Annotated in this window: 31 protein-coding genes, 8 tRNA genes and 1 pseudogene (1 of these 40 only partly in view); 13 read left to right on the top strand and 27 right to left on the bottom strand. The window is 46.8% G+C overall.

All coding sequences use genetic code 11. The annotated features are described in order from the left end of the window. From FTT64_RS07855 to FTT64_RS07840, 4 genes and pseudogenes are all read right to left on the bottom strand, one after another. Positions 1-111: pseudogene (locus FTT64_RS07855) on the bottom strand (IS5/IS1182 family transposase); the annotation flags it as partial. 131 nt (positions 112-242) lie between these two features. Further along, a complete protein-coding gene (locus FTT64_RS07850) occupies positions 243-758 on the bottom strand; it encodes an acyl-CoA thioesterase (protein WP_005179490.1) in 516 nt (171 codons plus the stop codon). 286 nt (positions 759-1,044) lie between these two features. Next, positions 1,045-1,224 carry a hypothetical protein gene (locus FTT64_RS07845; RefSeq protein ID WP_225876368.1) on the bottom strand — a complete coding sequence of 60 codons (180 nt, stop codon included), beginning with the start codon at positions 1,222-1,224 and terminating at the stop codon, positions 1,045-1,047. A 270-nt stretch (positions 1,225-1,494) separates the two neighbouring features. Then, positions 1,495-2,526: a patatin-like phospholipase family protein gene (locus tag FTT64_RS07840; RefSeq protein WP_177155914.1), complete on the bottom strand. Its 1,032-nt coding sequence runs from the start codon at positions 2,524-2,526 to the stop codon at positions 1,495-1,497. Between the two features lie 129 nt (positions 2,527-2,655). Here FTT64_RS07840 and chrA point away from each other — a divergent pair, with 129 nt between their 5' ends. After that, a complete protein-coding gene (gene chrA, locus FTT64_RS07835) occupies positions 2,656-3,855 on the top strand; it encodes a chromate efflux transporter (protein WP_005179498.1) in 1,200 nt (399 codons plus the stop codon). Between the two features lie 66 nt (positions 3,856-3,921). Here chrA and FTT64_RS07830 read toward each other — a convergent pair whose 3' ends face one another. From FTT64_RS07830 to FTT64_RS07820, 3 genes are all read right to left on the bottom strand, one after another. Continuing rightward, on the bottom strand, positions 3,922-5,397 hold the full coding sequence (locus FTT64_RS07830; RefSeq protein WP_005179500.1) for a sodium:alanine symporter family protein: 1,476 nt from the start codon (positions 5,395-5,397) through the stop codon (positions 3,922-3,924). A 74-nt stretch (positions 5,398-5,471) separates the two neighbouring features. Then, a complete protein-coding gene (gene gltS, locus FTT64_RS07825) occupies positions 5,472-6,710 on the bottom strand; it encodes a sodium/glutamate symporter (protein ID WP_104505555.1) in 1,239 nt (412 codons plus the stop codon). Between the two features lie 598 nt (positions 6,711-7,308). Further along, entirely contained in the window at positions 7,309-8,556 is a 1,248-nt protein-coding gene (locus FTT64_RS07820) for a DcaP family trimeric outer membrane transporter (protein WP_005179502.1), read from the bottom strand. A 384-nt stretch (positions 8,557-8,940) separates the two neighbouring features. On the opposite strand from FTT64_RS07820, the gene FTT64_RS07815 reads away from it, so the two are divergent. Further along, complete coding sequence (locus FTT64_RS07815; RefSeq protein WP_104988312.1) at positions 8,941-9,645, top strand: nitroreductase; 705 nt, start codon at positions 8,941-8,943, stop codon at positions 9,643-9,645. A 93-nt stretch (positions 9,646-9,738) separates the two neighbouring features. On the opposite strand, the gene FTT64_RS07810 is transcribed toward FTT64_RS07815, so the two are convergent. Further along, positions 9,739-10,962 (bottom strand): multidrug effflux MFS transporter, encoded by a 1,224-nt coding sequence (locus FTT64_RS07810; RefSeq protein WP_104491504.1) that lies wholly within the window; start codon positions 10,960-10,962, stop codon positions 9,739-9,741. 135 nt (positions 10,963-11,097) lie between these two features. Between FTT64_RS07810 and yccS the strand changes: the two genes are divergently transcribed. From yccS to FTT64_RS07790, 4 genes are all read left to right on the top strand, one after another. Then, complete coding sequence (yccS, locus tag FTT64_RS07805; protein WP_168384284.1) at positions 11,098-13,272, top strand: YccS family putative transporter; 2,175 nt, start codon at positions 11,098-11,100, stop codon at positions 13,270-13,272. A gap of 84 nt (positions 13,273-13,356) precedes the next feature. Continuing rightward, positions 13,357-13,917, top strand: a complete 561-nt coding sequence (locus tag FTT64_RS07800) for a YcxB family protein (protein ID WP_005179510.1) — start codon at positions 13,357-13,359, stop codon at positions 13,915-13,917. A gap of 166 nt (positions 13,918-14,083) precedes the next feature. Next, positions 14,084-16,684, top strand: coding sequence for a sulfite reductase flavoprotein subunit alpha (locus FTT64_RS07795; RefSeq protein WP_180182256.1), 2,601 nt, complete (start codon positions 14,084-14,086; stop codon positions 16,682-16,684). A 114-nt stretch (positions 16,685-16,798) separates the two neighbouring features. Next, positions 16,799-17,593, top strand: a complete 795-nt coding sequence (locus FTT64_RS07790) for a YdcF family protein (RefSeq protein ID WP_180182255.1) — start codon at positions 16,799-16,801, stop codon at positions 17,591-17,593. 13 nt (positions 17,594-17,606) lie between these two features. Here the strand turns inward: FTT64_RS07790 and FTT64_RS07785 are convergent, their stop codons facing one another. The 11 genes from FTT64_RS07785 to FTT64_RS07735 form a co-directional block, all read right to left on the bottom strand. After that, a complete protein-coding gene (locus FTT64_RS07785; RefSeq protein WP_005179520.1) occupies positions 17,607-18,068 on the bottom strand; it encodes a DUF2750 domain-containing protein in 462 nt (153 codons plus the stop codon). A 75-nt stretch (positions 18,069-18,143) separates the two neighbouring features. Beyond that, positions 18,144-18,219: transfer RNA gene (locus FTT64_RS07780), tRNA-Val, on the bottom strand. Between the two features lie 99 nt (positions 18,220-18,318). After that, positions 18,319-18,395: transfer RNA gene (locus FTT64_RS07775), tRNA-Asp, on the bottom strand. A 51-nt stretch (positions 18,396-18,446) separates the two neighbouring features. Next, positions 18,447-18,522, bottom strand: a tRNA-Val gene (locus tag FTT64_RS07770). A 65-nt stretch (positions 18,523-18,587) separates the two neighbouring features. Next, positions 18,588-18,664 (bottom strand) — tRNA-Asp (locus FTT64_RS07765). A gap of 15 nt (positions 18,665-18,679) precedes the next feature. Further along, positions 18,680-18,755, bottom strand: a tRNA-Val gene (locus FTT64_RS07760). A gap of 20 nt (positions 18,756-18,775) precedes the next feature. Then, positions 18,776-18,852 (bottom strand) — tRNA-Asp (locus FTT64_RS07755). Positions 18,853-18,903: 51 nt separating this feature from the next. Beyond that, positions 18,904-18,980 (bottom strand) — tRNA-Asp (locus FTT64_RS07750). 26 nt (positions 18,981-19,006) lie between these two features. Further along, positions 19,007-19,082, bottom strand: a tRNA-Val gene (locus tag FTT64_RS07745). A 279-nt stretch (positions 19,083-19,361) separates the two neighbouring features. Next, the gene (gene elsL, locus FTT64_RS07740) at positions 19,362-19,892 is read right to left on the bottom strand and encodes a cell wall-recycling L,D-carboxypeptidase ElsL (RefSeq protein WP_104488696.1); all 531 of its coding nucleotides are present in this window, start codon (positions 19,890-19,892) and stop codon (positions 19,362-19,364) included. Further along, a complete protein-coding gene (locus FTT64_RS07735) occupies positions 19,889-20,278 on the bottom strand; it encodes a YbaN family protein (RefSeq protein WP_075167111.1) in 390 nt (129 codons plus the stop codon). The genes elsL and FTT64_RS07735 overlap by 4 nt, the downstream gene beginning before the upstream one ends. 90 nt (positions 20,279-20,368) lie before the next feature. Here FTT64_RS07735 and FTT64_RS07730 point away from each other — a divergent pair, with 90 nt between their 5' ends. The 3 genes from FTT64_RS07730 (at position 20,369) to dapE (ending at position 22,778) form a co-directional block, all read left to right on the top strand. After that, the gene (locus tag FTT64_RS07730) at positions 20,369-21,271 is read left to right on the top strand and encodes a DUF1853 family protein (RefSeq protein ID WP_180182254.1); all 903 of its coding nucleotides are present in this window, start codon (positions 20,369-20,371) and stop codon (positions 21,269-21,271) included. A 100-nt stretch (positions 21,272-21,371) separates the two neighbouring features. Then, positions 21,372-21,518: an entericidin A/B family lipoprotein gene (locus FTT64_RS07725; RefSeq protein ID WP_005179532.1), complete on the top strand. Its 147-nt coding sequence runs from the start codon at positions 21,372-21,374 to the stop codon at positions 21,516-21,518. 126 nt (positions 21,519-21,644) lie between these two features. Then, positions 21,645-22,778 carry a succinyl-diaminopimelate desuccinylase gene (gene dapE, locus FTT64_RS07720; RefSeq protein WP_005179534.1) on the top strand — a complete coding sequence of 378 codons (1,134 nt, stop codon included), beginning with the start codon at positions 21,645-21,647 and terminating at the stop codon, positions 22,776-22,778. Between the two features lie 69 nt (positions 22,779-22,847). Here the strand turns inward: dapE and FTT64_RS07715 are convergent, their stop codons facing one another. From FTT64_RS07715 to pilG, 6 genes are all read right to left on the bottom strand, one after another. Then, positions 22,848-23,309: a hypothetical protein gene (locus FTT64_RS07715; RefSeq protein ID WP_180182253.1), complete on the bottom strand. Its 462-nt coding sequence runs from the start codon at positions 23,307-23,309 to the stop codon at positions 22,848-22,850. Next, positions 23,306-27,799 (bottom strand): Hpt domain-containing protein, encoded by a 4,494-nt coding sequence (locus FTT64_RS07710; RefSeq protein WP_180182252.1) that lies wholly within the window; start codon positions 27,797-27,799, stop codon positions 23,306-23,308. The genes FTT64_RS07715 and FTT64_RS07710 overlap by 4 nt, the downstream gene beginning before the upstream one ends. 156 nt (positions 27,800-27,955) lie before the next feature. Beyond that, on the bottom strand, positions 27,956-30,028 hold the full coding sequence (locus FTT64_RS07705) for a methyl-accepting chemotaxis protein (protein ID WP_180182251.1): 2,073 nt from the start codon (positions 30,026-30,028) through the stop codon (positions 27,956-27,958). A gap of 45 nt (positions 30,029-30,073) precedes the next feature. After that, positions 30,074-30,610 carry a chemotaxis protein CheW gene (locus tag FTT64_RS07700; protein ID WP_005179538.1) on the bottom strand — a complete coding sequence of 179 codons (537 nt, stop codon included), beginning with the start codon at positions 30,608-30,610 and terminating at the stop codon, positions 30,074-30,076. 3 nt (positions 30,611-30,613) lie between these two features. Then, positions 30,614-30,982, bottom strand: coding sequence for a PleD family two-component system response regulator (locus FTT64_RS07695; RefSeq protein WP_005179539.1), 369 nt, complete (start codon positions 30,980-30,982; stop codon positions 30,614-30,616). A gap of 16 nt (positions 30,983-30,998) precedes the next feature. Then, positions 30,999-31,382 carry a twitching motility response regulator PilG gene (pilG, locus tag FTT64_RS07690; protein ID WP_005179541.1) on the bottom strand — a complete coding sequence of 128 codons (384 nt, stop codon included), beginning with the start codon at positions 31,380-31,382 and terminating at the stop codon, positions 30,999-31,001. A gap of 329 nt (positions 31,383-31,711) precedes the next feature. Between pilG and FTT64_RS07685 the strand changes: the two genes are divergently transcribed. From FTT64_RS07685 to FTT64_RS07670, 4 genes are all read left to right on the top strand, one after another. Continuing rightward, positions 31,712-32,305 carry a hypothetical protein gene (locus FTT64_RS07685; protein WP_180182250.1) on the top strand — a complete coding sequence of 198 codons (594 nt, stop codon included), beginning with the start codon at positions 31,712-31,714 and terminating at the stop codon, positions 32,303-32,305. A 54-nt stretch (positions 32,306-32,359) separates the two neighbouring features. Beyond that, positions 32,360-33,505, top strand: coding sequence for an efflux RND transporter periplasmic adaptor subunit (locus FTT64_RS07680; protein ID WP_180182249.1), 1,146 nt, complete (start codon positions 32,360-32,362; stop codon positions 33,503-33,505). 6 nt (positions 33,506-33,511) lie between these two features. Further along, entirely contained in the window at positions 33,512-36,616 is a 3,105-nt protein-coding gene (locus tag FTT64_RS07675; RefSeq protein WP_180182248.1) for an efflux RND transporter permease subunit, read from the top strand. 97 nt (positions 36,617-36,713) lie between these two features. Then, a complete protein-coding gene (locus FTT64_RS07670; RefSeq protein WP_104488691.1) occupies positions 36,714-38,429 on the top strand; it encodes a proline--tRNA ligase in 1,716 nt (571 codons plus the stop codon). A gap of 54 nt (positions 38,430-38,483) precedes the next feature. On the opposite strand, the gene FTT64_RS07665 is transcribed toward FTT64_RS07670, so the two are convergent. Both FTT64_RS07665 and FTT64_RS07660 read right to left on the bottom strand, forming a co-directional pair. Beyond that, the gene (locus FTT64_RS07665) at positions 38,484-39,902 is read right to left on the bottom strand and encodes a hypothetical protein (protein ID WP_152342489.1); all 1,419 of its coding nucleotides are present in this window, start codon (positions 39,900-39,902) and stop codon (positions 38,484-38,486) included. A gap of 29 nt (positions 39,903-39,931) precedes the next feature. Further along, on the bottom strand, positions 39,932-42,118 hold the 3' portion of the coding sequence (locus FTT64_RS07660) for a DUF6160 family protein (RefSeq protein ID WP_180182247.1). 69 nt of this gene lie beyond the right edge of the window; 2,187 of the gene's 2,256 nt are visible here — the last part of the coding sequence; its start codon lies beyond the right edge, outside the window; the stop codon is at positions 39,932-39,934.

Here is a 42,118-nt window from a genome sequence, read left to right as displayed (position 1 = left end):
CCATTGTGTTTTTGGATCGAACCAAATGGCAATATTCCCACGATTAATGAGAGCTCGGTTATATGCGGGCCAATTGGTTGTGCGGTAGATTTTGTGTGTAGGCTTCTTCATTTGGAAATTATATTGCTGAAGAAGCCGTCTATGCTAGGTTTGTGCAACAAAGTCCGTCTGGTATGAAAAAATTTGGCAATAAAAAAAGACCTGAAATTTCAGGTCTTTCTTCAACACAGTGAAAGTCGGACTTAAATCGACTTCTTGTAAATACTGCAAGATGGATGAGTACCTTCCTGTAAACGTGCCACTTTACGCTGTTCTGCCGCTTCAAAACGGCAGCGTTTCCAGTCATTGTCCAGATTTAAGGCCGGCACCTGTTTGGGTTTGCCCTGCTCATCAACTGCGACCATGGTGAAATAGCAGCTGTTGGTATGACGCACGGTGCGTTTTTGAATATTCTGCGCTTCGACGCGAATGCCAATTTCCATGGAAGTACGGCCTACATGGTTTACACTGGCCAGGAACGTCACCAACTCGCCGACATGAATTGGTTCCTTAAAGTTCACTTTATCTACCGAAAGTGTAACTACATAGCTGCCTGAATAACGGCTGGCACAGGCATAAGCCACCTGATCCAGTAATTTTAGAATTGTTCCCCCATGAACATTACCGGAAAAGTTTGCCATATCTGGCGTCATTAACACCGACATGGTTAATTCAGATTGATCTTCTAAGATGGGTTTAAGCTGATCTAATGGGGACATCTTGTTTTCGGCTCTTATAAAAGACAGGATATGTGAATATTATTATATCGTTTTTAACACAAATTAAATGTTCAATTCGGCAATAAAGTCATCATTATTATTTATGGTGATTGGGGTATTATTTAGAAAAATATATAGTGTTTTGCGCTATTACTTGAATTTTCAATTATTTATCCACATCCCGACACCACTTGAACAGGATTTCAGCAGGCGCGTCAGGAGGTGGATTTTTTCCATTCGGGCAGATGAGTTCAGCCCAAAATTGGACTTTTTACTGCCTGAGCTTTTAAGCCGGGTTGATATGACGCAACATTTCCGGCGACACGTGACCATAATTTAAAACATTTTGTACATCGAGCTGGGCTTCAATTTCATAGGAACCATCAGCATTAATTTTTTTAATGGTAAAAATAATTTGTTCCATGTTGGCCAGTTGTACAGATTGTCCAATGTGTAATTGCTTCATGCTCATGCCCTGCTCAGTTTTAGCTTCTAAGATAAATCATTATATTCTAATGCGGCCAGTATAAGAGCTTTATTAACAATAGGTAAACTTAAATAGCTGAATTAAAATACACTTATATATAAACTTTAAATATTAATCGCAACCTTTTGAGCATGAATCGAAATACCTTTATTGAATAACATCAGGCAATTAACGCCAAAAGCAAATTGCAATATGAGCATTCTTGCCATTTTTATTCGACTTAAGTTATAGAAAAAAACCGGCAGCATTCTAGCGCCCCGAATGTGTATCAACAGTATTTTGTTGCAGGTTATAGGTTTGAATCCGGTGACCATCGGCATAGCCTTTATGCTGATAGACCTGCGAAATCTGCCCCAGCTTGCCATAGGCGGCGACCACACCGGCCTGCATGGTGGCTTCGCGGCCCTGCACATCAAAAATATGTGCTTTTTCGCGTAAATCTGGCTGAATCACAATATCGGCATGTTTCAGCTCTTCCTGAGCCAGATGCTTCTGCATGATATTAATATTCTGGTTAAACAGCCCCCAGACATGGCTGGTTTCGGTATACATCGGCTGGGCCAGAATATCGACCGCAATCACAATGTCCGCACCCAGTTCGCGGGCGACATTTACCGGCACCGGACTGACCAGTCCACCATCGACATATTCGGCATCGGCAATTCGGGTTGGAATAAACATGCTTGGAATTGACACCGACGCCCGTACCGCCTGTCCGGTATTGCCGGCATTAAACACCACTTTCTTGCCCTGTTTTAATTCAGTGGCCACCACATACATCGGAATTGGCAGCTGCTCTAACGGCAACTGGTTGACCTGCGTATTGACATAGTTCTCGACTTTTTTGCCATCGAAGAAACCTTTCATATCCAGTTTGATGTCACGGACATCATTGGCTTTCATGTTCAGGGCAATCTGACGCAGCTCATGCGCACTTTTGCCGCTGGCATAAATCGACCCGACTATACTGCCGGCACTGGTCCCGACGATAAAATCTGGACGGATGCCATTTTGTTCCAGCACTTCAATCACGCCAATATGGGCATAACCGCGCGCGCCGCCGCTGCCCAGTACCAAGGCAATGACCGGGTCCTGTCCGGTATATTGCGGCAACGTTTTAAAACTCATGCGTGCGTTCTGCTGGCTGGCCTCTGCCATTGCCGAGGTCGCCAGTAATTGGGAGGACACCCGCTGATGCTGTTCTGGCAGATGCTGACAGGCGCCTAAGGTCAGCATGACTGCCCCCATCACACTGATAAAGCCAAGATTTTTATTCAACATGAATTCCTCGATCTGAACTCGACAGGCCTGCTGTAGTCTAAGGAGATTTTCTGCAGTGCATTGTTTAAATTCGTTAAACTGTCATCTGCTCAGTTTAAACTTAAGTCGGGTTTTTTAAAATTCTAGCCAATGTCTTCTTTATCTTATTCACAGATTTTTCTGATTTTCTTTAAGCTGGGATGCTTGTCTTTCGGGGGCCCAGCCGCGCATCTGGTGTTTTTTCACCAGACTTTTGTACAGCGTTTGCACTGGCTCAAAGATGAAGACTATGCCCAGGTCGTCGCTTTAGCGCAACTGTTACCCGGCCCGACCAGCAGTCAGGTCGGACTGGCCATTGGCTATTTAAAACGTGGCTATTTAGGCTCGGTGGTGGCCTGGCTGGGCTTTACCTTGCCCTCGGCCTTACTGATGACGCTACTGGCCTTTATCGGTCAGCAGTTATTTCCATGGATCAGTTCGGCGTATTTTCATGCCATTCAACTGATTGTACTGGCGGTAGTGTTCTGGGCCTTCTGGCAAATGCTGCAAAGCTTTTGCAAAAGCTGGTGGCAATACCTGCTGATGCTTGTCTCTGCGCTTATGATCTGGTTCCTGCCCTTGTCATATAACCAGATTTTGGTGATTGTGCTGGCTGGTCTGGCCGGCATGTGGATTGCCAAAGCACAACCTCAAAGCGGCAGTCATACCACGCCGAGTTTTCAGCTGGAACAGCGCAGTTTCGGCTCGACTACACTCTGGCTAATCTTATTTATCTGTCCATTTCTGCTGCTCGGTGCGCTGAACTGGATCAATCCGAATCTGCTGGCTGAAGGCTTTTTAGGCTTTTATCAGTCTGCTGCACTGGTCTTTGGTGGTGGGCATATTATTTTACCGCTGCTGCATCAGGACTTTGTCAGTACCGGCATGATCTCAGCCCAGCAGTTTGATTTAGGCTATGCCTTTGCCCAGCTCATGCCGGGTCCTTTATTCAGCTTTGCCAGCTATGTCGGCTATTTTCTGGATTTAACTGCCTATCCTGTGCTGAACGCGATCATTGCCACCATCGCCATTTTCCTGCCCTCGTTCTTTCTGATTTTTGCTACCCTGCCGCATTGGTCCTGGCTGATGCATCAGGACAAAATCAAACATGCGGTGATTGGTATTAATGCCGCGGTGGTGGGTTTATTGCTCGCGCTCATTGTTGATATGGGACAGGATTATTTAACATCAGTGCTGGATCTGGCGTTTGTGATGTTTGTGATTGTTTTACTGAAAAGCAAACTGCCGGTGTGGGTCAGCCTGATTGGTAGCTTTGGCGTGTATATGGGTTTGCTGTCTTTGCTAAGCTAAAGCATCTAAAAGATAACCTGCTATTAATAAAACAACAGCCTCATGATGAGGCTGTTGCTGTTTGTATTACCAAATATCGGAATTAACCCGGTCTTTAAATTTAGGATGATTGTCCAGTTTAAATTCCGGTTCTTTCACGCCACGCTTCAGTTGTGCCTTGAAGTCTTTTAGCAACATCAGCACAAATGGCGTCAGCAGTAAAATGGCAAACAGGTTGATGGTGGCCATCACGCCCATAAACAGATCGGCCATCGACCAGATCAGTGGTACGGTGGCAATCGCGCCGAAATACACCATAAACAGCACCAGCAGACGGAAAATCAGCATGATCTTGCGGTTGTTGTTAATGAACTGCACGTTACCTTCGGCATAGGCGTAGTTCCCAATAATCGACGAATAAGCAAACATAAACAGGAGAATGGCCAGGAAGTCATCACCCCAATGGCCAATCTGGCTTTCCAGCGCCATCTGGGTCAGGGTCACCCCTTCAAAACCGGCATTCTGATATAAACCGGAAGACAAAATGATGATTGCGGTACATGAACAGACAATAAAGGTGTCCACGAATACGCCCAGCATCTGTACCAGCCCCTGATTCACTGGATGTTTTACATCCGACACAGCAGCCGCGTTTGGTGCAGAACCCATCCCCGCTTCATTGGAGAACAGACCACGCTTGATGCCCATCATCATCGCCATCGACACCATCGCCCCAAAGAAACCACCGGCAGCGGCATCAAATTCAAAAGCCTTGCTGAAAATCAGGCGGAAAATATCCGGAATAATCGGCAGATTAATCACGGCGATATACAATGCCACCACCAGATACAGCAGCGCCATAATCGGGACAAATTTCTCTGCCACTTTGGCAATACGTTTAATCCCGCCAAAAATAATCATGGCGGTCATGACAACCAGAACCAGACCCAACCAGGACAGTTCAAAACTGAATGCACCCATTGGAACAGTCAGATTGGCCTGATTCCAGCCCCAGGCATGTGATGTGGCACTGATAATCGAGTTGGCCTGCACCGCGTTAAACACGAAACCGTAAGTTAAAATCAGGGCAACCGCAAATACTACACCCAGCCATTTCTGTTTCAGGCCTTGGGTAATGTAATAGGCCGGACCACCACGGAACTGATGGTTGCTGGTATCACGCACCTTAAATAGCTGCGCCAGTGAAGATTCGACAAAGGCCGAACTCATGCCTAAAAATGCGGTAAACCACATCCAGAACACCGCACCCGGACCACCAATCGCAATCGCAATCGCAACACCGGCAACGTTACCGACCCCGACCCGACTGGCCAAACCGGTCACAAGGGCCTGAAATGGGGTAATCCCATAACTGTCTTCGCCTTTTTTACGGCTCGACCTCATGGCTTTAATACTGTGCCAGAACAGGCGAATTTGTACAGCGCCGGTGATCAGGGTATAAAATATCCCGACACCGACCAGAAAGATCACCAGAAAATCCCACAGCGGGGTATTTAGAAGCGTCACCCAGGACATTAGGGTTTCATTTAATTGTTCATTCATTTTTTCGCACCCTTTGCTGATTGAGTCATCCTAAAAAGAAAAGCCTTTTAACAAGGCTTTTCCACTCAAATTACTTAAACAAAAAACTTAAGAATGACTTGAATGACAGTCGCATTAATCAAGTCGACAAAGAAAGCACCACACAGCGGTACAATCAGGAAGGCTTTATGAGAAGCACCGTACATATTGGTAACGGCCTGCATGTTGGCAACCGCAGTAGGTGTTGCACCCATACCAAAACCACAGTGACCCGCAGCCAGTACAGCAGCATCGTAGTTTTTACCCATAACACGGAAGGTAATGAAGGCCGCATACAAGGCCATGGTGATGGTTTGCGCGCCTAGAATGACCATTAGCGGGCCCGCCAGATCTGCCAGTTGCCATAATTTCAATGACAGCAATGCCATCGCCAAATATAAAGACAATGAAGCGTTACCAAATACGTCAATCGCACGGTCAAAAATAGTGACTTTGAAAATACCTTCTAATACGTTACGCAGAATTACCCCACCAGCCAAAGCCCAGACGAAAGTTGGCAACTCAAACAGCGTGCCTTTGGCATAACCGGTCATAAACTCGGCAAAGGCCAGACAGGCTGCAAATAAACCTAAAGTGGTAATGGCATTGTCTGCGGTAATTAAACGCACCTGATGCGGATATTCAAATGGCACAAACTCACCCGGTACCGGTTCAACTGGCGTATTGTCACGCTGTTCAATTTGCGCATCGGTACGTGGTGTAGCCAACTGATAACGGTTGATCAGCAGTTTGGCCAATGGCCCACCAATAATACCACCAATAATCAGACCGAAGGTCGCACTGGCCATCCCCAGGGCCAAAGCCCCCTGAATACCATGTTCAACCTCAAGGATTTCACCCCATGCACCCGCAGTCCCGTGACCACCGGTTAAGGTAATGGAACCGGCAATCATACCAATTAGCGGATCAATGCCCAATACTGTCGCCAGACTAATCCCGACAAAGTTTTGTACAATGATGAATAGTGAAATTGCGATCAGAAAGATCACCAGACCAATACCGCCTTCACGCAGTTTGGCAAAGTTGGCACTTAAACCGATGGAGGCAAAGAAAATCAGCATAAAACTGGTTTGTAGCGCACTACTGGTGGTAATGCTGTAGCCCCAGAAATTGTGCACGATTAAAGACACTACCGCAGCGACCAAACCGCCCGCGACAGGTTCCGGGATGTTGTAACGTCTTAGAAAATCAATATTGTTAACTAAAAAACGTCCTAAAAGGAGAACGATTACAGCCGCAATTAAGGTGTAAAACGCATTAAAAGTAAATTCCATGGCAATATCCATTTAATATGGTCAATGCTTATTGTTTTCCGGTTCTGATTATTTAAACCTGATGATATAAGCACCTTTTATGATAAGGCTGCTCTGTTTAATTTAAATAAACGGGAAAACTCTGCAATATGAATAATGTAAATCAGAAAAAGTTCTGAGTTGGCGAAGAAGCATCTGAGCTGGAGCGCAAGACTCAGCTTCGCTCCTCAAATTCATATCAACCGGCACTGCCTGAAAAAGAGGGAGTGAAAAATAAAATACAGACACTTCAGTGGCAGGGTAATGTCAGGCTGAAATCTCTGAATAGGCTTACTATAGAAAGATAATCTCATATAGGCTCCTAAACATAGAAAATGCATTGCTTCATGTAGCCAACAAATACATCTTAATTCATAGAAAAAGCTGAACAATACAGCTTAAAAAATCGCACATTATGCATCTTTTTCTCTAAAAATCTTTATTTTTTTAACGCTATTCGCTATTAGTCTAACTTATTGCTTTTAACTATAAATTTAAGCAACTGAATTTAAAATTGTTTTTTTAAAAATCGGTAAATAAAAAAAAGAGGGGGCAAGCCACCTCTTTTTTGGTTCAGCACTTAGAAGTTATAACGTGCCATTACACCAATACGATTATCTTTACCTGTTTGGCCATCAGCTGTTTCACGTTCACCGTAAACATATTCAGCACCCAAGGTAATTGGTTGTACCGGGTTATACATGACATTTAACCAGCCTTGCTGTAATTCGTCATTTTCTTCACCTACAGCATCATCAAAGAAGACTGCACCATAACCTAATGTACTACGAAGTTTTGGTGTAATTTTCAAAGTAGCGCCTAAAGTAAATGCATCAAATTCTTTTAAGTCGATGTCATTACCATCTACTGAATAACGCTCATTCCCATTGGTGTATAGAATAAACTTGTCATCACCCGTTACATGAGAGTAGTCGGCATTTAAAGTTAAGGTTTCAGTTGGTTTAAAGTTTACACCCGCAGCCAAGCCCCAGCCAAAATCTGTTTCGTCAGCTACATCACGCGCACGAACTTCCTGGACCAGCGCTCGACCTGTCAGCGTACCTGCACCTTCAGCAAATTTATGTGCAACTTTTGCGGTTGCTGCCGGCAGTCTGTTATCGTCATGTCCTTTTTCTAAACCAACAAAATAAGTCGTGTCTGCATTAATTTTGTCGCTATAACGCACTTGTGGTGTACGGTAAGTACCAATACCGAGTGGTGAGTTAAAGTCCAGCATTTCAGGTGTAGTTTCACCGGAAAGGAAGGATGAAGTGGTTTGACCCAATAACCAGTTGTCCATAGTTAAGTAAGCGTGGCGAATACGTACGCTGTCATTAGTACCACGGAAATCAATCTCAATTTTACCGCCGACATCTTTCCCTGCGACTGGACCTTTAAAGTCTAAACCAAGGCGTGTAGTGGTTGCGGTTGAATCAAAACGGTCTTCAGTTGCGTTATTGTCATCGCCCAAGCTAACGGCGTGGATACGGTTAAAAATTCCATTACCACCTTCAATTTGATACGCAGCATCCCCACGCACAAAACCGTACAGATTGACTTCAGCACCGCCCTTCGACTTTAAGGAAAATGGTGAAGCCGATTTTGCTGCAGGTGCCGGTTGTGCCTGAACTTGCTGAATCTGGACTTGTTGCTGTTGCTGAACCTGTTGCTGCTGTTGAATTAAAGCTTTGAGTGCTTGTACTTCTTGGCGTAATTCTTGAATTTGTTGTTGTTCAGTGCTTGCTGCCTGTACCGTAGAGGCCATTGCTGCTGTAATTGCGACCGCTAATGTTTTTGTGATAAGTGAAGTTTGGATTTTACGATCCATGAGTTTCTCCAGAGTAAAAAATAATGCGCATCCGTGCTCTTTTAAGACATTTTAAATACTGACTCAGATGGCAAGCATCCCTAATTTAAATGTCATTTAATCATCACACTTTTGCTATTTATCAACTAATTAAAAGTCTTATCGATAAAGAATTACACAAAACTGTAATCGTTTTATGCTTTCAATCTAACAATTAATTTATTTTATTAAAATCAATTTTAACGTATAAGGATAAAGGACTGATCAATTTTTCTAATTCTCGTTTGTAAAAATATCGAATTATCATAGTTTTATCGAAAAGCAAAAGTTACCCACCCGGTTAAATATTAGACTATTGTATATAGCGACAGTTGATTAGAACATAAACATTTTAAGGGATTTTTCATGGATAAAGGACAAGTACAACTGGTCGATCAGGCCATTAGCTCGCGTCATTCGGTACGTGCCTTTTTGGATCGGCCGGTCGATCCGCAAATGATTAAAGATATTCTAAGCGTGGCCAGCCGCGCACCTTCTGGCACCAATATTCAGCCATGGAAGGTGTATGTGGTGACCGGTGAAAAGCGTCAGGAACTCATTGATCGGGTCTGTCAGGCACAAACTGAACTGTATTTGCATCCTGAACGTGCGGCCGATTATCAGGCCACCTTTTCCTATTATCCGGAACAATGGTTCTCGCCTTTTATTGAGCGGCGCCGTGAAAATGGCTGGGGACTGTATGGCCTACTCAATATTGAAAAAGGTGAAAAGCAGAAGATGGCCGCGCAGCATCTGCGTAATTTTCAGCTGTTTGATGCACCGGTAGGCCTGTTTTTTACCCTACACCGTGACCTGGAAATTGGTTCAAAAATGGATCTTTCCATGATGATGCAAAACGTGATGATTGCCGCCAAGGCACGCGGGCTGGACACCTGTCCACAAGCAGCCTGGAATAGCTTTCATCGCATTGTACTGGAGGTCTTAAACGCCCCGGCCGATGAAGAACTGGTCTGTGGTATGGCCCTGGGTTATGCCGATCCAGAGCATATTGTAAATAGCTTTATTACCCCGCGCGTACCGGTCGAAGAATTTGCCGTGTTTGTAGAATAATTTTTTAGCTCTGGCCCTCACGCTGCAACAGCTTAAAGAGCGAAGAAGAAACCACCCGGGTTTCTTCTTTTTATTTGTAAAGATGAATCGGGTTTAGGCGGTTTTTAATTTCCGCTCCCGATGCATAATGTACATCGCACTCACCCCAATCAGAATAAACAGCAGCATCACACTGCCCATATTTAATAAAGCATCCCAGATCAGTACATTCAACATTAAGCCGCCAATTAAACCGCAGCTAAATTGCATACTGCCCATAATCGCGCTAGCTGTACCGGCACGGGCACCCTGCTCCGACATCGCCAACGCCATGGCATTGGGGCCGGTAAAACCAATTCCGGCCACAGCTAAAAACAGCCCGGCAAAAACCACAACAATCGGCGCATGGCTCATCAGCCCGGCGATGACCAGAATTAGCGCGCCAGTGCCCTGCACCGTACCGCCTATTTTTAAACGGGTCATTAAAGAGCTGCTGGTTGCCAAATGCTTGTTTAAGGTCGAGGCCAGCATAATACCGACCGCATTGGCACCAAAAGCAATCGAAAACTGCTGCTGGTTCAGGCCATAACCATCCATCAGAACAGCGGCAGAACTGCTGATATAACAGAACATCGCCCCACCGGTAAAACAGCCGGCAATCATCGGTAAATAAAAACTGCGGTCTTTAAAAATGGCCAGATATAAGGTCAGCACCTGATAGAAATTCAATTTCAGACGGCGCTCTGGCGGCAGGGTTTCCTGAAAGAAAAAATGAACACACAACCAGCAGACTAAACTCATCATGGCCAGACAGACAAAAATCGCCTGCCAGTCAAAAAAGCTCAGCACAATCGCCCCCAGACCCGGCGCAATAATGGGCGCAATTGCGGTCACAATCATCATGCTGGAAAAAGCCTGCGCGGAAGCCTGCATATCCAGCCGGTCACGAATTGCCGCACGGGCAATCACCACCCCGACACAGCCCCCTAAGGCCTGTAACACCCGCGCAGCAATCAGGCTCCATTCATCCTGGGCATAAACACAGAGCAGGCTGGCCAGAAAATACAGCCCCAAACCAAAATACAGTGGGGTTTTACGGCCAATCCGGTCACTTAAAGGGCCATAAATTAACTGTCCAATCGCCAGGCCCAAAAAATAAGCCGGTAGACTATTGGCCACCATTTGTGTGCTGACCCCAAAATCATCTGCCATTTGGGGCAAGGCCGGCAGATACATATCAATCGACAGCGGACCAAGCGAGGTCAACAATGCCAGCAGTAAAATCCAGGAAGATGGATACTGCTGCTGCGGGCTTGCACTGGCATGGGAATCGGACATATTCATATTTCTTTTTTAAATGACTGATTTAAAGACAAGGTACACAGTCCATAGTATTATTTCAGGGTACTGAAAGTGAAGTTTCACATAATTGCTGCCCGCTGCATAGCATCTGGCTTCGTTTAAGGAACAGTCTTGAAATCCTGGCTCACACGTCTCAAACACATTGCCTACAACACGGCCTTTATCTATAACATCCGGATGATGATCGCCTTTGCCGGCACCGCCTTTGTTCCTTATCTGCTCGGCTATCAGCTGGCCACCATTCCGCTAACCTTGGGCGTGGTCGCAGCCGGTTTAAGTGATATTGATGACCGCTTCTCTTTAAGAATCCTGAACCAGACTTATACCTATATCGGCTTTTTTATTACCGCCGCCTCCATTCAGCTGCTGTTTCCACATCCGGTGCTGTTTGCCATTGGCCTGATTATCTCCTGTATCGGCCTGATTCTGCTTGGTTCTCTGGGCCGGCGTTATGCCACCATTGCCTATGGCTGTCTGGTGATTTCGGTTTATGCCATGCTCGGCGTGGACCTGTTTGAAGACTGGTACACCCAGCCAGCCTTGCTGGTGGTTGGTGCAGTCTGGTACGGGCTGATTTCCACCATCAGCTTTTTACTGTTTCCGGTACGGCAGCTACAAGACAAACTTTCGCAAAGCTATGCCTCGTTAGGCGATTTCCTGTTTGCCAAATCCAATCTGTTTGATGTCGATATGACACCCGGCAGCTATCAGCAAAGCCTGATTGACCTGTCAATGGAAAACGGCAAGTTGATTGGCCTGTTTAATGAACTGAAAACCGCGCTACTGACCCGTTTAAAAGGTGACCGCGGCCAGAAAGATACCCGCCGCAGCCTGCAATATTATTTTATTGCCCAGGATATTCATGAACGCGCCGACTCCGCGCATATTGACTATCAGAAACTGGCCAAAATTTTTGAGCACAGCGACATCCTGTTCCGTTTCCAGCGCATTCTGGCGATTCAGGGCAAAGCCTGTAAAGATTTAAGCGAAAGCATCCTGAAGCGTGAACCCTATATTCACAGCAAACGCTTTAAACATGCCTTTGAAAACCTGAAACATTCGCTGCAAAAGCTGCGTAGCGAACAGCAGTATGATCAGGTCTGGGTCAATGCCCTGTTTGCCCTGTATCAGAACCTTAAATCTATTGATGCGCAGTTACGCAACCTGGAAACCGAGCGTTATATCAAGCTGGATAAAACCAAACATATTGAAAACCAACTTAAAGATGATGACCTGAAAGGCTGGGATGATATGGTCATCCGGATCAAGCAGCATTTAACTCCGGAATCGGTGCTGTTCCGGCATGCCATTCGATTATCGGCGGTGCTGCTGATTGGCTATATTTTTGTCCAGGTCACCAATATTGAATACGGCTACTGGATTTTACTGACCGCACTGTTTGTGACCCAACCCAACTTTAACGCCACCAAACGCCGCTTACGCCTGCGGATTGTCGGCACCCTGGTCGGGATTCTGGTCGGTTATAGCATCTTATATTTTATTCCGTCGGTCGAAGGTCAGCTGTTGCTGCTGGTAGTCAGCGGAATTCTGTTCTTTGAATTACGCAGTAAGCAGTATGCCCAAGCCACCGCCTTTATTACCATTCTGGCGCTGATTAACTTTAACCTCGATGGCATGGGCTTTGCCGCCGCCCTGCCGCGTATGATTGATACTTTAATTGGCTGTGCACTGGCCTGGTTTGGCGTCAGCTTTATTTTCCCGGACTGGAAATTCCGCCGTTTACCGCGCACCATTCGCCGTGCCTTAAATGCGCAGTGTGATTATCTGACCGAAGTGATCGAGCAATACAAAACCGGGCGCAATAACGGCCTGACCTATCGCGTGGTACGCCGTGCAGCGCATAATACCGATGCCGAACTGGCCTCGCTCATTTCTACCCTGGCCACTGAGCCGGATTTTGATGCCTCGCAAAAAGCCCAGGCTTTTGAATTGCTGTGCCTGAATCATACCTTTATCAGCTATATTGCCGCGCTGGGCGCACACCGGGAAAAAATTGAAGATCCGGAGATTTTAACCCTGCTGGATAAAGCGCTGGAAGATATTCGCGGTGCCTTGCTGAACGATGAAGTACCGGATCTGTCTTCACAAAATATGCTGCATACCATCCGGCAGCGTTTAAGCCAAAATCATCAGGAAGATCAACAGGGACTTATTATTTTACAGCAGTTATCGCTGATGCTGACCATCCTGCATCAACTGAGTCAGCTGAAACAGAGTTTAAGCCATGACCGTGATCAGGATGCCACCGAACTGGCCTCGTTATAATTCGGATGATTTTGCAACAATAGACTCCTGAAATGCTGTAATTAATGCTAAACTTTTCTGAGTTTGAAATTTGTTAGTTCCACTATGACCGCGAAAAATTTATACGCTTATACTTTACAGCCTGTGAACTACGACATTAGCGAAGCCGAGCAGCGTCATGCCCAGCTTTTAATTTGGCGTAGCACCAACAAAATTGGCACCAAAGCCTGGGCGATCATGGGCATTATTACGGCCCTGTCTATTCTGGGGATTATCCTGATCAAGAACTATTCCACCATTTTCTGCTGGGTGGCTCTGGTCTGTGTGGTGCTGTACTTCCTGATCCGTAAATTCGGTCTGGAATGGTATGCCAAACGTAAAATGAATGAATTTCCGGTACAGGAAATTAAAGGCATCCGTCTAGGCGTACAACCGCACGGCATCATCATGCGTCAGCAAATGGGCCTGCAAGAAGGCATGGGCGCGATTAGCTGGAAAGACATTTACGAATGGTATTCTACCCCGGATTTCATTCTGGTGAACTTTACCGTCAAAGGTCAGCAAGGCGCTTATATCTTGCCAAAACGTCTGGATTCTAAAAACTTTTCTTTTAAAACCATTCGTAAGCACCTGCTTGAATCTGTAGGTGAGCCAAAACAGCTTTAAGCCTGTATGTTCAAAAAAACCTCCACCCTGCTGGAGGTTTTTTTATCCGGTTTGTACCAATCTAAATGATAATGAGAATAAATATTATATTCAAACTCTATTCCATCTCGCTATTCTTCAGTTATAATTTCGCCCATTGTTCTCTTCACACTGCTGCTGTATTGCTATGCTTAAAAAAATATTTTTCCAGCTGCACTGGTTCCTTGGAATTAGTGCAGGCCTGATTCTCGCACTGATGGGTGTTACCGGTGCGATTTATTCCTATGAACAACAAATTCTAAAATGGATGAATCCGGACAGTTATACCGTGCAGGTCGAAAACCGGGCCAAGCTCACCCCGGCGGAAATCTATCAGCATTTTCAGCTGACTCAACCTGAAACCAAAATTAATAGCATTACTATCGCCTCCGATCCGGCAGCATCTTCGAGTGTCAATATTGCCAAAGAAGGCGCACGCCGTGGCCAGAATGTGCTGGTTAACCCCTACAGCGCAGAAGTGTTACCCGAAATTAAAGGCCGTGAGTTTTTCCAGTTTATCCAGCAGTTACACCGTAACCTGACCGTTGGCCCGGTCGGCAAGCAGATTACCGGCGCCTGTACCTTGATGCTGATTTTCTTTGTCTTGAGTGGTCTGTATTTACGCTGGCCGAAAAAGCATTCGGTAAAACAGTGGTTCTTTGTGAAGCCAAAACTCAAAGGCCGGAACTTTATCTGGGATCTACACGCCGTTGTCGGCACCTGGGTGGTGATTTTCTACCTGATTCTGGCCTGTACCGGCCTGTACTGGTCTTATGACTGGTGGCGTAATGGCATGTTCAAGGTGCTGGGCGTAGAGCGTCCACAACCGCAAATGCAGGCCAATGCCGCGCCGCAAGGTCAGCGTGATGCGCCGCAAGGCCGTGAACGTGGCGAAGGTGCTGCGCGTGAAGGTCGTGGTGAGCGTGCGGAAGGACTGGATTCGCTGCAAATGCAGGCTGTATTAAACCAGACCTGGACTGGCGTACAGGCACAACTGGGACGCGACTACTCAACCATGACCCTGAATCTGCCCAAACAGGCCAATGGTGAAGTCAGCCTGAACTTTGTCGATGCAGTACCGCAGCATGAACGTGCCCGTAATAGTGCAACCTATAACTATCAGACGGCCAGCCTCACCGACATCAGCCTGTATGAAGATAAAAAGCTCAATGAAAAAATCATGAGCAGCATGTTACCGGTTCACCGTGGCAGCTTCTTTGGTCCGGTGTACCAGTTCTTTGCCATGGTCGCTTCCCTGCTGATGCCGCTGTTCTTTGTCACCGGCTGGATGCTGTATCTGAAACGTCGCAAGCAGAAGAAACTGACCCAGGCAGCACGGAATAGCGCAAGCGCCGTCACGGTTGATCCAAATGCCAAACCGTGGCTGATTGCCTATGCCACCCAAACCGGCGTGGCGGAACAGCTGGCCTGGCGTACTGCGACCAGTTTGCAGGAAGCGCGTCAACCAGTGACCGTGAAACCGGTCCAGCAATTGAGTCTGGAAGATCTGCAATCGGTAGAACAGGTGCTGTTTGTAGCCAGTACCTATGGTACCGGTGAAGCACCTGATTTAGCCTCCAGCTTTGACAAGAAAATCCTGAGCAGCTCGGCCAATTTACAGCATCTGCGTTATGCGGTACTGGCGCTGGGCTCCAAGGAATATCCGGACAGCTACTGCAGCTTTGGTCATAAAATTGATCAGTGGTTACAACGCAATCAGGCGCAGCCTCTGTTTGCCACCATTGAAGTGGACAATGCCAGCAATGAAGATATCCAACGCTGGAATACAGCACTAGCTCAAGCCACCCAGCTTGAATTGCAAGGCATGGACATTCACAAGACCTTTGACAGCTGGATTCTGAAACAGCGTGATCTGCTCAATCCGAACAGTCTGGGTGCACCAGCCTATAATATCGAGCTGGCGCCGCAACACGAAGCACACTGGGAAGCCGGTGATATTGCCGAAATCCAGCCAGGGAACAGTCCTGAGCGTCTGGCAGCCTTTATACAACAGCATCAGATTCAGCCGGGTACCCTGCTAGATTCGACCGGTGAACCGATTGAACAGGCGCTCTGGGACAAAGACCTGACCATTGAAGTCGAGCCGTTTGCCAATCTGGAACAGTTACTGGAACAGTTACCGACCCTGCCTGCACGTGAATACTCAATTGCCAGCATTCCATCGCAGCAGATTCTGCGTCTGGTGGTCCGTCAGCAATCCGATGCCCAAGGTCAACTGGGTCTTGGTTCGGGCTGGCTCACCCAACATGCGCCGCTACAGAGCAGTATTGCCCTGCGCATTCGCACCAATGAGTCGTTCCACCTGATTGATGACAACCGTCCAATCATCTGTATTGGTAACGGGACTGGTATTGCCGGACTGATGAGTCTGTTACAGGCACGTATCCGTCATGACTATACCCAGAACTGGCTGATTTTCGGTGAACGTCAGCGCGCACATGACTTTTTCTATGAAAATATTGTGTCTGCATGGCAAAGCACCGGCATGTTGCAGCGTCTGGACGTGGCCTTCTCGCGTGATCAGGAACAGAAAGTTTATGTACACCATAAATTGCGTGAACAGGCCGAAGAACTGCAACGCTGGATTGAGCAAGGTGCCGTGATTTATGTCTGCGGCAGTATTGATGGCATGGCCAGCGATGTTGACCAGACCCTGATTGAACTGCTTGGTGAAGCGACGGTGGATCAGTTACGCAGTGAAGGCCGTTACCGCCGTGATGTCTACTAAGTTTTGCTAACTTGCTGAAAACTAAAATTGAAAAAACCGGACTTGATGTCCGGTTTTTTCATCTTGATCTTTTATAATCTGCAGATACATCACGCTATTTATGATTATTCCGCCATGCAGAGTCACAGCCACGCCCCACTGAAACGTATCTTTAGCCTGATGGCTGCAGTTCTACTGCTGGCCAATGGTCTGTGGTTGCTCAGCCTGAACAGCTTTCACTTTGGTACGCTGCTGCCGATGCTGCTCGGTGCAGCACTGTTCATTTATGCCTTGTGTTATGTTCCGCTACAGCGCTGGATTCGACAGCGCCCGATCTATCAACAAGGCTGGCGTTTAGTATGGGGTGCTTTCTGGGTCTGGCTACTCAGTGTGGTACTGTTCTTTGGCTACTTACACTGGCAAAGCCTGCATAGCCAGCCCAATCCGAATACGCAGGCGATTCTGATTTTAGGCGGGGGAATCCAGCACAACCAGCCAACGCCAACCTTGGCCAAACGCCTGGATGCCGGGGCAGTGTTGGCCAAGCAGCTGCCGCAGATTCCCATTATCGTCAGTGGTGGCGCCGCTTTTGGGAATCAGTGGACCGAAGCCGAAGTGATGGCGCACTATTTAACAGAGCAACATCATCTTCCGAAAACACGAATTCTGTTGGAAGCACGCAGCACCAGTACCGCTCTGAATTTCCACAATTCCAAGGCCTTGCTGGCACAGCACGACATTCAGCTCAGTGATCCGATTGCCGTGGTCACCAGTGATTTTCATTTACCGCGTGCGCTGGCCATTGCCCGCAAACAGGGCTATCAGCAGCCCTTATCCTATAGCGCACCCACGCCGCTCTATATTCGCTATAACTCCTGGTTACGCGAATATTTTGCTTATATAAGCGGCTGGCTGCTCAATGAATATTAATACCCAATAAAGATTAATTAAGGCGAATGGAACGTGGCGAAGGCAGTTGCAGGTTTTTATAGACTTCAGGTTTTTGCAGATAAATCTGGTAAAGATAGTTTTTAATATCCAGCAGCAGCTTTTCCGGTGCCACCAGTACATTCTGCCCTTCGGGACTAAGATTCATTGACACCAGTGTGCTTTCCTGTCTTAAAAATGGCAGGACTTTTTCAATAAAATCTTTAAAGCTGACTTCCTGAATATCGTAATTTTCCCAGTTGTCTTTGACCAGCAGTTTGGCCAGACTTTTATTTTGCCAGACCGCAAAAGCACGCTGTCCGGTGGGTGTGGCACATAAGGCCCAGCCATCATGATACAGCGCAAACACTTGTCCCTGGCTGACCATAATTTCAATAAACTGTTTGTAAATATCTTGAACGTTATAGCTTGAAGTTTGAGATTTAGACGCGGCCTTGCGTTGATATGGATTGCGCATAGATCATCCAGTCCATTTTATTGTTTTATAATGCTGGGATTCTATGGAATATTTAAGATTTAGGCAAGAAAGATATGGTGGGCGCTGACGGGATCGAACCGCCGACATTCTGCTTGTAAGGCAGACGCTCTACCAACTGAGCTAAGCGCCCTGAAGAGTAAAAAATAATATATTATTTTTTACGACGCAAGACCAACGAAGTGTGTAGTCTTGGTAATTGATCACATTTTTCACATCAGGGCATGAAAAATGGCGCAGCGGACGGGGCTCGAACCCGCGACCCCCGGCGTGACAGGCCGGTATTCTAACCAACTGAACTACCGCTGCAACGGTAATTGCGTAAGCAATTAAGGTCTTTTAAGCTTTACAGCTTGAATATGGTGGGCGCTGACGGGATCGAACCGCCGACATTCTGCTTGTAAGGCAGACGCTCTACCAACTGAGCTAAGCGCCCTGATTAAGATTGTCAATCTTGATTCCACTATAAGCTCAGGAAACTTATAGGGCTATTCTTTGAGATGGCGCAGCGGACGGGGCTCGAACCCGCGACCCCCGGCGTGACAGGCCGGTATTCTAACCAACTGAACTACCGCTGCATCGCAAAAGAATCATGGTGGGCGCTGACGGGATCGAACCGCCGACATTCTGCTTGTAAGGCAGACGCTCTACCAACTGAGCTAAGCGCCCTCAAAAGCGTTTTATGTAAATGGCGCAGCGGACGGGGCTCGAACCCGCGACCCCCGGCGTGACAGGCCGGTATTCTAACCAACTGAACTACCGCTGCACTTACACAAAGTCACTATTGTGGTTCAAACGAATATTAAAGAAGCTTAAGTGGCGCAGCGGACGGGGCTCGAACCCGCGACCCCCGGCGTGACAGGCCGGTATTCTAACCAACTGAACTACCGCTGCACGTAAGAATCTTTAACGTAAAGGCTTGGTGGGCGCTGACGGGATCGAACCGCCGACATTCTGCTTGTAAGGCAGACGCTCTACCAACTGAGCTAAGCGCCCTTAACGTCTTCATCGTTTGTGAGGTGCATTATAGAGAATCTTTACCGCCTGTCAAACGCTTTTCTGCCAGTTTTCACTTTTTTATGACTGAGTGATTAAAAAATAAGTGATTCGCTAGAAAAACAAACAAATTCTGTATGTTATTTGACTTTATTCAAAAAATTTTATTTTTAGCCCACTTGAGAATAGAAGAAATTTCTTGCAATTCCCCCCCCCTGCTCGCCTGCACATTTTTATTTTTTCCCTGTGAAAAATGGCAGCAAAATTCAGGCTTAAGTCTTATGGCTGTGGTTCAATGGCCAAGGGGCTAAAATCCAGCCGCTTTTCAGACAAATACACCAATGCCTGTTCTGGAATCAGCTCGAACAGCTCGATAATGTCGCGATTGCGCATCCGGATACAGCCATGCGACTTGGGAATGCCCATCGGTTCGGTATCTGGCGTGCCATGCAAATAAATATAACGTTTAAAGGTGTCACAGCCAGCGCCCTGGTTAAAACCATCCTCCAGCCCTGATAGCCATAAAATACGGGACAAAATCCAGTCACGTTCAGGAAACTGTTCGGCCAGCTCATCATCATAAATTTCACCCGTTGGCTGACGGGCAATAAACACGGTATTTTCCGGCGCATCTGCACCAAACTTGAGGGCCACCTGATGCCAGCCACGTGGGGTTTTGCCACTATTTTCTGCTTCACCAATGCCCTTTTCACCGGTAGACACCACATACAGTTTATTGTGTTTTGGTAGATATAAGGTCTGCTCAGATAAATCAACCAGAATATCCGCAGCATGTAGAGGGTAGATCATTCTTGCTTTACCTTTGGTGGAGTGACAACAACAGGTTCAGGACGTAGCCATAACCAGATTGCCACCACAAACATGGTCAGGTTGGTAAAAATTTTGACTGCCAGCGGAGCCGTGGTAAATAACATGATGCAGGCACTGATCAGCATCATGATGGTGGCAAACCATTTGGCTTTACGCGGTACGGTGCCATTGGCACGCCAGTCTCTTAAGGTCTGGCCATATTTGGGATGGTTCAGCAACCAGGCATCCATTTGCGGCCAGCCTTTGGACGCGGCCCAGGCCGCTAAAATCAGAAAGACTGTTGTTGGCATACCGGGCAACACTGCACCAATGAAGCCGAGGATGACAAAAATCACCACCAAACTTCGCCAAAACAATACTCTCATACCGCAACCCTACCCGTCGAATTGCGCTAGTATAAAGCGTTTTTAAACTTTTCTTCGTTGTAATTCTGCTGTTTAACCATGGATTTACTGATGTCGCCTAACACCTTTACTGATATTTCTGCTGAACCCTGGTTAAATTTCCGCAATCCGCTGGTGCGGCAACTGGCCTTTAGCGTGGCCAGTCCCAACATTTTACAGCAGCTGCCACCAGCACTGGAGCAGCGTTATGGCTTTGATTTTCATCCCACAGACTGCTGGTTACAACACTTTGATCATTATCAAAGCCGGCTGAAGTATTTAGACCAGCATCCGGCCGCACTGGAAGATTTTTTAAGCCAGCTCAAAAGTACCCGGCTGGGGCTGCGTTTTGAAATGCTGCTCTGGTTCTGGCTGACCGAGCGTGACTATCATCCTTATGAATTGCTCGGGCATAGCATTCAGATAATTGATGGACCACGCACCACAGGCGAACTCGATTTTCTGCTGCTAAACCATGACCACCAGCAAGTTGAACATTGGGAAGTGGCACTCAAATATTATCTGGCTGAACGTGATTTGAGCCTGCCCTACTGGTATGGGCTGAACCGCAGCGATACCTTATTACGCAAGTTAACCCACTTTACTCAAAAGCAGTTTCAGTTTCAGCAGGCCCAAGGTCATACCATTCAACAGCGCTTTGCCGTATTAAAAGGCCAGCTGTATCTGCCTGAACATGTTACTGCACAGGCTCTTCCCGACTGGGTCAATCCCGAGCGCAGAATTGGCACCTGGGGCCAGCATTTGCCGCAAAATCATCAGGATTTTTACCGGCTGCAACGGCATGAATGGATTTGCCCACATGCCAGTCCAAGCAGTTCAGCCAACGCATTCTGGGGCAACGGTTTATATCTGAATCAGGAGCAGTCAGCATTTTATATGTATCGTAACCCGGTGCTGATGGATGCGTGTTATCAGCACTATTGGACTAAAAGCCTATCTTTGAACAACATTTAATTACTCAACCACAATCAAAGCACTATATTTTTTTGGCTGTATATTTCTTACTCTAATTTTCACATCAGAATAATTTATGCTTAATGATACGGAGATGATGATGAAAAAAATTCTAGCGACTTCATTACTAATGATGTTTGTTCTGACTGGTTGTAATACAGTAAAAGGTCTAGGTGAAGATGTTTCTTCAGCAGGTAATGCGGTAAGTAATACGGCTGAAAAAACTCAGGACGAAATCCGTCAATAATCAAATTTCAATGCAGATTCCCGGCAAAAACCTTATCTCCTGATAAGGTTTTTTTATATTTAAAACTCCCCTTCTCGGCATGATTCCCCTATTATAGGGGCAAATTTTTTGCATGATTCCAAAGCCATGAACCACTCAGATACGCTCGAGCTCAGCTTACAGTTATTACGTCAACCTTCCGTAACACCTGTTGATCATAACTGCCAAGACATCATGGCGGAACGCTTAAAAAAGATTGGCTTCAACATTGAATCAATGCGTTTTGAAGATGTCGATAATCTTTGGGCGCGTAAAGGCACAGAAGGCCCGGTGTTCTGTTTTGCCGGTCATACCGATGTGGTCCCTACCGGTAGTTTAGATGCCTGGCATTCTGACCCGTTTGCTCCAGAAATTCGTGATGGCAAGCTCTATGGCCGCGGTAGTGCCGATATGAAAACGGCATTGGCAGCCATGGTGGTGGCTTCAGAACGCTTTGTGGCCAAACATCCAGATCATAAAGGCTCAATTGCGTTCTTAATTACCTCAGATGAAGAAGGTCCATCCATTAACGGTACCGTAAAGGTGGTTGAAACCCTGGAAGCTCGCAATGAAAAAATGGACTGGTGTTTGGTCGGTGAACCATCAAGTACCCATCGTCTGGGTGATATTGTCAAAAATGGCCGTCGTGGTTCATTAAATGCGGTATTAACTGTGAAAGGCAAACAGGGCCATGTGGCTTATCCGCATCTGGCGATTAACCCGATTCATACTGCCTCTAAAGCGCTGGCCGAACTGTGCGAAACCGTTTGGGACAATGGCAACGAATACTTCCCGGCCACCTCTTTCCAGGTGTCGAATATTCAGGCCGGTACCGGTGCAACCAACGTGGTACCAGGTACCATGACCGTGACCTTTAACTTCCGCTACTCGACTGAAGTGACTGCTGAGCAGCTCAAAGCTCGGGTACTGGAAATTCTGGACCGTCATCAACTGAACTATGACATTCAATGGACACTGTCCGGTTTACCATTCCTGACCCCAGTAGGTGAACTGGTCAATGCCGCCAAAAATGCAATTCGCAATGTGACCGGTGTCGAAACTGAACTGTCTACTTCGGGCGGAACGTCAGATGGCCGCTTTATTGCGCCAACCGGTGCACAAGTGCTGGAACTGGGTGTGCTGAACGCGACCATTCACCAGATCAATGAACACGTGAATATTGATGATTTAGAGCCACTGGCTGAAATTTATGAGCAGATTCTTGAAGGCCTACTGACTTAATTTTTTGCTGTTGCACAAAAAAGGAACTCCACGGAGTTCCTTTTTTTGTAGCTGTTGCTGACTGTTAAATTAGCTATTCAAACTCAGACTGGCCTGAATATACGCCAGATTCGGGACATGGAATACCTGCTCACCCATACGCACATACTGGAATACCGCCGGATGCTGGCCTTCACGCTCATCATCGACCACTTCCGAAATACGCAGACGGATGGTTTTTGGCATGGCATTGCACATTAGGGCAAAACGCTGGTCAATTTCATCGCCTTCAATCACCAAGGCAACGCCCTGATTTTGCGCTGGATGGGTAACACGATATACCGGCAGTTTTAGATCGTGCCACTCGACATGATCGACCGCGGTAGAACTGTCCAGCGCCGACAGGACAATATTCTGTGGAATCAGCATATCTTCCTGATCATGACATTCCACAATATAGGCATCAATAAAACCGGTCGAAACGGTAATCAGATGTTGCAGTTCCTGCTGGCTAATCTGGTCGATTTTGCTGGTGCTGTTGCTTTGACTCATGCTTTAGCCTCACTGCTATGCAAAATGTTTTCAATATTGGCAAGCAATTCTGCTTCCTGGAACGGTTTACCCATATAGTGCGTTACCCCCAAGCTAAAGGCACGTTCGCGGTGTTTTTCACCGGTACGCGAGGTAATCATGATAATTGGCAAGTCACGATGGATGTCATGGCGGCGTACCAGGGTGGTCACCTCAAAGCCGTCCATACGCGGCATTTCAATATCCAGCAGCATCAGATCCGGTTTAACATTTTCAAGCTGCTCAATCGCATCGACACCGTCTTTGGCTGTGACCACATCAAAGCCCTGACGCTCGAGCAGACGTGACGTGACCTTACGTACGGTCACCGAGTCATCCACAATCATTACCAGATGACGGGTATCACGACGCTGTACTTCACGCGGCTCCATCACATGCTTGATGCGCTGGGTGGCCTGAATCTGACGGGCAATATTCTGACCATCCAGAATCAGACAGACCTGACCATCACCGAGAATGGTCGCGCCGGCAATCGAGCCCACGCTGGAGAACTGCTGCCCAATCGGTTTCATCACAATCTGGCCACGCGAACCAATCAGCTGATCGACCAGTAAGGCAATGGTCTGACCGGTATTGCCTTTAATCAGCAGCACCGGCAATGAATGCGCGATATTGCTTAAACGCGGCAATGGCTGATTGGCAACAAACTCGGACAGATACCGCAACTTATAGTTTTGCTGATCAATCTTGAAGTAGTCATCTTTGCTGCTGAAGTAACTTTCCAGCGCAGAAGGTGAAATTCGTACAATACGGTCAATTTGCGCCAATGGAATTGCGAACTGCTGATCGCCAACTTTTACCATCAAGGCATCGGATACCGCCACTGTGGTCGGTACGCGAATACTGAAAGTAGTGCCTTTACCGAGTTCAGAATCGACCTCAACATGGCCGCCCAGCGCTTTAATTTCGCTTTGCACCACGTCCAGACCGACGCCACGACCCGAAATTTGGGTCACGGCTTGTGCGGTACTAAAGCCCGGATGGAAAATCAGCTGCAGGATTTCTTTCTTGTCCAGCTGCTGCTCTGGCTGAATCAGGCCAAGGCTCAGGGCTTTGGCGTGAATTTTGGTTTCATCAATCCCCTTACCATCATCGGTAAAGCTAATCAGTACATCAGTGCCCTGACGGCCAATGTTCAGCTCAATCTGGCCCACTTCCGGCTTCGCTGCCTGTTTACGTACAGCGGCATCTTCCAGGCCATGGTCCACCGCATTACGCAGCATGTGTTCAAATGGTGAAATCAGGCGTTCCAGAATGGTCCGGTCCAGCTCGCCTTCGGTATTGTGTACCACCAGCTCGGCAGGACGGTTTAAGGTCGATGAAGTCTGACGCACAATCCGCTGTAAACGTGGCAACATGCGCGAGAACGGTACCAGACGGGTACGCATCAGGCTTTCCTGAATTTCTGCCTGAATCCGCGACTGTTGCAGTAACAGACCTTCGGCATCACGAATCTTGTCCGCCAGCGTGGTCTTAAAGTCCACCAAGTCCGACGCCGATTCCGCCAACGATTTTGACAGCTGGTTCAAGGAGGAGTACTGGTCCATCTCCAGCGGGTCGAAGTCGGTATAGCGTGAATGTTCATCACCATGTTTGGCAATAATCTGGCTTTCCAGCTCGCCTTCCATTCGGCGTAACTGATCGGCCAGACGTTTAATCGCCAGTTCCATTTCATTCAGGGTACCGCCCAGCTGACCCAGCTCCATCTCGATTCGCGAGCGGTTAATCGCGTTTTCACCCGACAGGTCAATCATCTTCTCAACCAGATCAGCCGAAATACGGATCATCTCATTGCTGTTATCCAGCTGTGCGGTTTCGCTCCATTCGCCCTGCATGGATGGCGGCTCGGCACCATCACCCTGCACAAATTCGAAGGTTTTGCTTGGCGCCATCAGATCGGCGGTATTGAAGCGTTCTGGCAGCTGCGCCGTCGCATTGACGTATTCAATCGACTCCAGGCTGGCTTTCAGGCTATCAAAATTGCTGTAATCGCGCTGGAAGATGGCTTCTTTTAACCAAGCCACAGTGGTGTTGAGCAAGGCATCATAGGCATTGGAATTAAACTGATGCACCGCGAACTGTTCAAAGGTATTTTCCAGCTGATAGGCAATCACGGCCACCGGCTCGATTTCGGCCATACGCGCGCCGCCTTTCAGGCTGTGCGCAGAACGTTGTAACTGCAGCAAAATGCTTCGGTCACTACGATGGTCAAACCACTGCTTTAACAGGCTTTCTGTGGTGTCGAGCAGCTCTTCAGCTTCTTCCAGGAAGGTTTCTTCCACAATCGAATGCAGATTGTCTTCACCGTCATTTTCAGTAGTAGATACCGCATCTGTAGGGATGGTTTGCTCAGCCAGGGTCGGTGCATCTTCCAGTACCGGTTCGCTGCTGGTGTCTGGCTGCTCATCTTCAGGCGCAGTATAGGCTGTTTCTGCAGGTGCTGGCTGTTCCAGTTCAAACTCAAGTGCAGATGCATCAGACTGTTGTACATCTGCGCTAGAGGTTGCTTCAGCCGCCACTGCCAGCGATTCAGCTTCAACCAGTTGACCTTGGGCCAGTTCGCTAATATTTTCCAGAATCGCCAGTGATTCTTGCGCCGGATAATCGACCTGCTGTTCACGGATGGTCTGGATACGGTCCGCAATATTGTCCTGAACCAGACGGATAATCTGAATCAATGCGGTCGATGCGCTCATCTGACGGTTAATGATGCGCTCATAAATGGTTTCTAAATGGTGCGCAATCAGACCGATATGGCTGGCTGCAATCATGTTGGCACCACCTTTTAAGGTGTGCAAATGGCGCATCAGATTGTTCAGCGCAGCAGTATTGCTCGGGTCTTGGCTCCAGCTGTTAACATCCTGGTCAATACCCGTAAGTAACTCTTCGGCCTCTTCCAGGAAAATGTCCAGCAGGTCTGGATCAAAGTCCTTGTTGGCTTCAGCGCTATCCATGTATTGACGGTCAGCTTCCAGACGCTGTGACAATACGGCCAGATTCAGCCCGGCACCGGCTTCAACCGTTTCGGTTACAGCTTCTGTGGTATCAGTTTCTGGGCTTAGTGCTTCAATATCCTGCTGTACAAAGGCACTCAGGTTATTGATGATCTGCTGAGCATCTTCGCTTAAGCTGACGCGTTGCCCGGCAGCCAGGGTATCAAACAGATGGATAAATTCCTGATGCGCCTGTCCAAATAATTCAAAGGCATAATCGCTATGCAGCAGGCTTGGCTTGTCCAGCAAGGCCGCATAGGCCAGTTGTAATTCCTGGGTAAAATCATGAATACCCTGAGAGGCGCGGTTATCGGTACGCTCTACCAGCAGCTTCGCCTGATGGCTCAGGGTCTGGATATATTCCGGATATTCAGCCTGCGCACGCTGGTCAAATTCGAACTCAGCATCGAGCAACTGATCAATATTCAGTTCAATCAGCTTGGATACCAGACCTTGCGGATTCACTGATTCATCAACATCTTCCAGGCTAAAGCCATAGTTCTGCCATGCAGTATTGAAAGTCTGATAAATCCGGTCCATGCCGGCACTGTCATTCTGCGGCAACAGATGCAGATAATCCCGCACAAATTCAGCATATTGCAATAACAGTGCGGTTTCTTTGGAAGTCGATTCAATTTCATCCTGTAACAGGGTCTTGAACAGGTTTTCTACCTTGGAGCTGGCATCAAAAATCTGCTCGATGTGTGCCATGGATGAACTGCCGCGCAAGGTATGCAGGGCACGAATCAGGCCATTGTAATCTTGGGTTTTCAGCTCATCGTGTGCCAGGAAGCGATCCACCGTTAACAGGTGTTCTTCCGCTTCTTCAATAAAGATGGCCAGTGTTTCAGCTGCTAGCGGATCTTCTTCAACACTATCAGCCACAGCCAGCTCGGTGTCTGCAGCAACCTGCTCATCAGTACTTGCTGTATCAAACTCCAGACCAGTGATACTGTCGCTGGACCTTAGGCTGCTTGCCAGTTGTAACAGCTCTTCTAAAGCCGGTTCAGGACTTAAATTTTGTTGTAATTGTTGTCCTAATAGCACCAATGGACGCAGGTCCAGCGCCATCGGCTGGGCATGTTTAAAGCTTGGATAAAGTTTGTATTCAAAGACGTTCGCCACCGCGGTTGCAAACTGCTGCACCTGCGCTGACAGGGTCAGGCTACCGGAAATGACCCGGTTTAAGGTATCTTCAACCGTCCAGGCCAGCTCCCCTGCCGACTTGGCACCAACCATACGTCCCGAACCTTTTAAGGTATGAAAATGACGGCGAATGGTGGTTAGCGTTTCCTGATCGTTAGGCTGCGTGGCCCATTGAGCCAACAGGTCTTTTAGCTCAACGAAGATTTCTTCAATTTCTTCAACAAAAATTTCTAGAATTTCTGCATCTTGATCAAGATAACTATCTTCAGGAAGCGCAGTCGTTTCAACTAAATTTTTTAATATTTCTTTCATAGCTAAGGCTTCTTATGTTTTCAGCGCCCAGCGGCACTCAAACTTAATTGTAACCATCACGTGTAACCTAACCCTGAAGTTAAGCTGATCTTGTCGATGCTTGGCTTGATCTGTGTAAAACAGAGAGCTTCCCGAAAGAAGCTCTCTGTGGCTTCCTTAGTCCGGAAGTTTAAAGTCGGTTACAGATTCACGTAATGATTCCGCCATGCTGGCCAGTTCAGAAACCGAACGTGCCGTATCGAAGGTTGCTGTCGTGGTTTGCGACGTAATTTCCTGTACAACGTTCATCGTGGTCGCAATATGACCCGCCGAAGCCGACTGCAGTTTCGCAGCGTCAGAAATGTTGGCAATCAGTTTCGCCAGGTTATTCGATACAGTCTGAATTTCATCCAGTGCCACACCGGCATCCTTGGTCAAGTTCGCACCACGAACAACCTCAGAGGTGGTTTGTTCCATCGAAATTACCGCTTCGTTGGTATCGGTCTGAATGGTTTTAACCAGCGTTTCAATCTGCTTGGTTGCAGATGCTGAACGTTCCGCAAGACGCTGTACTTCGTCGGCTACGACCGCGAAACCACGACCTGCTTCACCGGCCATCGACGCCTGAATTGCTGCGTTTAAGGCCAGAATGTTAGTCTGGTCGGCAATATCGTTAATCAGGGCAACGATGTTACCAATTTCCTGCGAAGATTCACCCAGACGTTTAATACGTTTCGAGGTTTCCTGAATCTGCTCACGAATGATATCCATACCCTGAATTGAACGGTTTACAACTTCCGCACCATTCGATGCAATTTGTACTGAACGTTCCGCAACCGCTGCAGATTCTTCGGCGTTGGCAGATACCTGGTCAATCGACATCGCCATTTCGTTAATCGCAGCAGATGCACCGGCAATTTCCTGCGCCTGGTGTTCAGATGCTTCGGCCAGCTGGTTGGTAATTTCCTGAGTATTGGCGGTATAACGCGCTACTTCGTGAGAAGTTTCATGAATACGCGATACCAGGTCACGTAACTGGTCAATTGCGAAGTTAATCGAGTCGGCAATCGCACCGGTAAAGTCTTCCGATACGGTCGCGTATGAACGCAAGTCACCATCCGCCAGGTCGGCAATTTCATCCAGTAAACGTAAAATCGCGTTCTGGTTACGGTCATATTCGTCTTGCAGACGGGTTACACGTTGCTTATCGGATTGACCACGTAAAGTCAGTAATTTGAATACCAGTACCAGGAAGACCAATAAGCTGGCAATTAACAGTACGGCCGGAATAATGACTGCCGGGCCTGCACCGCTAGATAATTTATTTAACTGGTTTAACAGCTCATCTGACTGACTAAAAATGTCCGATGCAGCCTGACGTACACGTACAATCTGCGCCGAGTTATTTAATACCGTTGCCGATGCAGATTTTAAAACGTCATCATATTCAAACTGGATGCCTTCTAAAGCTTCACGTAGGCCTGGGTCCGAAATACGCTGTACACCGAGCTCTGCACTACCGTTCAGCTGGGCATTTAAGTAAGCACCGAATGTTTCGGTATCGGCACTGAAGTCATCGGCAGATTCACGCGAGTTTTCTGAACCGGTTAATACCGAGCTGATTGAACGCAGGATACGTTCTGCAATGAACACCTGGTTCTTGGCAATAACCACCTGGCTACTTGGCATGTCCTGACGTGCCATCTGGTCAACCATCAGGTTATATTCGGCCTGAATCCCCGGAATGGTTTCACTGATCGCGATGTTGGTGTCATACAGTTTGCTAATAATGGCCTGTTGCGAGCTGATCGTATCAATATTCTGAGAAACTTTGGCCCAGTCGGCTTCGACTTTTTCCAGCTCGGCCGAGTTACTGCTAATATCTTTTACCGTTTCCAGGTTGTCTTTAAAGCTTTGTTGTGACTGGGTCAGCTTCTGGATCGATTCTTTGGTGCCTGAAGCAGTGGCTTCAGTGGCCTGACGTGAAATGGTCTGCGATAACAAACGCAATTCACCCAGACTCTGGGTTAACTGGTTGGTACGCGGTACGCTATAGAATAAAGACAAAAGACTGATAATCGAGACCAACAGCGCAACTGCGGCAATGAAAATAAGTGGCTTTGATTTATTGGTATCACCGAATACACGCGCAAACTGGTCAATTTGCGTCTGTAATTTTGCGACTGATGCCGAACCGCTTTTGCGGTTGGTTCCATCGCCTGAGTTTTTCTTTTTAAGTTTAAAGCCCATGCAGCTTCTCCCCGATTTTCGCCTTTATATATGCGTACGCGATAGTTAATTTATAAATTTTATAGATGCGTTCATAAATTTTGGGTTTTGCAATAAACGACTAAATAAGAAAATATGCCATTGCTGGTTATGCTGGTGGAAATACCCCTGACAATATTCTTGTAAATTACTATCTAAATCATTGTGTTTAGAAAAGAAACTTTTCTTATTAAAGTGTTGGATCCCCAAAACTTGATCTACAACCAAACCGACATAATGGTCTTGATGACTAATACACATTACTTTTTGAGTCGGTGAATAAGCACTGCTATGTCCAGAAACATAATGTGCCAAGTCTGAAACTGAGAGTAATCGGCCCCGGATATTGGCCAGCCCCATGACCCAGTTCTGGGTGTTGGGTACCGGCGTATATTTTGGTGGATAGATAACCTCAGTGACTTCCCCCAACGGGGCAACGAAATATTGCCCCATCATCTCAAACGCAATGCCAGACCATCGGTTTACTTCATTTTCAGTTGTAACGTAGTTTTTATTTCCCCGTTTAGACAACCGAAGTAATTCGATAAATCCATTTGCGGCCATAAGTTATCCTGCATTCAGGTGTTGATTAATAACATCTATTAATTGTTGTTCATCTACAGGTTTAGTCAGATAATCGCTGGCACCCTGACGTTTCCCCCAAACGCGGTCAGTGGCTTGGTCTTTGGTACTCACGATCACAATTGGAATATGCTTGGTAGTATCCCCACGGGCAATTTGACGGGTCGCCTGGAAACCGTTTACACCCGGCATCACCACATCCATCAGCACCAAGTCAGGAAGCTCGGCCTGTGCCATGGTCACCCCGTCTGCACCATTGGCTGCTTCAAGCACTTCAAAACCATGCTTGGTCAGAATTTCTTTGAAGCGGAATGTTTCTGTTGGAGAATCATCTACAATTAAAATACGTGCCATCTTTATATTCCCCGAGTTATGCGCTTACGTGATTACGAATCGCGTTTAAAAGCTCATCTTTACTAAAAGGTTTGGTTAAATATTCATCTGAACCCACCACGCGGCCTTTGGCCTGATCGAACAGACCATCTTTACTGGACAGCATGATGACTGGAATATTCTGGTAGTTTTGCGAGTTTTTAATTAATGCGCAGGTTTGATAGCCATCTAGACGTGGCATCATAATGTCAACAAAAACGATATCCGGATTTGCATCGGCAATTTTAGACAATGCTTCAAAACCGTCGACGGCAGTGACCACTTCATAGCCTTCACGCTGTAATAAAGTTTCAGCTGTACGACGAATGGTTTTTGAATCATCAATCACCATGACTTTTAGATTTTGGAGTTTATCGTCCATTTAATGACCCTTCCCATTTTGTTTGTACAAGCAATTCGGTGTAGTAGAATTTTATTTACATAATTATGGTTATTTTTAACATATCTTTACTTTAGGTTTCAATGAACAGTTTTTGCCCAAACCTACACTTTATAGAAACTTTGTATAACTGCTTCACACTTTTCCATGACCATTGATTTTTTTTTGTCTATTGTATTTTTTAAATTTCTGATTCTGGTCTAATATAACAGTTTAAAGACTTAAAAATAAGTAAATTAGTCAACTTTATCTCGGGGAAGCTTGTGCGTACTTTTTTTCAAAAAGCTCTCACAAAAAGGGCGCATACATCATTGTTCAGTAAATCATTACTGGGCCTGCTGCTGGCTTTACAGATAGGACAGCTGTCTGCCAATACCGACAACAAGCCGGTGTGGTATCGCTACTACGATAAAAACGGCGTGGCCAATATCAGCAGCAATGTTACGCCAAACCATATCCGCTATGGCTATGAAGCACTGGACCGCAACATGCAGGTGATTCAGCGTGCGCGTCCCTATAATAGCGAAACCGATGCCCGTCAGGCGCCACAACGTGCCGCGCAGGCCCGTCAGCGCGAGCAGGATTTAAAACTAAAACAGGCCTATACCAACAGTCATATTGCTACCCAGCAACGTGACAATGCGCTGGCACATATTAAAAAGCAGATTGCCTTTCAGCAGGAACAGTTAAAACAATTACAGAATGACCGGATTGTGTTTAAACGTCAGGAAATGGAATATCTGCGCAAAGTCAAACCGGTCCCGGAACAGCTGAAAAACAATTTAAACAACAACCTGACCAACTTAAATCAGAAAAGACAGCAGATTCAATCGTTACAAACGAGCTATCGAAAAACACAGGCAGAATACGACAGAATTATTACTCGCTTAAAAGCACTTGAATAAAGTGAAGTTTTTAATTGAATTGTCATGTGACAAGAAAAATAAGGATAAATATGCATGCGACCAGCACCGCGTATATCACATACTTCTACCCGTTTTCGTACGCCCCTACTCGGCCTCAGTACACTTTGCCTGTGCCTGCTGCTGACCGCCTGCCAGAACTCAGAACCGGAACAGGCCCGTAGCGAACCAGAAACCATTGAACTGATTCAGGATGATGTGGTGGCCGTGCAAACCGGCGACTCGGTGTCCAAAACTGCCTTTACCGGCACTATTCGTGCCGTACAACACAGTAGCATTCAGGCACAGGTCACTGCCACCGCCAGTGCAGTCAATGCGCAAGTGGGTCAGCGGGTTAGCAAAGGTCAGGTGCTGGTCCGTTTAAACAATCAGGATAATGCCGCGCGTCTGGCGCAAGCACGCGCCAACCTTGCCTCCACGCAGGCACAAGCCAATCAGGCCCGGGTGATGATGGAGCGTAAACGTCGCCTGCTGAATCAGGGCTTTATTTCCAAAGTTGAATATGAACAAAGTCAGGTCGATTATCGTGCCCAGCTGGAAAATGTCCGTGCCCAGCAGGCCAACGTCGATATTGCCGAAAAAGCCGATCGCGATGGCACCATTCTCAGCCCGATTAGCGGGGTGATTACCCAGCGTCAGGTCGAACCTGGCCAGACGGTTTCTGCCGGCCAGACCCTGTTTGAAATAGTCAATCCGGACCGGCTGGAAATTCAGGCCAAACTGCCAAGTGACCAGCAGTCTGCACTCAAGGTCGGCCAAAAGATTGAATATAAAATTCAGGGCAATCCGGCCCAACTGACCGCCACCTTAAGCCGGGTATCCCCGATTGCCGATCTGGCCAGCCGTCAGATCGAGTTTTTTGCCACACCCAATGAATCCATCAACTCGCTCAGCATCGGTGCCTTTGTTGAAGGCAATATTGTTTCATCCAACTCGATTTCTGGTCAGCTGATTCCTTTAGACACCATTCAGGATATACAAAACAAACCTTATGTCTGGGCCATTCGCCAGAACAAGATTGTCCGGGTTGATATTCACGTGCTCGAGCAGCGCTATAGTGACAATACCGCCATTGTAAGCGGATTGCAGGCCGGCGATTTAGTGAGTCGGGTCAAGTTTAGTCCGCAGAATGAACAGCAACCGGTCAGCATCAGCCAGACCGCCGAAAACGCCTCAGGATAGAAAACTATGTGGTTTACCCGAATTAGTGTCAAATATCCCGTTTTTACGGTCATGATGATGCTGTGTCTGATGGTGCTGGGTCTGGCTTCCTGGCAGCGTATGGGCGTTGAAGAATTTCCGGATGTCGATTTCCCGTTTGTGGTGGTCTATACCAACTATCCGGGCGCCTCGCCGGAAACGGTTGAATCTGAAATTACCAAGAAAATGGAAGATCAGATCAACACCATTTCCGGTCTCAAACAGGTAATTTCCCAGTCCAGTGAGGGCCTCTCCACCATTATTGCCGAGTTCAACTTGGAGGTATCTTCTGCCGTAGCAGCGCAGGATGTACGCGATAAAATTGCCAGTGTCACCGCCGAATTCCGTGATGAAATCCAGGACCCGGTGGTGGAGCGTTACGACCCGACGGCCAACGCGATTATGTCGATTGTGTTTGAATCCGAGCAGATGTCACTGCGTGATTTAAGTGCTTATCTGGACCAACGCATTGTGCCGCAACTGCGCACTGTACCGGGGGTGGGAACAGTCAATTTACTCGGTGATGCACAGCGCCAGATCCGGATTGAAGTACAACCAGAAAAACTGCAAAGTTTCGGGATTGGCGTAGATCAGGTCATCAACACCCTAAAAGCAGAAAATGTTGAAGTGCCGGGCGGCACCCTGAAACAGGCCAACAGCGAGCTGGTGGTTGAAATTAACTCCAAGGTTATCCATCCGCTGGCCTTTGGGGACCTGATTATTGCCAATAAAAATGGTGCACCGATTTATCTGAAACAGGTCGCTGACATTCAGGATAGCCAGGCCGAGCTAGAGTCCAGTGCCTTTTTAGATGGCAAAACTGCGGTTGCGGTGGATATTCTGCGCAGTTCAGATTCTAATGTCATTGAGGTGGTCGATAACACCTATAAAGTGCTGGATGACCTTCAGCAACAATTGCCTGAGGGCACCACAGCCAAAGTGGTGGTCGACAGCTCCAAAGGCATTCGCGGCAGTATCCGTGATGTGGCCCGCACCATTATTGAAGGTGCAGCACTGGCAGTACTGATCGTCCTGCTGTTTTTAGGCTCGTTCCGCTCCACCGCCATTACCGGCCTGACCCTGCCAATTGCCCTGCTCGGCACATTGACCTTTATCTGGGCCTTTGGTTTTACCATCAACATGATGACCTTGCTGGCCCTGTCCTTAAGTATTGGTCTGCTGATTGATGACGCGATTGTGGTGCGGGAAAATATTGTCCGTCATGCCGATATGGGCAAAGACCATGTTAGCGCAGCGCTGGATGGTACTAAAGAAATTGGTCTGGCGGTTCTGGCCACCACCCTGACCATTGTTGCGGTATTCCTGCCGGTGGCCTTTATGGGCGGGATTATTGGCCGTTTCTTCTATCAGTTTGGGGTCACGGTCAGTACCGCAGTTTTAATTTCCATGTTTGTTAGCTTTACCCTGGACCCAATGCTGTCGGCACACTGGGCCGAGCGTAAAAATCCCAACAAACAGCCAGGCCGGGTGAAACGTTTCCTGAACTGGATTTCCAACAAACTGGACAATCTCAGTCATGTCTATGAAAAGCTGCTGAAACTGGCCTTACGCTTCCGCCTGATTACCCTACTGATTGCGGTGGCCTCGTTATTTGGCGCACTCGGTTTATCCAAACTGATTGGTACCGAATTTGTACCGGTACCGGACAAAGGTGAAATCCGGATTAAATTTGAAACTCCGGTGGATGCCTCGCTGGAATATTCACAAGCCAAACTGAAACAGGTCGATCAGATTATTCGCCAGCATCCACAGGTCATTTCTACCTATGGTTCGGTCAACAGCCTGACTGACCGCGGTAAAAACCATGTCAATTTACGCGTGCGGGTTACACCGCGAAATGAGCGTGAACAAACCCTGACTGACCTGAATAATGAATTCCGTGAACGCCTGCAAACCGTGGCTGGCATTCGTGTCACCTCGGTGGCCTCGGCAGATGAAACCGTATCGGGCGGGCAAAAACCGGTGATGATTTCGATTAAAGGGCCGGATTTAAACCAGCTACAACAGATTTCCGACCGCTTTATGCTGGAAATTGCCAAAGTAGACGGTATTGTCGATCTGGAAAGCTCCTTGAAAGAACCGAAACCAACACTGGAAGTGCAAATCAACCGGGTACTGGCCAGTGATTTAGGCCTCTCTGTGAACCAGATTGCCAACGTGATTCGTCCGCTGATTGCCGGCGATGACGTCACCACCTGGCAAGATGAAAACGGCGAAACCTATGATGTAAATGTCCGTCTGACTGAAGACCGCCGCAGCCTGCCGGGTGATGTCCAGCAAATGTCGCTGACCTCACAAAAAACCGATGCCAATGGTCAAGCCATTCTGGTGCCGCTGGCCAGTGTGGCCAGCTTTGAAGAAAACCTCGGCGCTTCGCAGATTAACCGTCGTGATCTGGCCCGTGAGGTTCTGGTCGAAGCCAATACCGCAGGTCGCCCAGCTGGTGATATTGGCCGGGACATTGAAGCCATTCAAAATAACTTTGAATTGCCGCCGGGTTACAGCTTCGATACCCAAGGTTCCAATGCCGATATGGCTGAATCTGCGGGTTATGCACTGACCGCCATCACCCTGTCGATTGTGTTTATTTACATTGTGCTGGGCTCGCAATTTAACAGCTTTATTCACCCAGCTGCGATTATGGCCTCGTTGCCACTGTCGCTGATTGGGGTGTTTTTGGCGCTGTTCCTGCTGAACTCCACCATGAACCTGTTCTCAATTATCGGGATTATCATGCTGATGGGACTGGTCACCAAGAACGCCATCTTGCTGATCGACTTTATTAAAAAGGCCATGGACAGAGGTGAGCCGCGATATGAGGCGATTATTCAGGCCGGTAAAACCCGTTTACGCCCGATTCTAATGACTACCTCTGCCATGGTGATGGGCATGGTCCCGCTGGCACTCGGTCTGGGTGAAGGCGGCGAACAGAGTGCGCCCATGGCCCATGCGGTAATTGGCGGGTTAATTACCTCGACCCTGCTCACGCTGGTGGTGGTGCCCGTCATCTTCACCTATCTGGATGATTTCAAGAATTTCATGCTACGCCAAAGCCGCAAACTGATGTCTTGAGCCAGAAGAAAACACAATGAGGTGACATTCCGAATGTTCACCTCATTTTTTTATCGTATAATCTCTGCTTTCACGATTAATTATCAGGACAGTTTCCATGCGCGCGAGTCGCTTTTTGTTTGCTACGTTAAGAGAAACCCCAAATGATGCTGAAGTGATTTCACATCAGCTCATGTTACGTGCGGGGATGATCCGTAAATTGGCTTCAGGTCTGTATACCTGGTTGCCGATGGGGGTACGCGTATTAAATAAAGTCGAAGCGATTGTCCGTGAAGAAATGAACCGCGCCGGCGCTTTAGAAACCTTTATGCCAGTGACCCAGCCTGCATCATTATGGGAAGAATCGGGCCGTTATGTGCAATATGGTCCAGAATTACTGCGTTTTACCGACCGTCACAACAACCCGTTTGTGCTGGGCCCAACCCATGAAGAAGTGATTACCGATCTGGCACGCACTGAACTGAAAAGTTACAAACAGCTGCCAATGAACTTCTACCAGATTCAGACCAAATTCCGTGACGAAATCCGTCCACGTTTCGGGGTGATGCGTTCACGTGAATTCATCATGAAAGATGCCTATTCTTTCCACGTTGATCAGGCTTCTTTGCAAGAAACCTATGATGTCATGTATGACACCTACTGCCGGATCTTTAGCCGTCTTGGTCTGGATTTCCGTCCGGTACAGGCCGATACCGGCTCAATTGGTGGTTCAGGTTCCCATGAATTCCACGTTCTGGCAGACAGCGGTGAAGATGATATCGCCTTCTCGACTGAATCAGATTACGCAGCCAATATTGAAATGGCGGAAGCGATTCTGGTCGGTGAGCGCGCAGCGCCAAGCCAAGCCTTAACTGTTGTAGATACTCCAAATCAAAAGACCATCGCGGATGTATCAAGCTTCCTCGGTACGGATCCTGCACATTCTGTTAAAGCTTTACTGGTACAAGGCATTGCCGATGAAAATGGCACTGTTCCGGTGATTGCCCTGTTCCTGCGCGGCGACCATGAACTGAATGAAATTAAAGCTGAAAAGCATCCTTTAATTGCAGCGCCATTAACCTTCGCCACTGAAGAGCAAATTGCTGCACTGGGTCTGACCGCTGGTTTTGTGGGTCCACAAGGTCTAGTTGAAAAAGGCATGACTGTGATTGTCGATCGTGCTGCTTCTGTCTTGTCTGACTTTGTTGCAGGTGCTAACGTCGCAGATCAACACACAACAGGTGTGAACTGGGAACGTGATGCACAGTTTACTGAAGTCTATGACCTACGTAATGTGGTGGAAGGCGATCCATCTCCAGATGGTAAAGGTGTACTTCAAATTAAACGCGGAATTGAAGTGGGCCATATTTTCCAGCTGGGTCAAAAATATTCTGAAGCACTGAACTGTAAAGTGTTAGGCGAAGATGGCAAACCATTTGTGGTGACCATGGGCTGTTATGGTATTGGTGTGACCCGTGTCGTGGCTTCTGCAATTGAACAGAATTACGATGAGAAAGGGATTATCTGGCCAGCTGCCATTGCTCCATTTGAAGTCGCAATTGTACCAATGAATGCACACAAGTCACCGCGCACATTAGAAGCTGCAGAAGCCTTATATGCAGAATTAAGTGCTGCCGGTTATGATGTACTACTGGATGACCGTAATGAACGCCCAGGAGTGAAATTCTCTGATCTGGAGTTAACCGGTATTCCACACCGTATTGTGATTGGTGAAAAAGGCTTAGATGCGGGTACTTTTGAATATAAAGGTCGCCGTGATGCTGAATCAACCAACTTAAGCAAAGATGAGTTATTGGCGAAGCTCGCAAAATAATAAGTCTTGGTATATAAAAAATCCCGCTTCAGCGGGATTTTTTAGTTTTAAGGCTTAGCAGAATTTCATACTGCCATAGCAATTACGGTATGGTTGCTCAAGCATTGTAATATTCCCTTGAGCAGCCAAACCGGTTTGTACAATATTGGACATTAAGGTAGTTAAAGGCTGATTAATATTAATCGTAAAAGCATCTTCTAAATACATTGACCATCCCTTGGTTGCTTTTGCATCCTCAGCAAAACCAGGGAAACGAATACCATTCCCTAAAGAAGTTAAGGCAATACCAAACAAGTTAGAGTCAACATCAATTTGATGTACATTGCCTAAATTATAAGGCAAGACATAGGCATTTAATAAATTGGTGAGTTTAGTACTATAAGCACCATCCAGCTCCAAAGTACCTTGCTCAGGAACAGGAAGATTTAAACCTTTTAATGTTTCCTGTTTCATATAAATTTGAATTCCTGTACGTAATAAAGGCAATAACGTATTTCCAATCGTTTCTGTACCAATAGCACTACACTTGCCAGGATCATGACCGGTACACATTTGGTTAATTGTCAGATTTTGTACAACTTCATCGACCAAGCTTCCTAATTGCAAACCATGGATTTGTACTTGGGTCATACGATTTCCGTTTGCGACAATACCTAAGTTTTCCCGTTGAGCTGCTGCTGTATTAATCGTCTGGTCACGATATTCCACAGTTACAGCACCAAAAAAAAGATTAAGGATTTCAGCATTTTTAACCCCTAAATATGCACTTGCTTCATATTGTTGCTTTTCCCCACCAGCAAGAAGACCATAATCACCAACGAAATCTTGAGAATACTTTGAAGCATCTGCATCGGAACAGTTTGCTGTTCCCTGCTTACAGGTAACCGCCACATTGGTTTGTGCCTGAATATATAAATTATTGATTCCGGTTAAATAACCACTAAAATTATTCATAGCACCAATGCTCATCGGGCCTTGGGCTTTATCCGCACCCACTCTTACCCCGACCACTTCACGAGTTGCAGCTTGGTCGCCTCCTTTGATCGCAAATTGGAAAAAGGGATTCGTTAAGACAAAATCTCTTAACTCTTTTTGATTACTTAAACTGTTATCAAAATCTTGGCCTTTGGGCTGTCCTGCAATATTGGTAGGTAAGGTAATACAATTTCCACTCGCGCCCACCACACAGCCCAATGACAGTGCAGAGATATCAATATCACAAGCACCCGCACCATTTTCACCGCCACAGCCAAGTTGCAAGGATTTAATATTGGCATTTAGTGATAACTCAGCATCAATTCCCAGTTTAAAAAAATCTAAACCTTGACTAGCATCTGTTTCTTTCACGACAGAAAATAGAGCCTGTCCTGTCACATCCGATAATTCAGCATCTTCAAGCACAGATAAGGCATGACTTGTGTTCGTCATGGATAAAGCTGAACCTATAAGAGCCCACATTATTGTTTTTTTCATACTCAAATCCTTAAGCCAATTTCATCTACTTAGCGTGGTGTGATCCCTAAAGTGCTACGCATATTGCCACCAGGAATGGCAAAATCAGCAATTTTTTGCATCGTTCCAGATGGAGACATCGCCATTTCTGCTTTAAAAGCTTGTCCCAATCCAGACTGCATTGTCGCTTTATAATTAAAGTTCACCTGATTATCTAAGACCACCGTATCTTGTTTCACTAGAACACGGGCATCTAAACCAACATGACCTTGCATTTTGTTTAAATTTACACTGGAGGTTTTAGTCCCGACGCCATTCCGGTCTTCATTAATCAGGCTGATATAACTGCCCAAAACACTTGGATTATCTTTATCTGTCTCTGCAATCGGATTAAATTCAAAATTTGCTTTTAAAGATAAAAAATTAGTATCGGGTGTGGCATTCGTGGACTCAAGACCAGGAATAATCATAAGTTCACCTTTACCATCAAGCTTGAAGGCTAAAGAAGCCAAGATGTCATCTTTTCTGGCAAAGTTATCGATAGGAACTACCCGGTTCTGGCACTCCACTTCAGCACAGTTATATAAAGAGCCAGGCAACTGACCAATTGCAATTTCAGCTTTTGCAGCCAGCAGCAAGTTATCTGCCTTGACATAAATGCCATCTTCTTCAAAACCAATCACCCCATCCGATTTCAGGTACGCATCTATATTTCTTAGGCCCGCATAATAGTTGACTTCTTCACCACTGTATTTACCGGTCGCACCATCAATAATCAGAATAGAGGTTGTACTTGGTGCGCCTGTTTTCTGGTCAATACCATAGCCTTCCGTCGAAAGTGCCAGGTTATAGCCTAAACCAGAACGGTCAATGCCATTACGACTATAATTTTTTGCATACAAAGCCAGGTTGGTATTTAAGTTAAAGATTGGAATACCAATCCCCCACTCGCCAGAAGTCGCGGTAATGGCATCAATCGAGTTATCTGAAATGAATCTGGCCTTACGCGCGATGGCCTGAAAATCCATACCTCGCACCGCAATAAGCGCTAAATTTTGTGCATTCTGATCAGGGCTAATGTTATAAATCAATTCTAGAGTATTACTGCCCAGCACCTTTTGCATATTCTCATTGATAATAAAGTTTAAAGATTTGGCCTGAACGGTATTAATAAAAATATCACCAAAATCAATATAGGCGTTGCGTTTAGTCAAGTCATCAACATTATTACTATCACGTACTGCAAGTGGCGATAAGTTAGAAAATTCAATTGCATAGCTGCCTGCACCTGTATGCCCAATCTCGAGTGTAGTCGGAGCCCTGCCATTGAGTAGCGGGTTGCCTTCTCGGGTAAATTCGGCAGACATCCCCAGATGTAAACCACCCGGGCCGGCTATATCATAACCACCGGCTTGCCGTGTTGTTTCGGTCAAATCGCTTGAATTACGACTAACCGTATTAAACTTTCCAATTCCAGCCTGGTTAGCATTAATAAAGAGCTTACCGTTGGTCACTGCTCCAGAAGCCCCCATACGAATCAGGTTATTCTGGCTTCCCTCTGGACCATAACGTAAATCGATATTCACCCCTGGATTGGTTGCTCCTGACCGGTTATCGGATACATTGGTCAGATCTTCTACCCGTCCTAAATTTACAATATGGTCTTGGCCAGTAGGACTGTTTTTAGTTGCCAGCACAATCCCTTCATCCTGATCCAAATACATATACCCATCTGCAGACAGGTTAAAGTTAAAATCTTTTAAGGTCAGGTTCTGGCCATTTAGACCATAAGAAATACTGGCATTTTTAAGCTCAAAATCTAAATGAGCCAGATCATTTCGGTTAAATAATCCATTACTGGTAATTAAGTTAAAACGTAGTGGTGAAATAGTATGAAAGCTTAAAGACCCCAGGTTCTGATCCGTTTGGTTATCACCACAGTTCGGCTCACAAATGAGCATGATGTTCTGAACCGTAGATTTAAATGGTGAAATACTCGCCTGGATATGCATGCCGACACCATTTGCTGTGGTACCAACGTCAACATCAAGGGTACTTTTAATATTCTGCCCCCCCGAGCTGAGCACTTCAATATCATGCATCCCCAGTTTCATACTTCCGGTATTGTGATAGTCCACCCAGTTCAATTGATCAATTGTCACCTTCGAAACTTCATGGGTAATAGAAATACCATCCTGCCCTGTCACCTGACTGAGACTACGATCAGAAATAGGCTG

Source organism: Acinetobacter sp. Q186-3 (assembly GCF_013420655.1).
GTDB lineage: Bacteria > Pseudomonadota > Gammaproteobacteria > Pseudomonadales > Moraxellaceae > Acinetobacter > Acinetobacter indicus.
The sequence above is the reverse complement of the archived record's forward strand: the minus strand, read 5'-3'. Positions and strand labels throughout refer to the sequence as shown.

Excerpts from the sequence above, each read along its gene's own strand:
- FTT64_RS07850 (WP_005179490.1), bottom strand. The coding sequence starts at position 758 with ATGTCCCCATTAGATCAGCTTAAACCCATCTTAGAAGATCAATCTGAA.
- FTT64_RS07845 (WP_225876368.1), bottom strand. The coding sequence starts at position 1,224 with ATGAAGCAATTACACATTGGACAATCTGTACAACTGGCCAACATGGAA.
- FTT64_RS07840 (WP_177155914.1), bottom strand. The coding sequence starts at position 2,526 with ATGTTGAATAAAAATCTTGGCTTTATCAGTGTGATGGGGGCAGTCATG.
- chrA (WP_005179498.1), top strand. The coding sequence starts at position 2,656 with ATGTCTTCTTTATCTTATTCACAGATTTTTCTGATTTTCTTTAAGCTG.
- FTT64_RS07830 (WP_005179500.1), bottom strand. The coding sequence starts at position 5,397 with ATGAATGAACAATTAAATGAAACCCTAATGTCCTGGGTGACGCTTCTA.
- gltS (WP_104505555.1), bottom strand. The coding sequence starts at position 6,710 with ATGGAATTTACTTTTAATGCGTTTTACACCTTAATTGCGGCTGTAATC.
- FTT64_RS07820 (WP_005179502.1), bottom strand. The coding sequence starts at position 8,556 with ATGGATCGTAAAATCCAAACTTCACTTATCACAAAAACATTAGCGGTC.
- FTT64_RS07815 (WP_104988312.1), top strand. The coding sequence starts at position 8,941 with ATGGATAAAGGACAAGTACAACTGGTCGATCAGGCCATTAGCTCGCGT.
- FTT64_RS07810 (WP_104491504.1), bottom strand. The coding sequence starts at position 10,962 with ATGTCCGATTCCCATGCCAGTGCAAGCCCGCAGCAGCAGTATCCATCT.
- FTT64_RS07800 (WP_005179510.1), top strand. The coding sequence starts at position 13,357 with ATGACCGCGAAAAATTTATACGCTTATACTTTACAGCCTGTGAACTAC.
- FTT64_RS07795 (WP_180182256.1), top strand. The coding sequence starts at position 14,084 with ATGCTTAAAAAAATATTTTTCCAGCTGCACTGGTTCCTTGGAATTAGT.
- FTT64_RS07790 (WP_180182255.1), top strand. The coding sequence starts at position 16,799 with ATGCAGAGTCACAGCCACGCCCCACTGAAACGTATCTTTAGCCTGATG.
- FTT64_RS07785 (WP_005179520.1), bottom strand. The coding sequence starts at position 18,068 with ATGCGCAATCCATATCAACGCAAGGCCGCGTCTAAATCTCAAACTTCA.
- elsL (WP_104488696.1), bottom strand. The coding sequence starts at position 19,892 with ATGATCTACCCTCTACATGCTGCGGATATTCTGGTTGATTTATCTGAG.
- FTT64_RS07735 (WP_075167111.1), bottom strand. The coding sequence starts at position 20,278 with ATGAGAGTATTGTTTTGGCGAAGTTTGGTGGTGATTTTTGTCATCCTC.
- FTT64_RS07730 (WP_180182254.1), top strand. The coding sequence starts at position 20,369 with ATGTCGCCTAACACCTTTACTGATATTTCTGCTGAACCCTGGTTAAAT.
- FTT64_RS07725 (WP_005179532.1), top strand. The coding sequence starts at position 21,372 with ATGAAAAAAATTCTAGCGACTTCATTACTAATGATGTTTGTTCTGACT.
- dapE (WP_005179534.1), top strand. The coding sequence starts at position 21,645 with ATGAACCACTCAGATACGCTCGAGCTCAGCTTACAGTTATTACGTCAA.
- FTT64_RS07715 (WP_180182253.1), bottom strand. The coding sequence starts at position 23,309 with ATGAGTCAAAGCAACAGCACCAGCAAAATCGACCAGATTAGCCAGCAG.
- FTT64_RS07710 (WP_180182252.1), bottom strand. The coding sequence starts at position 27,799 with ATGAAAGAAATATTAAAAAATTTAGTTGAAACGACTGCGCTTCCTGAA.
- FTT64_RS07705 (WP_180182251.1), bottom strand. The coding sequence starts at position 30,028 with ATGGGCTTTAAACTTAAAAAGAAAAACTCAGGCGATGGAACCAACCGC.
- FTT64_RS07700 (WP_005179538.1), bottom strand. The coding sequence starts at position 30,610 with ATGGCCGCAAATGGATTTATCGAATTACTTCGGTTGTCTAAACGGGGA.
- FTT64_RS07695 (WP_005179539.1), bottom strand. The coding sequence starts at position 30,982 with ATGGCACGTATTTTAATTGTAGATGATTCTCCAACAGAAACATTCCGC.
- pilG (WP_005179541.1), bottom strand. The coding sequence starts at position 31,382 with ATGGACGATAAACTCCAAAATCTAAAAGTCATGGTGATTGATGATTCA.
- FTT64_RS07680 (WP_180182249.1), top strand. The coding sequence starts at position 32,360 with ATGCGACCAGCACCGCGTATATCACATACTTCTACCCGTTTTCGTACG.
- FTT64_RS07675 (WP_180182248.1), top strand. The coding sequence starts at position 33,512 with ATGTGGTTTACCCGAATTAGTGTCAAATATCCCGTTTTTACGGTCATG.
- FTT64_RS07670 (WP_104488691.1), top strand. The coding sequence starts at position 36,714 with ATGCGCGCGAGTCGCTTTTTGTTTGCTACGTTAAGAGAAACCCCAAAT.
- FTT64_RS07665 (WP_152342489.1), bottom strand. The coding sequence starts at position 39,902 with ATGAAAAAAACAATAATGTGGGCTCTTATAGGTTCAGCTTTATCCATG.